Here is a 44,415-nt window from a genome sequence, read left to right on the forward strand (position 1 = left end):
TCCTCCACACCTACAACCACCACCGATGCCACACCGCACTCGCAGGCAAGCCCCCCATCAGCCGCGCAAACAACGCTTCAGGGCAATACACCTAGGGCGTTCTTTAGGATCATCGAGCCGGCGCTTGGCATGGATGATGGCCAGTGCAGTGACGGCTCACGACCGCCGGTCTGGTTTCATCGCCGCCGGCCGAGCAGCCTGGGCAGGTGCCCCGCGCCGACGGTGTGGCCGAGCAGAAGCGCCTGTTCGTTCTTGAGGTGCGTGAATCCTTTGCGGGTGTATTCCCTCAACTCCCGGCCGGGGAAGGGTATGCCCGACAGGTGCTCTTCGTAGTGGCCCTGCGCCCATCGTGCGGCGGTGATTTCGTAGCCGGAGACGTGTGCGCAGAGCTGGAGGAGGGCGGGAGGCATCTCTTGCTCTATGAGGAGATCGGCCTTGGTGACCACCACGTCGCGCATCACCTGGATGTTGGGGATGAAGACGGTGGTGGCCCATGTGCGCCACTCAGCGAGCTCATGCTCCGTGGGGGGCTCGTCGTGGTCGAAGGGATCGCTGCCGTCGGCTCGGGCGTACCTCTCAGCGAAGGAGTCGTAGGTCCTGCTGTTGGCTTCCATGATCACGAACAAAGGCCCGTAGAAGTCGCTCAGCTGCAGGTTGACGCGCGCCAGACGAGCTTGTCGCTGTGCCAGTCGCACACCGTTGAGGTAAGTAGCCAAGTAGCCAACGAGCGCCAGCCCGACAGTCACGATCGCAGTGTTCATGGCAGGTGATGCTAGGCCGCGCCGATCTGATCAGCGTGCGGACCAGAGGAAGATGCCTGCGAGGTGGAGCCCGGCCAGGTCGACCGTGGCGGTCTTCTCGTAGCGGGTGGCGACGCCTTGCCATTTCTTCAGACGGTTGATGCGGCGTTCGACTGCATTGCGCTGCTTGTACGCCTCGCGGTCGAAGGCGGGCGGTCTGCCGCCTTGGCTGCCGCGCCGTTTGCGGTGGGCTCGCTGGTCGGCGGGGGATCGGGATAACTGCCTTGCTCCCTCGCCTTCGCAAGTGGGCGCGGATTACGCGGGAGGAGTACGCCTTGTCTGCGAGGACCGTCACCGGCCGGATGCGGGGACGCCCCAGTGGCCGGGGCACTCGCAGTGCTCTCATCACGGTCTCGAAGGCGGGTGCGTCCCCGGCCTGTCCCGGGTGAGGACGAAGGCCAACGACCGACACTCGCTGTCGGCAGCAAGATGGACGATCGCATCGATCACCTCGCGATGGTCTCGCCACCGACCGCCCCGCCGCGGCGTCCGGTCCGGCAGTATCGGCTCAATCCACGCCCACTGCACGTCGGTCGACGGCACACACGGACCAACGATCAAATGATCCGAAAGAACTGTCCTAGCCGAGAGTCCTCCGCTTCGCCTGGACCTTCAACCACGGGTTCTCCGCGCGTGATTGAACCCGGTCCAGGTACTCGCGCTTCACCGCCGCGGCCCCTTCCTTCCAACGGCCCTGCTTCGTCGGGTCGCCGTGTCAGTATCCGAAGTCGGCTGCACAGATGACTGGAGTCGGGTGCACTCAGCGCGGCCTCCGCTAGCGAGCCTCGCTTCACTTTGGGTCCGGCCTCGAGTGGCGCCAGGTCTCAACGACGAGAGTGAGTGAGAGCAGTCGACTGGACGTACTTCGGCGTCTGCCCGCTCCGTTCCACTCCACTGCAGGGCTCCAAGAGTCATGCAGGTACCCTGAGCTAGGATTTCGTCACCATATGGGATCTTTGTCAGGCACCTTCGAAGTAGGGGCCCGGAGCGTGCTGCTCGTTATAGATCAGCATCCAGTCCTGCACGCGGCCCGTACGGTGCGCTTGGACTTCTCAGCGTGGGCGTTCATGCCCCAGCACTGCCCGGTACGGCCGACGGACGGACTCCGAACTTCGGTGCCAGGGAGGCGAATTGCACACTCGTGCACCCGGCGGATTCAATCGGCCGTCGCAACACCTCCTTGATGGAACAGGATGTTGTGGCCCAAGGAAGACCACGTGCGGCGGCCTCGACGCCGTCGACGGATTCGCCAAGGGTGACTGCCGCTGCTTCGATCGCGCCGATGATCCAGGTCGGCACACCGGTGCTCGGCCATCGGGCGGCCGACCACCGATCCGTCCACAAGCAAGAAGGGCAGGCGCCGCTTCAGCGCTGCTCAGCCACACCGACGATGCGTAGCGCGATGTCGCCGTACTGGTAGGCGAGTTGGTCGACGGTGAACTCGCCCACCTCGTGGAACCAGCTGGACACACCGATACCCATGTCCAGGATCGAGTACGAGGCGATCCTCGTCGACTGAACACGGAAGACGCCCTCGGCGGCGCCCCGCTCGATGAGTTCGCGGATGCGGCGTTCGTAGGCGCTGCGGCGGCTGAGGACCCGGTCCTGGTCGGGCTGCTCCAGGCTGCCGATCTCACGGTTGCCGACGAACGCTTCCAGGCGGTGGCGCGCGTGGTAGCGGATGTGCGCCTCCACGGAGCGGCGCAACTGCTCGTGGACGTCGTCCACTCCGGCGACGGCCGCCGTGTTGTCGGCGATGAGCTGCTCCATCGTCCCGATCATGATCTCGACCAGCAGCTCGTGCTTGGACGCCACGTGTTTGTAGAGGCTCGGACCGCGGATGCCGACCGCGGCCCCGATGTCGGCCATGGTGGTGGACCGATAGCCCTGCGCGGCGAACAGCTGCAGCGCGGCCTGCCGGATCGCCGACCGGCGGTCGGCCGGGGAGGCGCCCCCGGGCTGTGCGGGTCGGTGCGGACGTTCGTAGGACCCGTCTTGGGTCGCACCTTGAGCTGCACGCATCCGAACCCCCGAAGCTATCCATCATTAGCCGCGTCTCCGGCCTCAAGCACCACACTATAGCCGTCGCTTTCGCCCGTGGCCTTGACATGAGGCTCGCTTCAGTCCTCTCATGGCTAATGGTCAGTAGCCAAGATCAGAGGTGAAGCATGACCATCGGGTTCGAGATCGACGACAGGGTCGCCGACATCGCGCGGCGCACCACCGACTTCGTTCGAGATGTGGTGATACCTGAGGAACAGGCCTGCGACGGGAACATCCATACGGGCCGGAACCACTGCGCCGCCGATTGCAGGAGGCCGCCCGGACGGCCGGGGTGTTCGCCCCGCACGTGGGCACCGACTGGGGCGGGCTCGGGCTCGACCTGTGCGGGCAGGCGGTGGTGTTCGAGGCGGCCGGGCACTCTCTGCTGGGACCGCTCGCACTCAACTGCGCGGCGCCCGACGAGGGCAATATGCATCTGCTCGAAGTCGTCGCCACAGCGGAGCAGAAGGAGCGGTATCTGCGGCGTTTGGCCGCCGGTGAGGTGCGGTCCTGCTTCGCGATGACCGAACCGGCACCGGGCGCGGGTTCCGACCCGCGCGCGCTCGCCACGACCGCGACGAGGATCGACGGCGGCTGGCGGATCGACGGCCGCAAGTGGTTCATCAGCGGTGCGGACGGCGCAGGCTTCGCCATCTGTATGGCCCGCACCAGCGGCGGCCCCGGCGACGCCGGCGGCGCGACGATGTTCCTCGTCGACGCCGACAACCCCGGCATGAAGATCGTCCGGAACATCGACACCCTCGACCAGGGCCTGTTCGGCGGACACAGCGAGGTCGTGTTCGAGAACTGCGAAGTGGGCGACGACGCCGTACTGGGCGAGGTGGACCAGGGATTCAAGTACGCGCAGGTACGCCTGGGCCCCGCCCGGATGACACACTGCATGCGCTGGCTCGGAGTGGCGCGCCGGGCACAGGACATCGCCCTGGAGCGCGCCGCCGAGCGCTCGGCCTTCGGTAAGCCGCTGGCCGAACTGGGCATGGTGCAACAGCTGTTGGCCGACTCCGAGATCGACATCGAGACCAGCCGTGCGGTCCTGTGGCGGGCCTGCTGGGAGCTGGACCAGGGCCGCTCGGCCGCACAGCACACCTCCATCGCGAAGACGTACGTCTCCGAGGCCGTGAACCGGGTCGTCGACCGTGCGGTGCAGGTGTGCGGCGCACTCGGTATCTCGGGGGACGCCCCGCTGTCGCGGCTGTACCGCGAGGTGCGTCCGTTCCGGATCTACGACGGCCCGTCCGAGACCCACCGCTGGGCGATCGCCAAGCGCGCGGTGCGGACGGCACGGGAGCGGAGGGCTGCGCGGTGACCACCTCCGAGGAGGCCGTGGTCGGCGTCGACGTGCCCGCCCTGCGGCGCTACTTCGAGCGCCATGTACCGGATTTCACGGGTGAGTTGCGGATCGCGCTGTTGCAGGGCGGGCGCTCCAATCTCACGTACGACGTCACCGATGGGACGCACCGGTGGGTGCTGCGCAGGCCGCCGCTGGGCGTGCTGACGCCGACCGCGCACGACATGGACCGCGAGTACCGCGTCGTCGCCGCGCTCGGCGGCACCGGGGTGCCGGTCGCCAGGGCCGTGCTGTCGTGCACGGACTCGGACGTGATCGGGGCGCCGTTCTGCGTAGTCGACTTCGTGGAGGGTCCGGTGCTGCGCGACGGCGACCGGGCCGCCGATCTGCCGCCCGCCGACGCGCGAAGCGCCGCCGAGGCGCTTGTGGACGCGCTGGCGGCGCTGCACTCAGTCGATGCCGCCGCTGTCGGGCTCGGCGACTTCGGCCGCCCCGACGGCTATCTGGAGCGTCAGGTGCGCCGGTGGAGGGGCCAATGGGACAAGGTCGCCACCCGGACGCTGCCCGAGGTCGACGAACTGCACGGCAGGCTCGCCCGCGCCCTGCCCGCGAGCGGCGCGCCGACGATCGTGCACGGCGACTACCGCCTCGACAACACCATCCTGGCCCCGGGCGACTTCGGCCGGATCGCCGCGATCGTCGACTGGGAGATGGCCACACTCGGCGATCCGCTCGCCGACCTCGGAATGCTCCTCATGTACTGGGACGCGACCTGCGAACCGGTCCTCGGGGCACGCCACGTCCCGACGGCCAACCCCGGTTTCCCCTCCGGGCAGGACCTGGCCGAGCGCTACGCCGCCAAGTCCGGCAGGGATGTCCGATCCCTGCACTACTACCAGGCGTTGGCCTGCTTCAAGCTCGCCGTCATCGCGGAGGGCATCCATGCCCGCTACGCGGCGGGACAGACCGTCGGCACCGGTTTCGAGCGGGTCGGCTCCGCGGTGCCCGCGCTGCTGAACTCAGGGCTGGAGCTGCTGTCGTGACCGCGACCACACCGCCTTACGAAGGAGACACCGTGCGAGACCGCCTGTCCGGACAGATCGCCCTCGTCACCGGAGCCACCGGCGGCATAGGGGACGCCGTGTCACGGCGCCTGGCGGCGGAGGGCGCCACCGTCGTGGTCACCGACGTCGACGCCGGCCGCTGCGAAGAGCTGGCGAAGGAGCTGACGGCCGGCGGGGCGCGGGCGCTCGGCCTCGCCCTGGACGTCAGCGACGAGGACGCGTGGCGCGACGCGGTCGAACGGGTGGTCGCCGAACTCGGCGGCCTGACGGTGCTCGTCAACAACGCGGGCATCGCCGAGATGCGGACCGTGGAGACGGAGACCCAGGAGTCCTGGGACAAGGTCATCGCGGTGACGCAGGGCGGTGTCTGGCTCGGCATGAAGCACGGCGGGCCCGCGATCGAGCGCTCCGGTGGCGGCTCGATCGTCAACATCGCCTCGATCTTCGGTACGGTCGGCGGCTTCGGCAGCCAGTTCTCGTACCACGCGGCCAAGGGCGCGGTCCGGCTGATGACCAAGAACGCGGCCCTGCACTGGGCCACCCGCGGAGTCCGTGTCAACTCCCTCCACCCCGGCTTCATCGAGACGCCCCTGTCCCGCGAACTGTGGCGGGGCACACCCCGGCACACCGCGATGGTCGAGGGCACTCCGATGGCGCGGCTCGGCAGGCCCGACGAGGTCGCGGGGGCGGTCGCGTTCCTGGCCTCCGCGGACGCGAGCTTCGTCACCGGCTCCGAGCTGTACGTGGACGGCGGCTGGACGGCGCGCTGACGGAGAACGCGGAAGGGGGCGCGGCGGTTGCCGCGCCCCCTTCCGCCCGTACGTGCACTGTCAACGCACCCGCGTGTACTGGTTCACCCCGTCCCGGAACGCCACCGTGGCCCGGCCCCGCAGCACGAGCACGTCCAGGTGCGCCGCCGTCTCGTTGACCGCGAGCATCTGGTTGAACTCGCTGAGCTCGCCGAAGGGCACCTCGCGGCGCGTCCAGCCCAGTTCGCGCGCCACCGCGTGGGCATCGAGCGTGCCATCACCCAGTGCCACCAGGCTCTTGGCCAGCCGGTCGTCGTGGTGCGTGAGCAGCTCGGCGACGCGGGTGTGGGCGCTGTCGGCGACCGGTCCGTGCGCAGGCAGCAGGCGCGTGTCCGCGTACTGGGTCATCAGACGCAGGGAGTCCAGATAGTCGGCGAGCGGCTTGCCTCCGGGCTCGGCCAGTTCGAAGCCGATGGACGGTGTGATGTGCGGCAGGACGTGGTCCCCGGAGAACAGGAGCCCGCGCTGTTCGTCCAGGTAGACCACATGTCCCTTGGTGTGTCCGGGGGTTGGCACGACCCGCAGTGCGTGGTCGCCGAAGCTCAGGGTCTCCGCGCCGAGCCAGCGGTCGGGGGCCTCCCACACGCTCGGGTCGTAGCCGCCGTGGTCCATCGCCTGCACGCGGTCGGCCAGGTCGCCGGCGCCCGCCCTGCGCAACGTCTCCAGCGAGCCCGCGGGTTCGTCACTGCGCAGCCGGTCGAGCATCTCCAGGCCCGGACGCTCGCCCGCGCCCAGGTACACGCGCGAGCCGAGCAGCCGGCGCAGCTCTACGGCGTTCGTGTAGTGGTCGCGATGGATGTGCGTGACCAGGATGTGGCTGATGTCGCCGAGGTCGCGGCCTATGGCGGCCAGGGCCTCCTCGAGTGCCTTGCGCGCCTCGGGGATCGCCCAGCCGCCGTCGATCATGACGATGCCGTCATCGTCCGCCAGGTTCTCCAGCAGATAGACGTTGACGGCGTGCAGCCCGTCGTTCGGCAGCGGCAGGGGAACGCGGTGCACCCCGGGCTGCACGGTCTGGATTCCGGCTGCGGCCCATGGGCCCTGGTCGAACCGCGTGGTCATGATGCTCCCTTGCTGGCTGGTGCTGGTGTGTCTGTGTGGATCGGCCCGGCCTCGTGGATCAGGCCGGGCCGGGAGTGTCCGTGCGCAGCCGGTGGGCCAGTTCGCGGGCCCCGGACCGGTCGAGCTTGCCGACCTTGGTCTGCGGCAGCTCCTCGATCCCGTAGACGAACTCGGGCCACTTGGTCCTGGACAGGCCGACGCTATCGAGGTGGCCGGTCACCTCCGCCAGGTCGATGCCGCCGCCGTCCTCGGTGACGACGAGCAGCGCGATGCGTTCGCCGAGCACCTCGTCCGGGACGGCCGCGACGCAGGCCCGCGCGACCCGCGGATAGCTGGCGACGGCACGCTCGATCTCGGTGATGTCGATGTTCCGGCCACCGCGGATGATGATGTCCTTCTCGCGGCCCATGATGCTGATGGTGCCGTCGTCATGGGTCATCAGCAGGTCGCCGGTGGGGAAGTAGCCGTCCTCGGTCAGCGTCGGCGCCTCGACCTTGCCGTCGCGTGCGTAGCCGAGGAAGAGGGAGGGGCCGCGCACCTGCGCGCGGCCCGACACCCCGGGCCCCGCCGTGTCGCCTTCGGGGGTGAGTGCGCGCAGGTCCGTGCCAGGAAAGGGACGGCCGTCCCTGCCGAGCCGGATCTCCTCGGGTTCGTCGGGGCGCGGCGAGGTGTGGCCGAGACACTCGGACATGCCGAAGACGCGCAGGATCCGCGTACCCAGGGACTGTTCGGCGCGCGCGAGGGCGCCGCGGTCCATCGGACCGCCTCCCACGGTGATCGCGCGGACTCCCCCGAGGATGCCGGAGCCGGCAGCCTCGGCCCCCATTTGCAGGGCCATCGTCGGCACGCACATGGTCCAGCGCACCTGCGCCTCGGCCATCCGCTGCAGAGCGACGGCCCGGTCCCACTTCGTCATCAGGACGAGCGGGCCGCCGAGGAGCAGTGCGAGGTAGACGCCGAAGCAGTACGCGGCCGTCGACGACAGCGGGACGATCGCGGCCACTGCGTCTCCGCGCGTCAGGCCGTTGATCTCGATGGTGCTCGTGCCCGCGTAGCGCAGGGCCTCCTCGGACTGGACGACGCCTTTGGGCCGCCCGGTCGAGCCGGAGGTCAGACCGATGAGGGCGCCGCCCGACCAGCGGCTCACCTCCCGCTGCCCGGGCGCGGCGTGACAGGTCCAGCCGTCGAGCACCGGGTCCGAGGTGAAGGCGGCTCCGGCCCCGCCCTTCAGCAGGTCGGACACCCCCCATTCGTCCATCGCCGAGGGCTCGGCGACCACGGCGTCGGGGCGGATGTCCTCGAAGGCGGCCGCGAACTCGGCACGTGTGGTGTGCCGGTTGACCACCGCCAGGACCCCGTCGCCGAGGCCCACGGCCAGCGTGCCCGCGACGGTCCGCCATGAGTTGTCGGCCTGGAGCATGACGGCCCCGACGGACCCGTCTCCTGCGCCGGCGGACATCGCCGAGGCGAGCCGGCCCGCCTCGGCGAGCAGCTCACGCGCCGTGTGGCTGCCCGAGTCGTCGATGACGGCGACGAAGTCCGCCTGCTCGGCCCGTCGTTGGAACTCCTGCACTACCTGTCGCATCCTGCTTCCTCGCTACGCTGTGCCGAACTCCGTAATGAAATCTGCTCTGTGCATGCCGTGCTGGATGTTGTGGATGTGGTCATGCCGGGTCTGTGGTGGCCTCAGCCGGTGAACATCTCCGCCTCGCGGCCCATCACCGCGATCCGGCGGCCCTTCATGTCGCCCACCTGGGCCACCGCGTCCGCCCATTCCGGGCTCGCGAGGGCCTTTTTCAGAGCTTCTGGGGAATCGAAGCTGAGCACGGAGATGCCGTCCCAGCCCTCGGAGCGCGGCTCCAGAGCCTGGTCGATCTCGGTGTGCCGCCAGGCGCGCAGCCCGGGCAACCGGTAGGTCAGCTCCGCGTGGTCGCCGCGCCACCAGTCGATGAACCGCTCGTGGGTCCACTCCGGCGGACGGGCGGCCAACAGGACGAGGTTGTACATGAGTTGCCTCCGAATCTGTTCCTTGTGTGGTCACGTACGTAGTCCTGTGCACGTCAGCCGAAGCGGATCTCGGACGACCGCCCGATCAGCAGCCGCTGCAGCCGGCCACCATCGTCCACCCGCCCGGCCGCGACGAAGGTCGCCTCTGGAACGCCCGCGCGCCGCACCTCGCCGAGGAACAGCTCGTCCTGGCCCAGGGTGGTCGCGGACAGCCGGTGGTGGGTGCGGGTGCCGCGCTCGCGCTGTTCGAGATAGCCGACCAGAGCGGCCCGGTCACCTGCGAAGTCGGTCGCGTTCCCGTCACCGGTGGAGAACAGGATGGAGAGCGTGAAGTCGTCGCTGATCAGGTCGAGGATCCGGTTCGGCTCATCGGTGTCGAGGATCTCGAACCAGGCGGTGAGGAAAGGCGCGGAGGCCGTGTCGGTGGACGTGGTGGTGTCGCTCATGACTGCTCCGGAAACTCGATGAGGTCGTAGGTCGTGGTGAAGTACGACTGGTAGCGCGCCATCTGTCCGCCCTGCGTGATCACGGCGGCGGAGAGGAAGGATCCGACGGCCTTGCCGGACTCGGTGACCACTCCGTACACGGTCTCCAGGTCGCCGTCGGAGCTGTGCCGGAGGATCTCGTGCGTCCGCTCGACGGGGTTGCGGCCGGAGATGTACGCCGCGAAGTCCTCCTTGGACCAGCCGGTCTCCTCACGGCCAGGGAGGGCGATGCGAAAACGGAAGTCCGGTGCGAGGAGTTCGAGAGCCGTCTCGGGACGGTCGCTGTCCATCCGTGCCATATAGGCGCGCAACACACTGGCCATGGGGTGGTCCTCTCACTGTTGGTCACTATGGGTCACTGCCGGGGCGGGTGCCGGCCGCGGACGGATGTCAGTCGCGGGTCGGCGGGGTGAAGAAGTCGCCCTGCGACTCCCAGCGTCCGTTCCTGACGACGACCTTCTGTACATCGCGGGTGCCGAGGTGGTTGTCCGGGGAGAAGTTCAGGACCGGTCCGACCCCGGTGTCGACCGCTTTGGCTTTCTCGTACGCGGCGGTCAGGGCCTCGGAAGTGACCGGACCGTCGATGGTCTTGGCGACCTCCACGAAGGCCTTGGCAGCTTCCCAGCCCCACAAGGTGATGAAGTCGGCCGGCTGCCCCTTCTCGTACTTCGCCATCGCCGTACGGAACTCCTCGACCGCGGGGTCGTCGTCGTTCGGCGACTTGACCAGCTGCACCGCCCTGACCCCTTCGGCCGCCTTGCCCGCCAGCGTGAGCGTGGACTGGGCGGCCACCGGCGCGTATCCGTACACGGGCGTGGACAGGCCCTGCAGCTTCGCCTCCTTGAGGTACGAGGCGGCCTCGGCGGACGCGAGGATCAGCACGACCGCGTCGGGCTTCTCGGCCTTCACCTTGCTGATGACCGGGCTGTAGTCGGAGGTCTGGAACTTGACCTTGAGCCGTTTCACACGGACCGACGGGTCGGCCTTGCCGGCGGCGGGGCCGATCTCCTTCGCGACGTTCACAAAGGCGGCCGGGTCGCTGTGCACGACCAGCACCTTCTTCGCTCCGTCACGCGCCACCCAGCCCCCGAGCGCGGCTGCCTGATCCTCGTAGAGGGTCTGCAGGCCGAACAGTCCGTCCCTGGCCGGCCGGTACCACGTCGCGTCCCCGCCCAGCGGGTTCAGGACCGGCACCTTCTTCTGGTCCAGGACGAAGGGGAACGTGGCCTGAGACTGGGCCGTGCCGTTGGCCGCGACGATCGCCACGACTCCGTCCTGGTCCACGAGCCGGCGGGCCACCTGCACGGTCTGCTGCGGATCGAAGGCACTGTCCTTGACAACCCAGTCGATCTTGCGGCCGTTGATCCCGCCGCGGGCGTTGACGGACTTGAAGTACGCGTCGGCACCCGCCCGTTCAGGGATGCCGAAGGATGCGACGGCACCGGTGAGCGGGTACCAGGCACCGATCTTGATGACCTTGTCGTCCCCTGCCGCCGAGGGGTTCTTGGTGCCGCAGGCGCTGGCCACCACGGCGAGCATGGCGGCGAGTGCGGCGATGAGCGCGCGTGTCGTGCGGCGTCGCATGACCCCTCCAGGAATCAACCTGAGTTCAGTTCAATTCACACGTCGGATCTTAATCCTGAGGAAACACGCCTGGCAATGGCTGGTTACGTACGCGATCACCGCGTATGCGCGGCGGGGCACCGTCCGGACAGCACTGCGGCCCCCGGACGGGCATCCGTCAGGGGGCCGCACGATCGCGGGAGCGCCCAGTGCGTCAGGCGGCGACCATCCGCACGCAGGCGCCCTCGATCAGCTCGCTGATCTCAGAAAGCGGCGTGGCTCCGGACGGCCGGTACCAGCGCCACACGCTGACGATCAGACCGAGCACGCCCGCGCCCAGCAACTGCGCGTCCCGCAGCGGGAACGCGCCCTGGGACATGCCCTTCACCAGCAGGTTCGTCCAGTCCCGCTCGACGACCTGGACGAGCTGGCGCGCCGCGACGCGCTCGGCCTCCTCACGCTTGGACCTGCGCGAACCCGAGAGCAGATCCATGTGGTTCTGCAGGATGCGCATCTGCAGGACCTCGTGCGGGGAGACGTCGTACGCCGCCCGGACCGCGGCGCGCAGCGCCTCGACGGGGTCCTCGGCGTCCTTGGTGGCCGCCACGAACCGGTCGTGGGAGCGCTCCAGTTCGAGCCGCATGATGGTGAGCAGGCAGTGCGTCTTCGACTCGAAGTAGTGGTAGAGGGCGGTCTGTCCGATACCGACCCGCTCCGCCACGGTGGACCACTTGGTGGCCTCGAAGCCGGCTTCGCCGAAGCAGTCCACCGCGGCCGTGAGAATGGCCGCGCGCTTGGACCTCGGTCCGGCCTCCGGTTCAACGATCCTTGTCATGCTCCCTCTCCTGGCCGTCACCCACCGTGTCCGTACCCGAGAGTAAACCCAAGTTGAACTCAGTTGCCAACCGGATCCGGTCAGAGACGTTCGAGCACGGTGGCGTTCGCCATGCCGCCGCCCTCGCACATCGTCTGCAGCCCGTAGCGTCCGCCGGTCCTGCGCAGCTGGTGGACGAGTGTGGTCATGAGCCGGGCGCCCGTGGCGCCTAGCGGATGACCGAGCGCTATCGCCCCGCCGAAGGCGTTGACCTGCTCGTGAGCGGCGCCGATCTCCTTCTGCCAGGCGAGGACGACGGAGGCGAACGCCTCATTGATCTCGACCAGGTCGATGTCGTCGATCGCCAGCCCCGCCCTGTCGAGGACCTTTTCCGTGGCGGGGATCGGGCCGGTCAGCATATGGATCGGGTCGGAGCCGACCACCGCCGTGGCGTGCACGCGGGCCAGCGGAGTCAGGCCGTGGCGGCGTACCGCCTCCTCAGAGGCGATCAGCAGGGCGGCGGCGCCGTCGGAGATCTGGCTGGAGACGGCGGCGGTCAGCCGGCCGTCCTCCGTCAGGGTCTTCAGACCTGCCATCTTCTCCAGGGTGGTGTCGACGCGTGGGCCCTCGTCGGCACTCAGCCCGAATGCCGGCGTGATCTCGTCGTCGAAGTCACCGGCCGCCTGGGAGGCGAGGGCCCGCTGGTGGCTGGCGAGCGCGAACCGCTCCATGTCCTCGCGGGTGACGCCCCACTTCTCGGCGATCAGCTCGGCGCCGCGGAACTGCGAGACCTCCTGGTCCCCGAAGTGCTCGCGCCAGCCCTCGCCCGCGAACGGGCTGCCCATACCGGCCTGTCCGCCGACGACCATCGGGCTGGCGATGGGCACCAGACTCATCACCTCCACGCCCCCGGCGACCACCAGGTCGGCGGCACCGGATCCGACCGCCTGGGCGGCGAAGTGCACGGCCTGCTGGGAGGAGCCGCACTGCCGGTCGATGGTGGTCCCGGGCACATGCTGGGGCAGGCCCGCCGACAGCCATGCGGTGCGGGCGATGTTCCCGGTCTGGGCGCCGATCTGGCTGACGCACCCGAAGTACACGTCGTCGACCGCGCCCGGGTCGACGCCTGCGCGCTCGAGGAGCGCACGCAGCACATGCGCGCCGAGATCCGCGGGGTGCACGCCGCTGAGCGTGCCCTTGCGGCGGCCGACCGGGGTGCGGACGGCTCCGACGATGAATGCTTCCGACACTGTGGGCTCCCTCTGATACGGGTACGGGTACGGGTTCAGCGGTTAGGGGTGACGCCGGTGAAGTCCGGCGCCCGCTTGCCGAGGAACGCGGCGACGCCTTCGCGGCCCGCGTCGGACGTGGCCGCGGCGGCGAGCGCGCGGGACTCGCGGTCGAGGTGTGGGCCGAGGTCCGAGGTCAGACCGGCGGCGACGAGCCGCCGGGTGACGCCGAAGGCTGCGGTGGGGCCGTCGCGCAGGGCCTCGGCAGTCCGCACGGCCTCGGCTGCCAGCTGGTCCGCAGCCACGACCCGGCTCACGAGTCCGAGCGAGGCGGCTTCCGCCGCCGGGAGTCGCCGGTTCGTCAGCAGCAGGTCCAGGGCGCGCTTGGGCCCGATGAGGCGGGGCAGCGTCCAGCTCACTCCGGCGTCCGGTGCGTAGCCGATACCGGTGTAGGCAGCGGTGAACGTGGCGTTGTCAGCGGCGAGGGTCACGTCGGCGCCCGCGGCCAGGCCGATGCCCGCGCCCGCGACGGCTCCCTGGACAGCGGCCACCATGGGCGCGTCGAGCGAGGCGAACACACGCAGCGCGTCGTGCAGCGCGCCGGTGACCGCGCCGAGGTGCTCCTCCAGCACCTCGCCGGAGAGCGAGGCGAATTCCCTGAGGTCGCCGCCGACGCAGAAGGACTTTCCCTCGCCGGTGAGCAATACGACCCGGACGGCGGCGCGTTCGCAGGCGTGAGCCGCGTCGAGCAGGCCGCGGGCCGTGTCCAGGTCGATGGCGTTGCCGGCCTGGGGGCGGCGCAGGGTGACGCGGGCGAGCCCGTCGTCCTGTATCTCTACGCCGACGCTCATCGCGCGGTCCATCCGCCGTCGATGGTGAGGACTTGCCCGGTGCAGTACGAGGAGGCGTCCGAGGCCAGGAACAGCAGGGCGCCGTCGAGTTCGTGGCCGTCGCCGCCGCGCCGCAGCAGGGTGTTGCGATCGACCCAGCGGCTGGAGCGCTCGTCCCCGAAGAGGTCCTCGGTCATCTCCGTACGGAACCAGCCGGGGGCGAGGGCGTTGACCCGTGTTCCGTCATGACCCCACTGGCCGGCCAACTCCCGCGTCAGACCGATGAGTCCGGCCTTGGACGCCGAGTAGCTCGCGCCGCCGAGGGGCGCGGCGGAGACCAGGCCGAGGATGGAGGAGACGTTGATGATGCTCCTGCCGCCCGTGCCTTCTCCGGCCTGCGCCTCGGCGGTGAGCCGGGCGAGGTGGAAGGGTGCGGTGAGGTTGACGCCGAGGACGTCGGCGAAGGCGTCCGGGGTCTCGTCCTGTGCGCGCGTCTCGCCGGAGGTGGCCGCATTGTTGACCAGGACGTCGATGCGGCCGGTGGTGGTCAGCACCGTGTCCACCAGCCTCGCACGGTCCGCCTCGACGGAGACGTCGCAGGCCACGGGGTGGATGCGCGCGTCGGAGTCGGCGAGTTCCTTCAGCCGGTCGATGCGGCGGGCGGCGGCGAAGACGGTGGCGCCGGCCTGTGCGAGGACGGTCGCGAACCGGGCGCCGAGTCCCGCGGAAGCTCCGGTGACGACGGCCGTCTTGCCCTCCAGGGAGAACAGTTCGGCTGCGGTCGGTGGCGCGTTCACTCGTCCACCCCGATGGGCAGCGCGGTCGCGCCGCCGTCGAGGACCAGTGTCTGGCCGGTCATCCAGGAGGAGGCGTCGGACGCGAGGAAGAGGGCCGCGTTCGCCACGTCCTCCACCGTGCCCAGGCGTCGCATTGGCAGCTTGGCGGTCAGGATGGGTTCGCGAACTTCCCATACGGCACGGGCCAGTTCGGTCTTGATGAGGCCGGGGGCGATGGCGTTGACCCGGGCCCGCGGGCCGAGTTCGTAGGCCAGCTGCCGGGTCATGTGGAGCATGGCGGCCTTGGTGGCGTTGTAGTAGCCGATGTGCGGGTCGACGATCAGGCCGCCCACGGAGGCGATGTTGACGACCGCTCCCCCGTGCTCGGCCATCCAGGCGCGCCAGGCGCAGCGGGTCCAGGCGATCATCCCGTACTGGTTGACCCGGACGGTCTTCTCCGCGCGCGGCAGGTCCAGGTCGAGCAGGTCGCCGTGGTACGGGTTGGTCGCCGCGTTGTTGACGAGGATGTCGAGCCGGCCGAAACGGGCCATGGCCTCCTCGACGCAGGCCTCGGCCTGGTCGGGTTCGCCCGCGTTGGCGACCACCGTGTGCAGGTCGCCGTCGCCCTTGACACGCAGCAACTGCTCGCGCGCCTCGGCGAGTCCGGCGGCCTTGCGGGCGGCGATCACCACGTGGGCGCCGGCCGCCCGGTAAGCGGTGGCGATGCCGAGGCCGATGCCACGGGATCCGCCGGTGATGACGGCCACCTTGCCGTCGAGGGTGTTGGCGCTCACGCTGCCCCTGCCTTTGTATCGGTCTTCGTGTCGGTCTTCTCGTTCTTGGCCCGGTACTTGGCCAGCTCCTGGCGGGCGACGGTCCGCAAGTGCACCTCGTCGGGGCCGTCGGCGATCTTCAGCGCGCGGGTGATGGAGAACAGCCGGGCCAGTACGGTGTCGTCGCTGACCCCTGCCGCGCCGTGTGTCTGGACCGCCCGGTCCACGACCTTGTGGGCGACCTCCAGGGCGGCCACCTTGATCGCGGCGACCTCCATCCGCGCGGCGGCGTTGCCGACGGTGTCCATCAGCCAGGCCGACTTGAGGACGAGAAGCCGCAGTTGTTCGATCTCGATGCGGCTGCGGGCGATCCACTCGCGCACCACGCCCCGCTCGGCCAGGGGTCCGCCGAAGGCGACCCGTTCGGTGGCGCGTTCGCACATCAACTGCAGTGCACGCTCGGCGAATCCGACGGCGCGCATCGCGTAGTGCATGCGCCCCGGGCCGAGCCGCCCCTGGGCGAGCGCGAAGCCCTCCCCCTCGCCACCGAGGATGTTCCCGACGGGTACACGCACGTCTTCGAAGAGCACCTCGCCGTGCCCGCACCGGTCGGTGTAGCCGAACATCGGCAGGTCGCGCACGACCGTGACGCCGGGGGTGTCACGCGGGATGAGCAGCATGCTCTGCTGCCGGTACGTGGGCGCTTCCGGGTCGGTCTTGCCCATCAGGATGATGAGCTTGCAGTCGGGGTCGAGGATCCCGGAGGTGTACCACTTGCGGCCGTTGACGACGTAGCTGTCGCCGTCGCGGGTGATGCGGGTACGGATGTTGCGCGCGTCGGAACTCGCGACCTCGGGCTCGGTCATGGCGAAGCAGGATCGGATCTCTGCCTCCAACAGGGGCCGCAGCCAGCGCTGTTGCTGCTCGGGCGTGCCGTACAGCGCGAGGAGTTCCATGTTGCCGGTGTCGGGCGCCGAGCAGTTGAACACCTCGGGGCCGATGATGGAGCGGCCCGCAAGGCCCATGAGCGGCGCGTATTCGAGGTTGGTGAGGCCCGCGCCCCAGTCGCCGTGCGCCATGAAGAGGTTCCACAGGCCTTCGGCCCGCGCCTTCTCCTTGAGCTCGGTCATGACCGGCGGCAGCGCGTGCGGGTCGTCCGCCTCGGCCAGCTGTCGGTCGTAGACGGGCTCCGCGGGAAAGACGTGCTGCTCCATGAATGACCGCATGCGGTCCTGGAGTTCACTCGCGCGGGGCGAGAATCCGAAATCCACGATTGCTCCTGTACGGGGGTGGGGCGGCCGGTCCGGGTCAGCCGAGGATGTCGAGCGCGGTGCGGATCATCGCGGCGATGGTGGGCGGCAGCCGTTCCTGGTCCGGGTCGTGGTGCTTGCCCTCGCGGTGCCGGCGCAGGTTGTGGCCCATGATCGCGGCCATCTTCATGCGGCCCAGGGCCCGGAACCAGTCCATGTCGGGAAGCCCGGGGCCCCCGTCGCCGTACGCGTCGAGGAGTTCGGCCTCGGCGGGCAGGCCGGGCACGGCGCGCCCCAGCTGCGGGAAGTTGTGGTGATCGGCGAAGAGCAGGAACCAGCCGAGGTCGATGCGCGGGTCGCCGACGCTCCAGATCTCCCAGTCGACGACCGCCACCGCCCGCTCGCCGACACACAGCACGTTGCCGAGCCGGAAGTCGCCGTGCAGGAGGACCGGCGGGAGGCCGTCGGGCACGTCGTCGGCGAGGCGCTTCAACAACTCCTCTCCACCTGGGCGCAGTTCTGCCGGTACGGCGTGCAGGGTGCGGCTCCAGCGCTCCAGCTCACCGGCTGCGTCAAGTGGTTCGGGCGCGTCGAGACCGGGCGTGCGGATGTCGGTGGCATGCAGCCGCCGCAGCACGGAGGCGATCTCCAGCATCCGCGCCCGCGCAAGTTCGGCGGACAGCTCCGGCTCGTCGAGTACGGGCTCGACGGCCTCGCCGGCGGCGAAGTCCATGGCGAACCAGGCGGGTCGGCTCTCGTCGACGGCGGCGACACCCGGTACTGGCACGCCAGATCCGGCGAGTGCACCCAACACCCGTGCCTGGCGCAGGACATCGTTGCGCCCGACGGGCCGCTGTCCGGGTGGCACCGCCTTGACGACGTACTTCGTGTCACCCACGGCGACGGAGTACGTCAGCCCGGAGTGGCCGCCCGGCAGCGTCCTCAACTCGCCGATGGACGCCCCCGGATGCCTGCGCGCCAGCTGGTCCCCGACCCGTACGGCCAGCTCCGCCACCTGCGTCGCCGTGCTCATCGGACCGGCTCCTTGGGCAGGCCGAGCACGCGCTCGGCGAGGATGTTGTGCTGGATCTCGTCGGTGCCGCCCGCGATGCTGTAGCCGGGCGCGCCCAGCAGGTGCTCCGTCCAGGCGTACGTGCCCCACTCCCCCGTGTCCGCCACGAGGCTCGGCCCGAGCAGCTCCGCCACGAGATCGCTGGTGCGTCGCATCGTCTCGGTCGCGTACAGCTTGCCGACCGAGGCTTCCGCGCCGGGCTCGCGGCCTGCGACGAGGGCGCCGGTGATGCGCAGGCCGATGAGGCGTTGCACGAGGGCGCGGACGTAGAGGTCGGTGGCCTGCTGCTGTTCGGCGCCGGTGAGCGGTCGGGGAAGATTCCGGGCCAGGTCAAGGGCGCGGTCGGCGTTGTCCAGGCCGAGGTTGCCGGAGTCGAGGCGCTCGGCGGCCAGCACGCTGAGCGTGACCCGCCAGCCCTCGCCGACCGGTCCGAGCCGGTCGGTGTCGGGCACGACGACGCCGTCGAGATAGACCTCGTTGAAGCTGGCTCCGCCGGTCATCTGCTGGATGGGGCGGACCGTCACGCCGGGCGCATCCATGCGGACCAGGAAGACGGTGATGCCCGCGTGTTTGCGGACGTCCGGGTCGGTGCGGCAGACCGCGACGCCCCAGGTCGCCACTCGGGCCCCGGAGGTCCACACCTTGTGGCCGTCGAGGACCCAGTGGTCGCCGTCACGCACCGCCTTCGTGCGCACCGCGGCGAGGTCGGAGCCCGCCTCGGTCTCCGAGAAGAGCTGGCAGGCGAGTTCGTCGGTACGCAGCATGGGCCGCAGCCAGCGCGCCTTCTGCTCCTCGGTGCCCCAGATGCCGATCGCGGAGGCGACGAGCTGCTGGGTCACCGGGAAGATCTCGGTGCGGTGCGGCACGTCGAATGCCGCTTCTTCGGAACGGTAGAGCTGCTCGTAGTACGCCGGCAGGTCGCGTCCCCCGTACGCCGCCTGCCAGTTGAGCGCGCCCCACCCCAGGTCGTAGCGGGTGCGTTCCCATTTCTGGGTGCGGGCGGTGTGCTCGCGCTCCTGCTCCTCGGTCCAGTTCTCGAACACGGCGACCGAGTCGGAGCCGCTGCCCCACGCGCCGTCGGCGGCGCGCGGCCTGGCGACCGTGGCAAGCCACTGCCGGGCCTCGGCGCGGAACTCCTCGGGTTCCGGGATGCCGCTCATCTCTTCCTCCACGTCGAATGTCAGCGGGGCACTCACCGGGCCAGCACCGTGCATGCGCTCACGCCCGGGGCGCCGTACACATGGGTGAAACCGACCCTGGGTGTGCCGGGGACCTGGCGTTCGCCGGCCCGGCCGCGCAGTTGCTGGACGACCTCGTAGACCTGGCGCAGTCCGGAGGCGCCGATGGGTTCGCCGTTGGCGATGCAGCCGCCGTCGGTGTTGACCGGCAGCGAGCCGCCGATCTCCGTTGCGCCGGAGGCGACCAGCCGCTCCTGCTCGCCGTCCTTGCAGAACCCGCACTCGGCCATGTGCATGACCTCGGCGCCGCTCTCCGTGTCCTGGAGCTGGCAGACGTCGACCTCGCCGGGTCCGATGCCCGCCTCCTCGAAGGCGGCGGCCGCGGCATCGCGGCTGACGCTGGTCAGTTCGCCCCCGGGGATCGACGGGCTGAACACCTCGAACGAGCCGAAGCGCCGGGTCCGCAAGGCCGCCGAGCGCAGGGTGACCGAGGGGCCGTCAAGGGTGCGGGCGACCTCGGGCGAGCAGAGCACCAGCGCGGCGGCGCCCGCTCCCGGGGAGCAGAACATGAAGCGGGTGAGTGGATCGCTGACCATGCCGGAGTCCAGGATCTCGGCGGCGGACACCGGCTTGCGGCGCCAGGCCTCGGGGGTGCGGACTCCGTTGCGGTACGCCTTCTCGGCGACCAGCGCGAGGGTCTGCGGCGTGATGCCGTGCTCGTACATGTAGCGCTGGATCTTCATGCCGAAGAACTGCGTGGTGACCATCAGCCCGTCGCTGCCGTACTCCGCGCCCAGGCCCCAGTCCTCGGGGCGCGGGTCGAAGGCGCCGCGCGGGTGCTTGTCGAAGCCGACGGCGAGGACGACGTCCGCCATGCCCGAGCGGATCGCGTTGACGGCGGAGATCAGCGCGCTGCCGCCGGTCGCGCAGCCGTTCTTGACATTCACGAACGGCAGCCCGGTCAGCCCGAGTTGGGCCACCAGGGTGTCGGCGAGGCCGGCGCTGTCACTGCCGCCGAACGCGGCCCGCACCCGGGACCACTCGATCCCGGCGTCCGCCAGCGCGGCGCCCACCGCGCTGACGGCCAGTTGCCGGCCACTCGCCTCGGACCTGCCGAACGGGGTGCGCCCGGCTCCGCAGATCAGGACGTCGGTGCTCATGCTGCCTCCTGTGCGAGCCTGGCCCGGGGGACGCCGCTGCCCGCGGTCACGGTGAGCGGCATCCCGATCCGGACGGTGTCGAGGTCGTCGACGTCGAGCACGGTGGCCACCCGGACGCCTTCGGCCAGCTCCACGTAGCCGACCGCGAACGGCGCGAACCCGCCGGGCGGCTCCTGGTACGGGGGCGACTTGGGGGCGTAGCGCTGCACCGTCCACGTCCACAGGGTGCCCGCGCCGGACAGGGCCGCCGACTCGGCCGGCCCCCCGCAGCGCGGGCACGTGTCGTCCGCGGGGTAGATCGCCACCGCGCAGCCGGAGCAACGTGCGCCCTGGAGCCCGGTGGCCGGACTCCGCGGATCCGTGGTCATGGGATCAGCGCCCCTGCCACTTCGGCTCGCGCTTCTCCAGGAACGCCGAGACACCCTCGGCGGCGTCCTCGGAGTTGAGCGCCACGCCCACGGCGAGGTGCTCCATGACCATCAGCGACTGTGTGTCGGCGTCCAGGCTGCGGTCGATGGTCATCTTGGTGAGCCACATGGTGAAGGGGCTCTTGTCGGTGAGGTTGCCGATGAAGTCCTCGACCGTCGCGTCCAGTTCGTCCGCCGGTGCCGACTTGTTGATCAGGCCGAACTCTGCGGCCTCCGTGCCCGACAGGAGCTTGCCGGTGAGCATCAGCTCCTTGGTCTTGCGGATGCCGATCATGCGGGGCACCCGGTAGATCGGGCCTGCGCCGCCGAACAGCGAACGGCGGATGTGGAAATCGCCGATCTTGGCGTCGTCCGCGGCGATCGCGAAGTCGCACGAGATCATGATCTCGAAGCCGCCGGCGGTGACGTAGCCCTCCAGGACCGCGACCGAGGGGGTCTTCATCGAGTAGAGCCGGTCGCACACCTTCGCCGACTTGACCGCGACGTCGATCGCGTTCGACTTGCCGACGAAGTCCGCCTTCAGGCTGTCCAGGTCGAACCCGGAGCAGAAAGTGCCGCCGCGGCCGCGGAACACCAGGACGCGCAGCTCGGGGTCCTCGTCGACCTCGGTGATGATCTCGTCGAGCCGGTCCAGGATCGGCACGGTCACGCAGTTCTTCTTCCAGGGGCGGTTGAGCCAGACGCGGGCGACGTGGCCGTCACGCTCGAACTGGATCTCGTCTTCCACTGCCATCTCTGATCCCTCCAAGTCCAAACTGAACTGAATTCATTCCGAGTTTGCGGAGCCGGTGATCCACTGTCAACCCCCGGATCGAAATTGGTTCAGGAGCTGGTTGACGGGATGTCGACGAGGACCTTGACGCACCGCCCGTCCCGGACGTCATGCAGCCCCGCGACGGCGTCGGCGAGCGGGATGTGGTCGAGCCAGCCGCCCGTCGGGTAGCGCCCGGCGGCCATGTGCTCGATGACTCGCTCGAAGACGCCGTCGGGATAGGCCTCGGCACCGAGCAGGGCCAGTTCGGCCAGGCGCACGACGGAGGCGTCGACGGCGACCGGGCCCGAGTACAGGGCCACCATCACGACAGGCGCCTGGGCGGCCACCGACCGGATCGCGCCATCCAGCGCCTCCGGCCGCCCCGAGCACTCGACGGCCGCGTCCACGCCGCGGCCCCGGGTGTGCCGCATCACCTCCTCGACCACATCGACCGCGGCGGGATCGAGCACGCGGGCGCCGTGCCGTTCGGCCGCGGCGCGCCGGGCCGGCGAGGGCTCCACCACGGTCACGTCGTGGACGCCGTGCGCCTTCAGCGCGAACAGCACCCCCATGCCGACCGCACCCGCACCGGCCACCAACGCGCTGCCGCCCCAAGGCACATGGGCCCGCTCGACCGCGTTCAGGCCTACCGCCATGGGCTCCACCAGAGCGCCCTGCTCCAGCGACAGGCCGTCGGGCAGCGGGACCGCCGCGTCGGCCGGCACGACCACGTACTGAGCGAGTCCGCCGCCGGGAGCGGTCACCCCGATCGCCGCCAGCGCCGTGCACAGGTGGGACAGGCCCGCCGTGCAGCGCGGGCAGACACCGCAAGTGCGGATCGGTCGGACGCAGACGCGGTCGCCGGGCGCGACCCGGTCGACCCCCGCACCGCGCTCCACGACCGTCCCGGCGAATTCGTGCCCCAAGGTCTGCGGCAGGGTGGCCCCGGTCAGCGGGTTGGGCTCGTGTGTGGCCCGCGGTGTCTCGAAGTACTCGTGCAGATCCGTGCCGCAGATCCCCGCGTGAGCCACGCGGATCTTCACCTCGCCGGGTCCCGGCTCGGGCTCGGGCATCTCCTCGATCCGCAGATCCTTGGTTCCGTACAGCCTGGCGGCCAGCATCGTTCCTCCTGGGAATCGCTCCGGTGCGACGCACTCGAGACTGTCACTGAACTGAATTGACTTCAACGGCTATACTTGACTCCTGCACCTACTTTGATTCAGGTCCAGGAGGGGCTCAGGGAGCTCCATGCAGCGGCCCTCCGCCCCGACGGGCCCCACCCGTATCCGCCCCCTGTCGACGCGGGCAGAGGGCAGTCAGGAGTGCATATGTCCGCCGGTGACGCGGCGGCGCGGTCGTACCGCGCTCAGCATCCCGTCCGCTTCGTGACCGCTTCGAGCCTCTTCGACGGCCATGACGCGTCGATCAACATCATGCGGCGCATCCTGCAGGCCCAGGGCGCGGAGGTGATCCACCTCGGGCACAACCGCTCGGTGAGCGAGGTCGTGGACGCCGCCCTGGAGGAGGACGTCCAGGGGGTGGCCGTCAGCTCCTATCAGGGCGGCCACATCGAGTATTTCGAGTACCTCGTCGAGTCGTTGCGGAAGCGCGGCGCCGGGCAGGTGCGCGTGTTCGGCGGGGGCGGTGGCGTGATCGTGCCGCAGGAGATCGAGCGTCTGTCGCGGGCGGGCGTACGGATCTTCTCGCCCGAGGACGGGCAGCGGCTCGGCCTCGTCGGCATGATCCAGGCGATGATCGAGGAGTGCGACACCGCACCTTGGGAGGAGGCGCCTGCCGAGATCAGCCGGGTGCTGGCCGGTGAGCGCCCGGCGCTCGCCCGGCTGCTGTCCGGGGCCGCGGCCGGGACGGTGCCCGCCGCGGATCTGCGGGCACTGGAGAAGGCGGCCGGGGCGCGGCCGGTGCCGGTGCTCGGCATCACCGGCACCGGCGGATCCGGCAAGTCCTCACTCACCGACGAGCTCGTCCGCAGGCTCCGCACCGACCAGGGTGACGCGCTGCGGGTGGCGGTCCTCGCCGTGGATCCCACCCGGCGCCGGGGTGGCGGCGCCCTGCTGGGCGACCGCATCCGTATGAACTCCCTCGACGGCGACCGGGTCTTCTTCCGCTCGCTGGCAACCCGGGGCAGCGGCGAACTCCCCGAAGGTCTGGGCGAGTCGATCACCGCCTGCAAGGCGGCCGGCTACGACCTGGTCGTCGTCGAGACGCCCGGCATCGGTCAGGGTGACGCGGCGATCGTTCCCTACGCGGATGTGTCGCTGTACGTCATGACGCCCGAGTTCGGCGCGGCCTCGCAGCTCGAGAAGATCGACATGCTCGACTTCGCGGACGTCGTCGCCATCAACAAGTTCGAGCGCCGGGGCGCGGCGGACGCGATGCGTGACGTCGGGCGTCAGCTCGTCCGCAACCGCGAGGCGTTCGGCTCCCGCCCCGACGAGATGCCGGTCTTCGGCACCAGTGCCGCGACCTTCAACGACGACGGCGTCACCGCGCTCTACCAGCACCTGCGCACCCTGCTCGGCGAGCGAGGCATGCCGGCCCGTCCCGGCGCGCCCGCGGTGTCGGTCCGACATTCCAGTGGCGCGGCGCAGATTGTGCCCCCGTCGCGGGCACGCTATCTGGCCGACATCGCCGAGACGGTGCGTACATACCATGCGCGCACCGGCGACCAGGCCGATGCGGTCCGCAGGGTGCAGCAACTGATGTCGGTTCGTGCCGAGTTGATCGTGGCGCAGGCGTCGTCCTCCGACGTCGACCGGTTGCTGGGCGAGGCGCGGGAGCGACTGGACAAGGACGCCCTGGGCGCGCTGGATCGGTGGCCGGAAACCGTACAGGCCTACAGCGGGGACGAGTTGGTGGTCACCGTGCGCGGCCGGGAGCTGCGCACCGGCCTGCTGCGCGAGTCGCTGTCGGGCAGCCGGATACCCCGGGTGGCGCTGCCGCGGTACACCGACCACGGGGAGCTGCTGCGGTTTCTGCGGGAGGAGAACCTGCCGGGCTCGTTCCCGTTCACGGCCGGGGTGTTCCCCTTCAAGCGGGAGGGCGAGGACCCGGCACGGATGTTCGCCGGCGAGGGCGATCCGTTCCGCACCAACCGCCGCTTCAAGCTGCTCTCCGAGGGCGGCGAGGCGACCCGCCTGTCCACGGCCTTCGACTCCGTCACGCTGTACGGCCGCGACCCCGATCCGCGCCCCGACGTCTACGGCAAGGTGGGCACCTCGGGCGTCTCGGTGGCGACGCTGGACGACATGAAGGCGCTGTACGACGGGTTCGACCTGGTCGCGCCGACCACCTCCGTCTCGATGACGATCAACGGCCCGGCGCCGACGATCCTCGCGTTCTTCCTCAACACCGCCATCGACCAGCGGCTCGACGCGTACGCCGCAGAACATGGCCACGCACCCACTCCGGAACGGGCGCTGGAGATCCGGGCCGAGGTCCTGCGCAGTGTCCGCGGCACCGTACAGGCCGACATCCTCAAGGAGGACCAGGGCCAGAACACCTGCCTGTTCTCAACGGAGTTCAGCCTGCGCATGATGGGCGACATCCAGGAGTGGTTCATCGCTCAGGACGTGCGCAACTTCTACTCGGTCTCCATCTCCGGCTACCACATCGCCGAGGCCGGGGCGAACCCGATCAGCCAGCTCGCCTTCACGCTCGCCAACGGGTTCACGTACGTCGAGTCGTACCTGGCCCGCGGCATGGACATCGACGACTTCGCGCCGAACCTGTCGTTCTTCTTTTCCAACGGCATGGACCCGGAGTACTCGGTGCTCGGCCGGGTGGCCCGCCGCATCTGGGCCGTGGCGATGCGCGACCGGTACGGGGCGAACGAGCGCAGCCAGAAGCTCAAGTACCACGTGCAGACCTCCGGCCGCTCCCTGCACGCCCAGGAGATGGACTTCAACGACATCCGCACCACGTTGCAGGCGCTCACCGCGATCTACGACAACTGCAACAGCCTGCACACCAACGCCTTCGACGAGGCCGTCACCACCCCCACCGAGGACTCGGTGCGCCGGGCACTCGCCATCCAGCTGGTCATCAACCGTGAGTGGGGCCTTGCGATAAACGAGAACCCGCTGCAGGGCTCGTACATCATCAACGAGCTCACCGACCTCCTGGAGGAGGCGGTGCTCACGGAGTTCGAGCGGATCAGCGAGCGGGGCGGGGTGCTCGGCGCGATGGAGACGGGCTACCAACGAGGCCGGATCCAGGACGAGTCGCTGCTCTACGAGGAGCGCAAGCACGACGGGACCCTGCCGATCATCGGCGTCAACACCTTTCGCAACCCCCGGGCCGAGGACGGACAGGGCGCGCCCGTCGTCGAACTGGCCCGCGCCACCGAGCAGGAGAAGCAGTCCCAGCTCGACCGCGTCCATGACTTCCAGGCCCGCCACGAGGACGCCGCCCGGAACGCGCTGGCCGGCCTCAAGCGGGCCGCGGCCGGCGGGGAGAACGTCTTCGCCGTGCTGATGGACGCCGCGCGGGTCTGCTCACTCCAGCAGATCACCGAGGCGTTCTTCGAGGTGGGCGGGGCGTACCGGCGCAACGTCTGACGCCCTTCCACATCACCGACCCTCTTCAACTCCCCCTTCAGGAAAGGACTTTCATGACTGCGATCTCCCGCCTCGGCGTCGTCGGCTGCGGCCTTATGGGCTCCGGTATCGCCGAGGTCGCCGCGCTGCGCGGCCTCGACGTGACCGTCGCCGAATCAACCCCCGAACTGGCCGCCGCCGGCCGCGCCCGCGTCACCGCGTCCCTCGACCGCGGGCTGCGACGCGGCAAGCTCACCGAGGCCGATCGCGACCAGGCGCTCGCCCGGCTCTCCTTCACGCACGACCTGGGGGACCTGTCCGACCGGCAGTTCGTGGTCGAAGCCGTCGCCGAGAACCGGGAGGTGAAACTCGAGGTCTTCCGTCAGCTGGACAAGGTGGTGGCCGACCCGCAGGCCGTGCTCGCCACGAACACCTCGTCGATCCCCGTCGTCGACCTCGCCGTCGCCACCGGCCGCGCCTCCCAGGTGGTGGGGCTGCACTTCTTCAACCCCGTGCCGGTACAGAAGCTCGTCGAGGTGATCCCCGCCCTCACCACCGGCGCCGACACCCTGGCCCGTGCCCGTGACTTCGCCGCCGAAGGGCTTGGCAAGGAGGTCGTGCAGGCGCCCGACCGGTCGGGCTTCGTGGTCAACGCCCTACTGGTGCCGTATCTGCTCGCCGCCGTCCGCATGGTCGAGTCCGGCGCGGCCCGTCCCGAGGACATCGACCGCGGGATGGAGCTGGGCTGCGCCCACCCGATGGGTCCGCTGCGACTGCTCGACCTGATCGGCCTGGACACCGCACAGGCCGTGGCCGAGTCGTTGTACGAGGAGTTCAAGGAGCCCCTGTACGCCGCTCCCCCGCTGCTGCAGCGGATGGTGGTCGCGGGGCATCTGGGCCGCAAGAGCGGCCGCGGATTCTACGCGTACGACGCCTGACGACAACACATCACCACGTGTGCACGAGCCGGCCGCTGGACAGCGGCCGGCTCGTGCACAGCGGTACCAGGTCGTCCGGCGGTCAGCCGCCCACGCGCAGGTCGTCGGCGATGCGCTCGGCCAGCATCATGGTCGTCGTGTTGGTCGGCAGCGCCGGGATGTCCGGCATGATCGAGGCGTCCACGACGTACAGGCCGTCCGTGCCGTGCACCTTGCCGTACTGGTCCACGACCGCGGTGGACGTCCCCGCGCCGCCCATCGCACACGTACCGACGGCGTGGCAGCAGGTGTTCTTGCCCTGCAGGACGGTGCGGACCAGATCGGCGTCGGTGGACACCGCGGGGCCCGGCCAGGTCTCGGCCTTGATGTATTTCCGCAGCGGGGACGACTCCATGATCTGCCGCATGTGGCGGATGCCGGACACCATGCGCCGCAGGTCGTCGGGGTGCTCGAACAGGCCGAGGCCGATCCGCGGTGCGGCGTCCGGATCGCGGGAGACGATCTCCATGCTGCCCAGGGAGTAGGGGCGGTACAGGACGAGCGGCACCAGGAGTTCCCCAGGCTCCATCGTCAGCAGGACGGCGTGCAGGTCGACGGCGCCGCCGCTGTCGGCGCCGCCCGCGGCGAAGGTGAGCACGCTCTGCAGGGGCGGGGTGAGTTCACCGACGGCCTCCTCGTCCACCTGGTAGGTGAGGTAGACCATCGGGTGGTCGCGCAGGTTACGGCCGACGCCTTCGAGGGCGCGGACCACCGGTATGGACAGCTCGTCGAGGATCCGCTGCGGGCCTACACCGGAGCGCATCAGGATCGACGGGCTGCCGATCGAGCCCGCGGCGAGCACGACCAGGTCGGCCTCCAGCCGGGTTCCGTCGGTGAGGAGCACGGCACGGGCCGTGGCGCCCTCGGTGAACTCCACGCGGTCGACGGTCCGTTCGCCGAGGACGGTGAGGTTCGCGCGGCCCCGGGCCGGGCCGAGGTAGGCGACGGCCGAGCTCTGGCGGATGCCGTTCGCGCGGTTGAGGGGAAGCGGGCCCGCGCCGAGCTGGTCGGCGCCGTTCATGTCCTGGTGCACCGGGTGGCCGGCCTGGGCGCAGGCGTCCAGGAACGCGGCCTGGACCGGGCGCAGCCCGCTGCTTTCGGTGAAGCGCTCGATGTGCACGGGGCCGCCGGTGCCGTGCAGTTCACCGCCGACCGGGTCGTCCTCCAGCTTCTTCAGGTACGGCAGGACCTGGTCCCAGGACCAGCGGTCGTTGCCGAGGCCGGTCCAGCGAGCGAGGTCGTCGGGCGTGGGGCGCAGGGCGTTGGCGCCGTTGACGGACGAGGAGCCGCCGATGACCTTGCCCCGCAGGACGGGGACGGACTCCTTGTCCACCTTGCCGAACATCGGGATGCTGTCGGCCTCGGCGACCTCGTCGGTCGACGTGTAGCCCCAGTCGTGGGTCGTGAACCCGATCCTGTCGGCGTCAAGGATCTCGGGGGCGGTCTCCTCCGGCGTGCGGTAGTCGGGACCCGCCTCGATCAGCGTGACCGAGTTGCCGGGATCCTCGCTGAGCCGGGCGGCCAGGACTCCTCCTGCGGAGCCGCCTCCGCACACCACGATGCGACGTGCCATTGCTACCTCGCTCTTCTTGGGATGGTCGGGAATCAACACGCGGGCGGGCCGCCGATGAGCGGTGCCCCGCCAGGACGTTCGGCTCAGGACATGGCCGGCAGCGGTCCGGCGGCGACCGCCTCCGCGGCCGCGCGCCCCTCGGCGACGGCGTGCGCGATGCGGCGCGGTACGACGCAGTCGCCGACGGCGCGGACACTCTGGCCGTCGGCCGGGGTGAGGTCCGGGCGGCGCGGACGCCGTTCGCCGACGGTCACCAGGAGGTCGGCGGCGAGGTCCGTCTCCTGGCCGTCCAGGACATGGCGCAGCCGCACACCGTCCGCGGTCGTCGACGTCACGCCGCTCATCGCGACGACACGGAGTGGCGCGCCGGTCAGGCGATTCATGAGCTGAGTGCGGTTCTCCGGCGACAGGCCCGTGGCGAATCCGTAGCCGGGCGTGATGAGCGTGACCTCGCGGGCGCCGGCTGCGAGGGCGCTCTCGACGGCGCTGACGCCCTGCCACCAGCCGAAGCCGTCGTCGAGGACGGCGATCCTGGGCGCCTGCGGCACGACGTCGGCGTACCGGCCGAGGAAGTCGGTGCTGGTGAGTGTCCGGAGCTCGCCCGGCATGGGGACCGTTGCCTCCTCGGCGCCCGTGGCGAGCACGATGTGGGCGTACTTCGCGAGTTCGCCGGCCGTCGGGGACGTACCCAGACGTACGCGCACGCCGAGGTCGGCGAGCCGGTCGCGCTGGAAGTCGACGAGCTTCTGCCACCCCGGGCGGTGTGCGGCGAGCGCGGCGAGGCGGGCCTGGCCGCCGACTTCTCGCGCGCTGTCGAAGACGACCACTGTGGCGCCGGTGCGGGCGAGCGCCATGGCGCACTCCATGCCGGCGGGCCCCGCGCCCAGGACGGCCGCGGACCCGCTCCGGTTGCCAGGACGCCGGGTCAGGAGCAGGGGGACGGCCGGGCGGGCGGCGGCTCCCGGCGGGCCGAGCTCGGGGTTCACCGAGCAGGACCCGGTGGGCTCGAAGGTGCGGCAGCCCTCGTTGCAGCCTGTGCAGGGGCGTATGGAGCGCTCGTCGCCGACCGTCATCTTGCGGGCGAAGTCGGGGTCGGCGATGAACGGCCGTGCCATGCCGACGAGATCGGCGCCCGCGTCCAGCGCCCGCTCGATGTCGTGCGCCGCCCGGAACCCCTGGCTGACCAGCAGTGGCAGGGCGACCGCGGCACGCAGACGGGCCACGGCGTCGAGGAGCGGCGGACGGGTGGTCGCCATGCCGGGGACGTAGGTGTTGCGGACGCCGGTCGTCACGTTGGCGTACGTGAAGGGCGATGCGGCGCTCAGCCGCGGGAGCAGCTCGACGAGGTCGTCAAGGCCGAGCCCGGAGTCCTTGCCGGGCTCCGCCGATACCCGTACGCCGATGGGGAGTTGACCGATCTCGGTGCGGATCGCATCGATCACCTGGGCGAGCAGGGCGATGCGGTCGCCGTAGTCGTCGTCGCGGGTGTTGTTGACGCCGGAGAGGAACTGGGCGAGCAGGTAGCCGTGCCCCGCGTGCAGCTCGACGCCGTGGAACCCGGCCTGCACGCTGTTCGCCGCCGAGATGCGGAACGCGTCGACGACGCCGCGTACTTCCTCGGCGCTCAGCGCGTGCGGCGCGGACGCCTCGCGGGGCGAGCGGACGGCGGCGGCGGAGACCGGAGCGTAGTAGGTGCCGGCGCCCAGGGTCTCCCGGCCGAGGTGGACGAGTTGTGCGATGGCCACCGCGCCGCCGTCGGTGATGGCCTCGGCCCGGCGGCGTACCGCGTCCGCGATCTCGGGGCGCCACGCCTCGGTCAGATAGCGCTGCGGCAGGGTCGACTCGGGGGCGACGGCGGTGCCGCCGGTGATCACCATGGCGGCGCCGCCTTGGGCGAGGCGTCGCCAGTAGGCCGCGTCGGCCTCGGTGGGGGCCCCGTCGGCGACCGCCGCGGTGGCATGGGCGGTGGCGACAAGGCGGTTGCGGAGGGGGACGGCGCCGAGCGTGAACGACGCGGCGAGGGCGAGATCGGTGGGGTGTGTCATGGGATGCGGCGTCTCCCTGCCCGCTCAGGCGGCGGATCGGAGGGCGAGCCCGACGAGTTCGGCGAGCCTGGCGCGGTTCTGGTCCGCCGTGCCGAACAGCGCTTCGCCGCTGCGGGCCCGGCGCACGTACAGGTGTGCCGGGTGCTCCCAGGTGAAGCCGATCCCGCCGTGCAGCTGGACGTACTCGGCCGTCGCCAGGCGGAAGGTCCCGGAGCAGACCGCGGCGGCGGCGCTCGCGGCCACCGGCAGCTGCGGCGAGGCCGTCGCCACGCAGACGGTCGCGTACGAGGATGCCGAGCGGGCCGCCTCAAGGGCGACCAGCACGTCGGCCAGCCGGTGCTTGACCGCCTGGAACGAGCCGATGGGGCGCCCGAACTGCCGGCGCTGCGCGACGAATTCGACGGTGGCGTCCAGCGCGTGGCCGCTGCCGCCGACCTGCTCGGCGGCGAGCGCGGCCCGCCCGGCGTCGAGGGTCGCCGTCACGTCGCCCGACTCGCCCAAGGGCGTGGCGGGTGCGCCGCGGAACTCCATCCGCGCCTGGCGGCGCGTCTCGTCCAGGACGCGGTGCGGTGTCCGCACGCAGGTGTCCGCGGTCGGCTCACAGGCGAACAGCCGTGCGCCGTCGAGGGTTTGGGCCCGCACCACGACGAGATCGGCACCGGCCCCGTCGAGCACGAAGTCGGCTGCACCGCGCAACACCCAGCCCGAAGCGCTGTGTTCGGCACAGATGCCGGGCTCGGTGTCGTCGAAGCCGGCCACGGTCGCGGTGAGCGTGCCGTCCGCGATCCTCGGCAGATGGCGCGCGCACGCCTGCCGGTCCCCACTGTTCAGCAGGGCGTGCGCGGCAAGGACCACCGTGGGCAGCAGCGGCGCGCAATACAGGGCGCGCCCCGACTCCTCCAGCGCCACGGCGAGTTCGGCGAAGGTGAACCCCGATCCGCCGTACTCCTCCGGGATGGCAAGGCCGTGCACGCCGATCTCGCCCGCGAGCCGCGCCCAGAGCGCCTCGTCGTGTCCGCGTGGGGTGGCCAGCTGCTTGCGGACGTCCTCGGGGCCGCTCGTCTCGGTGAAGAAGTCCCGTAGGACCGTGCGCAGTTCCCGCTGCTCGTCGGTCTCGGACAGCGACTGGGGGTCGATTTCGGGGTGACGGCTGTGCATGGGAACTCCATCGTGCTCGGGTGGCGGGGTGCAGTGGCGAGGGGGGTGAGGGAGCGGTCAGCCCGCCCCGGGGCCTGTTCCGCGTGGAACGTTCCTGGTGACCGACTCCGGAAGCTGTCGGCTCGGGTCGATCGAGATCGTCTTCATCACCAGGTACTCCTGTACGGCGTCCGGGCCGTGCTCGCGCCCCAGGCCCGACTTCTTGAACCCGCCGAACGGGGAGCCCAGATCGGCCGCGAACGTGTTGACGGAGAAGGTGCCGGTGCGCACGCGCCGGGCGACCTCGAACCCGTGCGCGGTGTCGGCGGTGAACACGGAACCTGCCAGCCCCAGTTCACTGTCGTTGGCGATACGCACGGCGTCGTCCTCGCCACGGTGCGGAATGAGCGAGGCGACGGGTCCGAAGATCTCCTCGCGCGACACCCTCATCCCGTTGTGCGCGTCGGTGACGAGCGTCGGCTCGTAGTACCACCCACGGCTCAGGTGCGCAGGCCGGCGGCCGCCATGGGCGATCGTCGCCCCCTCCTTGCGCGCCACGTCCACGTAGTGCTCGACCCGCTCACGCTGGCGTGAGGTGACCAGCGGGCCGACCGCCGTTTCGACGTCCATGGGGTCGCCGACCTCGAGCGAGGCGAATGCGTCGGCCAAGGCCTCCGCGTAGGCCTTGTACTGCGACTCGGGCACCAGGAGCCGTGTCTGGGCGACGCAGCTCTGGCCGGCGTTGGTGCCGACGCTGGCCCCCACCAGGACTGGAAGGACCTCCTCCAGCTTCGCGTCCTCCAGGACGATGGCCGCGGACTTGCCACCGAGTTCAAGGACGCACGGCCGGATGAGTTCTCCGCAGGCCGCCGCGATCCTGGCGCCGACCTCGACCGAGCCGGTGAAGCTGACCATGTCCACGCCGGGGTGGCGCACCAGGTACTCCGACTCCGGTGCCCGCGCGGCGACGATGTTGAGGACGCCGGGCGGCAGACCGATCTCCTCGCAGATCTCGCCGACGACGAAGAGCGCCAGGGGGTTGGGTTCGGTGACCTTGACGACGACGGTGCAGCCCGCGATCAGCGCCGGTCCGGCCTTCTGCCCGATCGCCGGAAGCGCGAAGTTGTAGGCCGGGAAGCTGGCCACCACTCCGACGGGTTCCTTGACCACGAGGCTGGACCCGGCCATGGGGATGATGCCGCCGCCCGCCGACTCGCCCCCGAGCCGCGACAGATCGCTGACGCGTACCTCGGCCGTCTGCAGGCTCCGGCCGATCTCGGCGGAGTAGTTGAGGCTCATGACGGGCGACACCGTCTGGTAGATCTGCGAGAGGAACAGCGTGCAGCCGAGCTCCTCGGTGATCAGCTCGGCGAGTTCGGTCCGTCGCCGCTCGATCCCGTCCGCGAGGCGGGAAAGATAGCGGGCTCGCTCCGCCGGGGTGAGCCGGGGCCACTCCCCTTCGTCGAACGCGTGCCGGGCCGCGGCCACTGCGGCGTCGATGTCCGCCTTCGAGGCGGCCGGGACGCTGCCGATGCGCTGCTCCGACCTCGGGGAGATCACGTCGAAGCGGTCCGTGCCGTCGGCCGCTCTCCACGACCCGTTGATGAAGAAAGCCTTGTGGTCGATGGCTGTCATGCTGCCTCCTGCGCATACACGTCTGTGTCTGGTCACGAGTGGTGGGTCGTCCCGCGGGCGGTGTCCGCGGCTGTCAGTCCGAAGACGAGGGCTGAGGCGATGCCGCCCGCGTAGGCGCGGTGCCAGAGACCTCCGGTGTCCGATCCGGCTGCCAGCAGCCCGCCGATGGGACGGCCGTCCTCGCCCAGGACGCGGGCCCGGTCGTCGATGCGCACTCCGTGGAACGGGAAAGTGATGGCCGGGACCGTCTCGATGACGTAGTACGGCGGTTCGTCCAGCGGCAGGTGGTCCAGCTCGCGGCCGGGGGCCGGGGCCTTGCCCGCCACGGCGTGCTCGTTGAACTGCCGGACGGCGGTGCGGACGGTCTCGGCGTCGTAGCCCCATTCCTCGGGCAGGAAGGCCAGTTCGTCGAGGTCCTCGGCGAGTCCGACGCGACCGCCCCGCTTGCCGGCCAGGGCGAACTTGTCGACAGCCACGGCGCCCTCGACGTAGGAGCCGACGATCCAGTCGCGGAACACCCGGGCGTCGGCGATGAGCAGGCCGCGGCCTTCGGGCTGCTCAAGGAGCGCCATCGCGGTGAGGTGATCGCCCAGCGTCTCGTCGACGAACCGTTCGCCCCGCAGATTGAGGAGCAACGCGTGCTCGCTGTAGTAGAGCGACATGTCGACGAAGTCGGCCGGGTCGGCGAAGGGGATGCCGCTGGGGATGAGGTGCCCGTAGAAGCCGGCGTCGTCGTGGCCGGTGGAGGCTCCGGCGTGCGTGGCGAGGCGGTAACCGGCACCGCGGCTATGGGGGTTGGAGCGCAGCTGCATGCGGTCGGCTGCGGGGTGCACGTGGGCGGTGCGCAGGGCGAGGTCGCCCTGGAAGCCACCGGTCGCGAGGAGGGTGTTACGGGCCCGTACCCGCCTGCGCGTGCCGTCCGCCGTCCGCAGATCAGCTCCGGTCACGACGCCGTCCTCGACCACCAGCCGTTCGGTGTCGGTCCCGAGCAGGAGTTCGCCACCGCCTTCGACGACCAGGCGCCGGCAGGTGTCGACGTAGTGGTTGGTGTCGAACTGGTGCCCGCGGCCGAAGCTGAGGATGGGCTGGGCGTCCTTCGCCTCCACGCCGAGGGTGCGGATCCATGAGATGCCGTCGTCGAAGCGGTCCACCAGGGCGCGCTTGAGCGCGCTGTCCCCGTGCGGATTGTGCTGCTCCATGACGTCGTGGCTCGGTGCGGTCCACGCGTAGCCCGCGAAGCGTGCGGACCCGCCGACATCCGCGCCGATCTCCACGAGCGCGACGGTCAGGCCGTCACGCACGGCGCGGGCACCGGCGGTCAGGCCGGCCATCCCCGCCCCGATGATCAGCAGGTCGACGCATTCTGTCTGCACGTGGCTCTCCTCCGGCCGAGGGGTGGGCTGTTGGGCAAGGTGAGGTGACGCGGTCCCTCAGGTACGGCCCGTGGCAGGCACGACGGCGTCGTCCGGCCCGTCGAAGTAGGCCCGTTCGGCGCGGGTGAGGAACACCGGGTCGCCGGGTTCGCCGCAGACGGCGATGGCGCCCTCGTGGAGCACGACCACCTCGTGGCAGGCGGACGCGGCGCGGCCGAGCGACTGCTCGAGGAGGACGACCGTCATGCCCTCGTGGGCGAGGCGGCCGATGCGGGCGTACACCTCGTCGACCATGGCCGGGGACAGGCCGAGCGCCGGTTCGTCGACGATCAGCAGGTCGGGGCGCGCCATCAGGGCTCGCGCGATGGCCAGGACCTGCTGTTCGCCGCCGGACAGTCCCCCGGCGGGTACGCCCATCCGCTCGCGCAGCCGCGGCGGCAGCCACTCGGCGGTCTCTGCGAGCCGGGCCCGCAGGTCGGCTCCCTTGATGCCCGCGGCGTACGCGGCGACCTCCAGGTTCTCGCGCAGGGAGAGCGTCTTGAACAGGGCGCGGCCCTCGGGCACCAGCGCGGTCCGCAGGCCCTCTTCGGCGGTGCGCCGGCCGCGGGTGGGCGGAAGCGAGCCGTGCAGAATCCGGCCCAGTGTGCTCTTGCCCGCGCCGTTTGCACCGACGACGCCGACCACGCTGCCCCGGCCGATGGTGAGGTCGACTCCGTGCAGGGCGGTCACGCCGCTGTAGGCGTGGTCCACCGCGTCGAGCCGCACAGCGGCGCGCTCGGTGCCGTCCCTGGGCGGCAGTTCGTCGTGGGCGCCGCCCTCGCCCAAGTAGGAGGAGCGCACCCGGGGATCGTCGAGGATCTTGCCGGGCTCACCCTCGCCGATCGGCCGGCCGAAGTCGAAGGCGACCACCCGGTGGGCGACGGCGAACAGGTCGTCGAGGACATGGTCGATGATCACGACGGCGGTGCCGCGTTCCTGCTGCCGCACGATCTGCCGGGCCAGCACGGTGCGTTCGGTGGCGTCGAGGCCGCCGAACGGCTCGTCCAGGATGAGCAGTTCGGGATCCTCGGCCAGCGCCCTGGCAAGGTCGAGGCGCTTGTGCAGACCGAACGGCAGCTCGGCCGGGTAGCGGTCGGCGACATGGGCGAGGCCGACGCGGGCCAGCAGCTCGGCGGCTCTGGCCCGGTGCCGGGCGGTGACCCGGCGATGTGTGCAGAGCACGTTCTCCAGGACCGTGAGTTCGGGGAACGTCTCGGCGTGCTGGAAGGTGCGCCCGATGCCGAACCGACGGCGGGCGGTGGCACGGGACTTGAGCAGGGGCTTGCCGCCGTACCGCGCGCTGCCCGCCACCCGCCCGCCGCCGACGAGCCCCGACAGGACGTTCAGGAGTGTCGTCTTGCCCGCGCCGTTGGGGCCGATGATCGCGAGCGTCTCGCCCGCCCGTACCGACATCGAGGCCCCTTCGAGTGCCTTGAGCCCGCCGAAGGAGACGGCCACCTCGTCCAGGCGCAGCAGTTCGGGAGCGGTGGCCGCGGGGGCGGGCACCGGCTGCGGAGGCTCTTCCGGCAGCTCTACGGTGGTCGGGCCGTGCGGGTCCGACTTGCGTACGAGGCGGCGTGCCGTCCGCCCGAGGAAGAGCACCACGCCGCCCGGCAGGAACAGCAGTGCGGCGATGAGCACGACCCCCTGAAGGATCGGCTGCGGTACCCCGGTGCTCTCCGCGGCCGTCGGAGCCCAGGTCAGGTAGGCGCCGCCGACGACCGCCCCCAGCAGGGTGCCCGGGCCGCCCAGCACACACGCGGCGATCAGCGAGATCGCCAGGGCCAGCGAGAAGGGGTCCGGGCTGACGAATCCGACGACCAGGGCCAGCAGGACGCCCGCCACCGCGGCGAACACGGCGCTGACGGCGAAGGCCAGCGCCGACTGGGCCTCCGGCGCGATGCCGATCGACCGGGCCGCCATCGGGTGGGACTTGGCGGCTACGAGCCGCATCCGCAGGGCGCTGGGCCGGGCCAGCGCGGCCACGGCGAGCGCGATCCCGGCCACTCCCACGGCGATGTACTGCGCCTGCGAACCCGCGCTGGATACCGTGCCGAGACCCAGGGCGCTGTCCAGCTTCTCCATCGGGATGCCCTGGTCACCGCCCGTCACACTGGCCCACTGTCCCATCACCTCCAGCGACACCATGGTGAACGCGAGCGTGAGCAGGGCCACGTACAGCATCGAGAACCGCGCGCCCGCGCCGCCCAGGAACGCCCCGAACACCGCGGCGCATCCGGCGGCCCCGAGAACCACGGCCTCCAGCGACCAGCCGTGCGTGCTGCCGTACGCGGCGAAGTAGGCGCCCAGGGCGAAGAACGCGGGATGGGCGATCGACCAGATGCCGGCCCACCCCGCCAGCAGGCCGACCGAGAGGACGAGGACCGTGTACACGGCGGCGAGTCCGACGGAGTACGCCTGGTAGGGCGGGATGAGCCCGGCGTTCAGTACGAGGATGAGTACGGCCGCGGCGAGCGGCCCGAGCGCCGCCTTGGCGAGGTTGGTGCGACTGAAGACAGACATGGACCGCTCCCTCAGACCCGCTGGAACGTGCGTACGCCGAACAGCCCCTGAGGGCGGATCAGCAGCACGAGGATGGTGAACGAGAACACGAACGTGTCGCGGTAGCCGGCCGAGACATAGGCCGCGGCGAGGTTGTCGAGCACGCCGACCGTCAGCCCGCCGATCACGGCCCCGTACATGCTGGTCAGCCCGCCGAGGAAGATCCCGGCGAAGGCGCGGAAGAGCGGCGCGCTGAGCACCGTCGGCACCAGTCCCGCCCGGGGCGCGTAGAGGAACGCGGCGAGCGCGCCGAGGCCGAGCCCGAGCGCCCAGGCGATCCGCGCGATGCGCTGCGAGCCGAGGCCGAGGATCTGCGCGGTGTCGGCGGACTCGGCGACGGCCCGCATGGCGGAGCCGATGGTCGTCCGCCCGAAGAGATACGCCACCAGCGCCATCGCCACGGCCGCCACGCCGATGGTCAGCAGGCTCTGCCTCGGAATCGCCGAGCCGCCGATCGAGACGGACCCCTCCACCAGGCTCGGGAAGAGCCGTGGCTGGTCGTCCCAGATGGTGCTGATGACGCTCTCCGCGATGAGCGAGACGCCCATGGTCATGACCAGGGCCGAGAGTAGCTCCCCCTGCGCCAGCGGCCGGATCACCGTCTCCCGGGCGACCAGGCCGACCCCGGCGGTGACGACGATCGCGACCACGGCGGTCACGAGAAGTGGCAGACCCTTCTCGTACAGCGTCAGTGCCGCGTAGAGACCGACGGTCGCGAGGCTGGCGAGCGCGAAGTTCACCACGTCCGTCGCCCGATAGATGATCACCAGCCCGAGGCCCATCAGGCCGTACACCGCACCGCTGGCGAGACCGCTCACCAGGATGAGCAGGAACTGATCCACGTCGACTGTCTCCTCGTGCCCGAGCACCCGTGCTCCGGGATCTTCAGCGTCGCCCGGGTGATTGACAAACTGAACTCAATTCATGAACTTGCCTCCTGAACGGTAAGCATCGAGTCCCGGGCGGGCAAGACCTGTGCGGGGATGGATTCGACTCAGACCGTGAAACGGCCGCCGTTGGCCAGCAGCACCGCTCCGACCAGATTCGCCGCCGCGTCCCCCGCGAGGAACAGGACGATGTCGGCGATCTCCTCGGGGGTCGCGTACGGGCGCACCCGCGGATCGGCGAAACCACTGCGCAGCGCCGCCGGAGTGCGCGCCGCCATGCCGGTCTCCGTCGGGCCGGGCGCGACCACGTTCACCCTGATCCCGGACGCGACGACCTCCTTGGCCACGGCCTGCGTCAGCGCGTGGACCCCCGCCTTGGAGGCCGCGTAGTGGGGGTAGCCGACGGGGGTGTCGAAGGCCGACGAGGAGCCTATGACGACGATCGCGCCCGCCTTCCGCGGCCGCATGACACGCACCGCGGCACGAAGCACATGGAAGGTTCCGTCCAGGTTGATCCGCATGACGCGCCCCCAGGCCTCGTCGGTGAGGCGGTCGGTCACCTCGGCCGGGCGCCCGTCCCCCAGCGCGTCCGCGATCAGCTGCTTGGCCTCGGGGTCATCGACGCCCGCCGCGTGCACCACGACGTCGAGACGCCCGTGTTCCCGCACGATGTCCGCGACGGCCGCGTCGACCGCCGGAGCGTCCGCCACATCGAGGGCTACCGCCCGGCCGACGGACAGCCCCTTGGCGACGGTGCCGGCGTTCTCGCTGTTCACGTCGGCGAGGACCACGGCCCGGGCCCCCTCGGCGGCGAGCTGCCGGGCGACGGCCGCACCCATACCGGAGCCGGCCCCCGTCACCATCGCGACCCTGCCCGCAAACCGGCCCTGTTGCGCGTCGGGGCCCTGCCGCGGGTCCCGGCCCTGCCGTGTGTCCCGGCCCTGCTGTGTGTCGCTGCTCATCCTGATGCTCCCTCTGCCCCTGCGGGCATCCCGATACTGAACTGACTTCGTCTCTGTTACCGTCACCGCTGTCGATCTGACAAGAGCCGGGACGGTGACCATGAAGGCAGTACGGCTGACGGGTTGGGGACGGGGACCGGCGTTCGTGGACGTCGAGCGCCCGGTCCCCCGCGCCACCGAGGTGCTGGTGCGGGTGGAGGCCGCGGGGCTCTGCCAGTCCGATGTGCACGTCGTCGACGCGGCGGCAGGCGCGCTTCCCTACAAGCCACCGTTCACCCTCGGCCACGAGGTCGCCGGACACGTCGAGGCCCTCGGCCCCGACACCGACGGCCCGACGCCGGGCGAACGCGTCGTGGTCTACGGCCCGTGGGGCTGCGGTCGATGTGCCCGCTGCGCCGCGGGCCGGGACAACTACTGCGACCGGCGCGGCGACCTCGACTGGCACGGGGTCGGGCTCGGCCGGAACGGCGGCATGGCCGAGTACGTACTCGTCCCATCCGCCCACCACTTGGTGCCGATCGGCGACCTGGCCGCCGACCAGGCGGCGCCGCTCTCCGACGCAGGTCTGACCTCGTACCACGCCATCGCCGGAGTGCGGCACTCGCTCGGCGAGGGCTCGACCGCCGTGGTCATCGGCGTCGGCGGACTCGGCCACCTGGCCATCCAGATCCTGCGCGCCACCACGCCGAGTCGTGTTCTCGCGGTCGACATCCGCGAGGCGGCGCTCGCGCTCGCCCACCGGTCCGGTGCGCATGCCTCGACGCTGATGCGGGCGGACATCAGTCGAGCACTTCGGACCGGCACCGGCGGCGTGGGAGCGGACGCCGTGCTCGATTTCGTCGGCAACAAGGCGACTCTTGCCCTCGCCACCGAGATCTTGCGCCCGGGCGGAGAGCTCGTGGTCGTTGGCAGCGGCGGCGGTCAACTGACCGTACGCAAGCCCGGATTCCTCCCCCCTGGCTTCCGACTCTCCCTACCGTTCTGGGGCACTCGGCCCGAACTCGCCGAGGTGGTCACACTGGCACGCGCCGGGACGCTCCACGTCGAGACGGAGCAGTTCCCGTTGTCCGCCGCACAGACGGCCTTCCATCGGCTGAGGCAAGGCGCGATGCGGGGACGAGCCGTGTTGGTGCCCGAGCCCTAGCGGACCACGGAGCCATTCGCACGATGGTGGAGTCCTGTGGCGCTCGTAAAGTCATCGCTGCAGGCAGGAACTTCACCCTCAGCCACTGGCCGCGGGCTTCCATCCCCACAGCACCTACACGGTCACGGAGGCGCCCGCGGCCCTCGCCCTGATTGCCACCGGCCTCGGCAAGGCCGCCCCCTCCCGGACTCCATCCGCTCCGTGCCACACACAAGAAGCTGGACATCCCTGACGTCCGCCGAGCGGAAAAGCAATGAGTGCACAGGAGGAGCGCAACCCCTCGGTCGCCACCGTCTGCCGCCTCCTCGCCGAAGCCGACGGCAACGCCGACGAGTGAGTTGGTGTGCCACTCAAGGCTTCAAGATCATCTCACTGCCCCTTTGACGCGGCGGGCGGCGTATCTCGGTCACACCCCTACCTGGGCGCCCCCAGCGGGGCAGAAAACAGTGCTAGAAAGTGAATATGAAGGGATTTTCCAGCCCAAAACGGCATGAGTCACACCGTCTCTTCGCCGGCCGCGCGTCTGGTCAAGGTGAGTCCGCGGGCTCGGGGCTGCGCTCCCTGCTGAATCTGCACAGCGCCGCCGGGCAGGTGTTCGTCATGCAGGTCGCGATCGTGGTCCTGCTGGTTGCGGCCGCGGTGACAGCCCTGGTGCTCCAGGCGGGGCGTGACAGCACGCGGGAGGCCGCGCGCCAGTCGCTGACCGCAGCAGAGGCGTTCGCGAATGCCCCGGGCACGGTCCAGGCCTTGAACAGCAAGGATCCGACGGCCGTGCTGCAGCCGCGTGCCGAAGCGGCCCGGAAGCGGGCTGACGTGACCTTCATTGTTGTCATGGACACCAACGGAATTCGCTATACGCACCCCGACCCGCGACAGATCGGGAAGAAGTTCATCGGAACCATCAAACCGCCCCTGGAAGGCCACACCATCATTGAGCGCGCCCGCGGGCTCCCCCTGCGCGAGGGCAGCGGGCCGGTCATCCAGGCGGTGGTGCCGGTGACCGATGACCGCGGCTCGGTCGTCGGCCTGGTTTCCGCCGGGATCAAGGTCCGCAAGGTCACCACCCTGTCGGCACGGCAAATGCCGATCATTTTCGGTGCCGGGGCGGCCGCGCTCGCCTTGTCCACCCTCGGGACGGCATTGGTGGCCAGGAGGTTGCGTGGGCAGACGCACGGTCTGGGCCCGGCGGAGATGACGCGGATGTACGAGCACCATGACGCGGTGCTGCACGCGGTCCGGGAAGGGGTACTGATCATCGGTGCCGACGGGCGACTGATGCTGGCCAACGACGAGGCGCGGCGGCTGCTGGAGCTACCTGCGGATGCGGAACAGCGGCAGGTGGCAGAGCTGAAGTTGGATGCGGATACGGCGCGGCTGCTGGCGTCGGGTGAGCCGGCCACAGATGAGGTGCATCTCGCAGGGGACCGAATGCTGGCGGTCAACGTGCGGCCCACTGCCCCGTACGGGGGGCAAGCGGGCTGGGTCGTGACGTTGCGGGACACCACAGAGCTGGCAAGGGTCACCGGACGGGCGGAGGTGGCGCGGGAGCGGCTGAGGCTCCTGTACGACGCGGGCGTGCGGATCGGCACCACGCTGGACGTGGTGCGCACCGCACAGGAACTGGCGGATGTGGCGACCCCGCGGTTTGCCGACATCGTCACCGTCGATCTGCTGGAGCCGGTGACGCGGGGTGAGGAGCCGACCGGGACGGCGGGCATGCGCCGTACGGTAATCAGCGGGGGGTACCAGGAACGGGAAGGGCTCTACCCGATCGGAGAGCTGATCACCTACTCGCCGACGGCTCCACAGGCGCGGGCCCTGGAGACCGGGCGGGCGGTGCTGGAGGACGACCTGCGACAGGCCTGGGGATGGCGGGAACAGGACCCTGACAGGGCCAGTAGGGCCCTGGAGCGCGGGGTGCATTCGCTGGTGACGGTGCCGCTCCAGGCGCGTGGTGTGGTGCTGGGGACGACGAACTTCTGGCGCACGGGGGATTCGCCCCCGTTCAAGGAAGAAGACCTCTCCTTCGCAGAGGAGCTGGCGGCGAGGGCGGCGGTGGCCATCGACAACGCCCGCCGCTTCACCCGGGAGCACACGATGGCAGTGACACTGCAACGGAGTCTGCTGCCGCAGGGGGTACCGGAACAGGACGCGCTGGAGGTGGCCTGGCGGTATCTGCCGGCCGAAGCCGGGGTGGGCGGGGACTGGTTCGACGTCATCCCGCTGCCGGGCGCCCGGGTGGCACTGGTGGTCGGTGACGTGGTCGGCCACGGACTGCACGCGGCCGCGACGATGGGGCGGCTGCGCACTGCGGTACAGAACTTCTCCGCCCTGGACCTACCACCGGACGAACTGCTCGGGCACCTGGACGAACTGGTCACCCGCATCGACAGTGACGAGAACACCGGCGACGGCCCGCAGGGCCGACAGAGCGAAGCGGTCACCGGGGCGACCTGCCTGTACGCGATTTACGACCCGGTCACGGGAGTCTGCACGACCGCGCGAGCAGGGCACCCGGGCCCGGCGGTGGTGCATCCGGACGGGACCGTCACCTCTCCGGAGATGCCCGCTTCGCCTCCTCTCGGCCTGGGCAGCCGCCACCCCTTCGAAACCACCGAGCTACGCCTGCCCGAGGGCTCACGACTTGTGCTGTACACCGACGGACTGATCGTGAACCGCGACCGGGACATCGACACCGGACTGGTCCTGCTGCACCAGGCGCTGGAGGGGGCGGGGCGGACTCCGGAGGAGACGTGTCAGGCGGCGATCGACGCGATGCTGCCGGCGCACCCGTCCGACGACATCGCGCTGCTGGTGGCGCGCACCCGGCTGCTCGAGCCGTCGAGGGTGGCGTACTGGGAGGTGCCGCCTGATCCGGCGGCGGTGGCCCCGGTCCGTACGGAGTGCGGGGCGCAACTGCAGGCGTGGGGGCTGAATGACATCGGGTTCACCACGGAACTCATCCTCAGCGAGCTGATTACCAACGCCATCCGGTACGGCTCGCCGCCCATCAGAGTGCGGCTGCTGCACTACCGCAGCCTGATCTGCGAGGTGTCGGACGGGTCCAGCACGTCGCCACATGTGCGGAGGGCAGCGACCACGGATGAGGGCGGCCGTGGGCTGTTCTTGGTGGCACAGTTCGCCCAGCGGTGGGGCACGCGGTACACACCGGGCGGCAAGGTCATCTGGGCCGAACAATCGCTGCACGACAGCGCCGCTGCCCCAATGAGCGACACACTCACCGAAGCACTCCTCGACCAATTCGACGATCCCACCCTTTGAACGCACGGGAACGTAGCGACAGTTGAGCGGGGCCCGGTGCCGGCGCAGAAGCTCCGGCGACGTGCAGCAGGCTCGGCCGCCCACCGCCCGCTCCATCCGCCGGCATCGACGAGATCCTCGCCGATGCCGGCATCCGAACCGTTCTCACGGGCATCCGGATGCCCCGTATGAACTCGGTCATGGAACGCTGTGTACGGTCCTGCCGCCACGAACTCCTTGACCGCACCCTCGCCTTGAACGAAGCCCACCTGCGCCACGTCTTGCACGAATACGAGCAGTACTACAACTCGCACCGCGCTCGCCAGGCCATGAAACAGGCAGCGCCCCTACGCGCCCTCCCCGAACGGATTGCCGATCCAGGCCGGATCGCCCACCTCGACATACGTCGCCACGACCGCCTCGGTGGAGTGATCCACGAGTACCGACATACCGCCTGAGATACACGGATGAGGTTTCCGGCAGGCGCAAGCCTGACTGGACGAGCTCAGCCACCGCCGCATCGCCGCGTTCGTCGAGGTAGCGCCAGGGGATCCCACGTCCTCTCACGGGGAACGGGGGTGCTGTCTTCGAGTAGCCATCTCCGCGTCACCGGGTCCTCTGCCTTCCCCGCTCTCGGGACCCGGCGCAGCGCAGCGTTCAGTACTGCTCGGTCTCCACGAAACCCGCGTCCGCGTCGTTGTCCGCGCCAAAGGCGTCGGCCGCGGCGGTCGGGTCGAAGCCGGGAGGCGAGTCCTTGAGTCCGAGGCCCATGCCGGCGAGCTTGGCCTTGACCTCGTCGATCGACTTCGCACCGAAGTTGCGGATGTCGAGCAGGTCCGCCTCGGAGCGTGCGACGAG

At 70.5% G+C, this 44,415-nt stretch carries 36 protein-coding genes and 2 pseudogenes; 8 read left to right on the forward strand and 30 right to left on the reverse strand.

Going from position 1 to position 44,415, the window contains the following annotated elements; translation table 11 throughout:
* Window positions 1-176 precede the first annotated feature (176 nt).
* The 3 genes from AC07EJ_RS43955 to AC07EJ_RS43965 all read right to left on the reverse strand — a co-directional run bounded on the left by AC07EJ_RS43955 (window position 177) and on the right by AC07EJ_RS43965 (window position 2,822).
* Window positions 177-695, reverse strand: coding sequence for a hypothetical protein (locus AC07EJ_RS43955; protein WP_389487399.1), 519 nt, complete (start codon window positions 693-695; stop codon window positions 177-179).
* Window positions 577-1,146, reverse strand: coding sequence for a hypothetical protein (locus tag AC07EJ_RS43960; RefSeq protein WP_478886346.1), 570 nt, complete (start codon window positions 1,144-1,146; stop codon window positions 577-579). The genes AC07EJ_RS43955 and AC07EJ_RS43960 overlap by 119 nt, the downstream gene beginning before the upstream one ends.
* A 1,019-nt stretch (window positions 1,147-2,165) precedes the next feature.
* Window positions 2,166-2,822 (reverse strand): TetR/AcrR family transcriptional regulator, encoded by a 657-nt coding sequence (locus AC07EJ_RS43965; protein WP_389487333.1) that lies wholly within the window; start codon window positions 2,820-2,822, stop codon window positions 2,166-2,168.
* A 146-nt stretch (window positions 2,823-2,968) separates the two neighbouring features.
* Here AC07EJ_RS43965 and AC07EJ_RS43970 point away from each other — a divergent pair.
* From AC07EJ_RS43970 to AC07EJ_RS43980, 3 genes and pseudogenes are all read left to right on the forward strand, one after another.
* Window positions 2,969-4,170: pseudogene (locus tag AC07EJ_RS43970) on the forward strand (acyl-CoA dehydrogenase family protein).
* The gene (locus AC07EJ_RS43975; protein ID WP_389487329.1) at window positions 4,167-5,195 is read left to right on the forward strand and encodes a phosphotransferase family protein; all 1,029 of its coding nucleotides are present in this window, start codon (window positions 4,167-4,169) and stop codon (window positions 5,193-5,195) included. Before AC07EJ_RS43970 ends, AC07EJ_RS43975 begins: the two are co-directional and overlap by 4 nt.
* Window positions 5,196-5,227: 32 nt before the next feature.
* Window positions 5,228-5,986: an SDR family NAD(P)-dependent oxidoreductase gene (locus AC07EJ_RS43980; protein WP_389487327.1), complete on the forward strand. Its 759-nt coding sequence runs from the start codon at window positions 5,228-5,230 to the stop codon at window positions 5,984-5,986.
* A gap of 60 nt (window positions 5,987-6,046) precedes the next feature.
* Here AC07EJ_RS43980 and AC07EJ_RS43985 read toward each other — a convergent pair whose 3' ends face one another.
* From AC07EJ_RS43985 to AC07EJ_RS44070, 18 genes are all read right to left on the reverse strand, one after another.
* On the reverse strand, window positions 6,047-7,087 hold the full coding sequence (locus tag AC07EJ_RS43985) for an MBL fold metallo-hydrolase (protein ID WP_389487325.1): 1,041 nt from the start codon (window positions 7,085-7,087) through the stop codon (window positions 6,047-6,049).
* 58 nt (window positions 7,088-7,145) lie between these two features.
* On the reverse strand, window positions 7,146-8,672 hold the full coding sequence (locus tag AC07EJ_RS43990) for a class I adenylate-forming enzyme family protein (protein WP_389487323.1): 1,527 nt from the start codon (window positions 8,670-8,672) through the stop codon (window positions 7,146-7,148).
* A gap of 101 nt (window positions 8,673-8,773) precedes the next feature.
* The gene (locus AC07EJ_RS43995) at window positions 8,774-9,094 is read right to left on the reverse strand and encodes an EthD domain-containing protein (protein WP_100595421.1); all 321 of its coding nucleotides are present in this window, start codon (window positions 9,092-9,094) and stop codon (window positions 8,774-8,776) included.
* A gap of 53 nt (window positions 9,095-9,147) precedes the next feature.
* Window positions 9,148-9,540, reverse strand: a complete 393-nt coding sequence (locus tag AC07EJ_RS44000) for a hypothetical protein (RefSeq protein ID WP_389487321.1) — start codon at window positions 9,538-9,540, stop codon at window positions 9,148-9,150.
* Entirely contained in the window at window positions 9,537-9,902 is a 366-nt protein-coding gene (locus AC07EJ_RS44005; RefSeq protein WP_389487319.1) for a nuclear transport factor 2 family protein, read from the reverse strand. The genes AC07EJ_RS44000 and AC07EJ_RS44005 overlap by 4 nt, the downstream gene beginning before the upstream one ends.
* 67 nt (window positions 9,903-9,969) lie before the next feature.
* The gene (locus tag AC07EJ_RS44010; protein WP_389487317.1) at window positions 9,970-11,163 is read right to left on the reverse strand and encodes an ABC transporter substrate-binding protein; all 1,194 of its coding nucleotides are present in this window, start codon (window positions 11,161-11,163) and stop codon (window positions 9,970-9,972) included.
* 193 nt (window positions 11,164-11,356) lie between these two features.
* Window positions 11,357-11,977 carry a TetR/AcrR family transcriptional regulator gene (locus tag AC07EJ_RS44015; protein WP_389487315.1) on the reverse strand — a complete coding sequence of 207 codons (621 nt, stop codon included), beginning with the start codon at window positions 11,975-11,977 and terminating at the stop codon, window positions 11,357-11,359.
* 80 nt (window positions 11,978-12,057) lie between these two features.
* Window positions 12,058-13,206, reverse strand: a complete 1,149-nt coding sequence (locus AC07EJ_RS44020) for an acetyl-CoA C-acetyltransferase (RefSeq protein ID WP_478886347.1) — start codon at window positions 13,204-13,206, stop codon at window positions 12,058-12,060.
* A 35-nt stretch (window positions 13,207-13,241) separates the two neighbouring features.
* On the reverse strand, window positions 13,242-14,036 hold the full coding sequence (locus AC07EJ_RS44025) for an enoyl-CoA hydratase-related protein (protein WP_389487311.1): 795 nt from the start codon (window positions 14,034-14,036) through the stop codon (window positions 13,242-13,244).
* The gene (locus AC07EJ_RS44030) at window positions 14,033-14,812 is read right to left on the reverse strand and encodes an SDR family NAD(P)-dependent oxidoreductase (protein ID WP_478886348.1); all 780 of its coding nucleotides are present in this window, start codon (window positions 14,810-14,812) and stop codon (window positions 14,033-14,035) included. The genes AC07EJ_RS44025 and AC07EJ_RS44030 overlap by 4 nt, the downstream gene beginning before the upstream one ends.
* Entirely contained in the window at window positions 14,809-15,585 is a 777-nt protein-coding gene (locus tag AC07EJ_RS44035) for an SDR family oxidoreductase (RefSeq protein WP_389487307.1), read from the reverse strand. Before AC07EJ_RS44035 ends, AC07EJ_RS44030 begins: the two co-directional genes overlap by 4 nt.
* Entirely contained in the window at window positions 15,582-16,835 is a 1,254-nt protein-coding gene (locus tag AC07EJ_RS44040) for an acyl-CoA dehydrogenase family protein (protein ID WP_389487305.1), read from the reverse strand. Before AC07EJ_RS44040 ends, AC07EJ_RS44035 begins: the two co-directional genes overlap by 4 nt.
* A 37-nt stretch (window positions 16,836-16,872) precedes the next feature.
* Window positions 16,873-17,847 (reverse strand): phosphotransferase family protein, encoded by a 975-nt coding sequence (locus AC07EJ_RS44045; RefSeq protein WP_389487303.1) that lies wholly within the window; start codon window positions 17,845-17,847, stop codon window positions 16,873-16,875.
* Window positions 17,844-19,046 (reverse strand): acyl-CoA dehydrogenase family protein, encoded by a 1,203-nt coding sequence (locus AC07EJ_RS44050; protein WP_389487397.1) that lies wholly within the window; start codon window positions 19,044-19,046, stop codon window positions 17,844-17,846. Before AC07EJ_RS44050 ends, AC07EJ_RS44045 begins: the two co-directional genes overlap by 4 nt.
* Before the next feature lie 32 nt (window positions 19,047-19,078).
* On the reverse strand, window positions 19,079-20,224 hold the full coding sequence (locus AC07EJ_RS44055) for a thiolase family protein (protein ID WP_389487301.1): 1,146 nt from the start codon (window positions 20,222-20,224) through the stop codon (window positions 19,079-19,081).
* Window positions 20,221-20,592, reverse strand: a complete 372-nt coding sequence (locus AC07EJ_RS44060) for a Zn-ribbon domain-containing OB-fold protein (protein WP_389487299.1) — start codon at window positions 20,590-20,592, stop codon at window positions 20,221-20,223. Before AC07EJ_RS44060 ends, AC07EJ_RS44055 begins: the two co-directional genes overlap by 4 nt.
* Before the next feature lie 4 nt (window positions 20,593-20,596).
* Complete coding sequence (locus tag AC07EJ_RS44065) at window positions 20,597-21,385, reverse strand: enoyl-CoA hydratase/isomerase family protein (protein ID WP_389487297.1); 789 nt, start codon at window positions 21,383-21,385, stop codon at window positions 20,597-20,599.
* 89 nt (window positions 21,386-21,474) lie between these two features.
* Window positions 21,475-22,527, reverse strand: a complete 1,053-nt coding sequence (locus tag AC07EJ_RS44070) for an alcohol dehydrogenase catalytic domain-containing protein (protein WP_389487295.1) — start codon at window positions 22,525-22,527, stop codon at window positions 21,475-21,477.
* Between the two features lie 207 nt (window positions 22,528-22,734).
* On the opposite strand from AC07EJ_RS44070, the gene icmF reads away from it, so the two are divergent.
* Together icmF and AC07EJ_RS44080 are read left to right on the forward strand one after the other, a co-directional pair.
* Window positions 22,735-25,983, forward strand: a complete 3,249-nt coding sequence (icmF, locus tag AC07EJ_RS44075; protein ID WP_478886349.1) for a fused isobutyryl-CoA mutase/GTPase IcmF — start codon at window positions 22,735-22,737, stop codon at window positions 25,981-25,983.
* Window positions 25,984-26,036: 53 nt separating this feature from the next.
* Window positions 26,037-26,900: a 3-hydroxybutyryl-CoA dehydrogenase gene (locus AC07EJ_RS44080; protein ID WP_389487291.1), complete on the forward strand. Its 864-nt coding sequence runs from the start codon at window positions 26,037-26,039 to the stop codon at window positions 26,898-26,900.
* Window positions 26,901-26,982: 82 nt separating this feature from the next.
* Here the strand turns inward: AC07EJ_RS44080 and AC07EJ_RS44085 are convergent, their stop codons facing one another.
* The 8 genes from AC07EJ_RS44085 to AC07EJ_RS44120 form a co-directional block, all read right to left on the reverse strand.
* Window positions 26,983-28,512, reverse strand: a complete 1,530-nt coding sequence (locus AC07EJ_RS44085) for a GMC family oxidoreductase (RefSeq protein ID WP_389487289.1) — start codon at window positions 28,510-28,512, stop codon at window positions 26,983-26,985.
* Window positions 28,513-28,595: 83 nt separating this feature from the next.
* On the reverse strand, window positions 28,596-30,557 hold the full coding sequence (locus tag AC07EJ_RS44090) for an oxidoreductase (protein WP_389487287.1): 1,962 nt from the start codon (window positions 30,555-30,557) through the stop codon (window positions 28,596-28,598).
* A gap of 24 nt (window positions 30,558-30,581) precedes the next feature.
* Entirely contained in the window at window positions 30,582-31,715 is a 1,134-nt protein-coding gene (locus AC07EJ_RS44095) for an acyl-CoA dehydrogenase family protein (RefSeq protein ID WP_393588499.1), read from the reverse strand.
* Window positions 31,716-31,772: 57 nt separating this feature from the next.
* Complete coding sequence (locus AC07EJ_RS44100; RefSeq protein WP_389487283.1) at window positions 31,773-33,329, reverse strand: aldehyde dehydrogenase; 1,557 nt, start codon at window positions 33,327-33,329, stop codon at window positions 31,773-31,775.
* A 32-nt stretch (window positions 33,330-33,361) separates the two neighbouring features.
* A complete protein-coding gene (locus tag AC07EJ_RS44105; RefSeq protein WP_389487281.1) occupies window positions 33,362-34,702 on the reverse strand; it encodes an FAD-dependent oxidoreductase in 1,341 nt (446 codons plus the stop codon).
* Between the two features lie 57 nt (window positions 34,703-34,759).
* Window positions 34,760-37,264, reverse strand: a complete 2,505-nt coding sequence (locus AC07EJ_RS44110) for an ATP-binding cassette domain-containing protein (RefSeq protein WP_389487279.1) — start codon at window positions 37,262-37,264, stop codon at window positions 34,760-34,762.
* An 11-nt stretch (window positions 37,265-37,275) separates the two neighbouring features.
* Window positions 37,276-38,145: a branched-chain amino acid ABC transporter permease gene (locus tag AC07EJ_RS44115; protein WP_389487277.1), complete on the reverse strand. Its 870-nt coding sequence runs from the start codon at window positions 38,143-38,145 to the stop codon at window positions 37,276-37,278.
* 152 nt (window positions 38,146-38,297) lie between these two features.
* A complete protein-coding gene (locus AC07EJ_RS44120; RefSeq protein WP_478886350.1) occupies window positions 38,298-39,152 on the reverse strand; it encodes an SDR family NAD(P)-dependent oxidoreductase in 855 nt (284 codons plus the stop codon).
* 100 nt (window positions 39,153-39,252) lie between these two features.
* On the opposite strand from AC07EJ_RS44120, the gene AC07EJ_RS44125 reads away from it, so the two are divergent.
* The 3 genes and pseudogenes from AC07EJ_RS44125 to AC07EJ_RS44135 all read left to right on the forward strand — a co-directional run.
* Window positions 39,253-40,296 (forward strand): NAD(P)-dependent alcohol dehydrogenase, encoded by a 1,044-nt coding sequence (locus tag AC07EJ_RS44125; RefSeq protein WP_389487395.1) that lies wholly within the window; start codon window positions 39,253-39,255, stop codon window positions 40,294-40,296.
* A 600-nt stretch (window positions 40,297-40,896) separates the two neighbouring features.
* Window positions 40,897-43,578, forward strand: coding sequence for a SpoIIE family protein phosphatase (locus tag AC07EJ_RS44130; protein ID WP_478886351.1), 2,682 nt, complete (start codon window positions 40,897-40,899; stop codon window positions 43,576-43,578).
* A gap of 131 nt (window positions 43,579-43,709) precedes the next feature.
* Window positions 43,710-43,892, forward strand: a pseudogene (locus AC07EJ_RS44135) (integrase core domain-containing protein); the annotation flags it as partial.
* A gap of 322 nt (window positions 43,893-44,214) precedes the next feature.
* On the opposite strand, the gene AC07EJ_RS44140 reads toward AC07EJ_RS44135, so the two are convergent.
* Window positions 44,215-44,415: DNA-directed RNA polymerase subunit alpha C-terminal domain-containing protein (locus AC07EJ_RS44140; protein ID WP_478886352.1), on the reverse strand; the 201-nt coding region annotated here is incomplete at its 5' end.

The sequence above is a fragment of the Streptomyces sp. NPDC045026 genome (assembly GCF_056432625.1).

Coding starts and splice junctions, on each gene's coding strand:
- AC07EJ_RS43960 (WP_478886346.1), bottom strand. CDS start 1,146: ATGAGAGCACTGCGAGTGCCCCGGCCACTGGGGCGTCCCCGCATCCGG.
- AC07EJ_RS43965 (WP_389487333.1), bottom strand. CDS start 2,822: ATGCGTGCAGCTCAAGGTGCGACCCAAGACGGGTCCTACGAACGTCCG.
- AC07EJ_RS43985 (WP_389487325.1), bottom strand. CDS start 7,087: ATGACCACGCGGTTCGACCAGGGCCCATGGGCCGCAGCCGGAATCCAG.
- AC07EJ_RS43990 (WP_389487323.1), bottom strand. CDS start 8,672: ATGCGACAGGTAGTGCAGGAGTTCCAACGACGGGCCGAGCAGGCGGAC.
- AC07EJ_RS43995 (WP_100595421.1), bottom strand. CDS start 9,094: ATGTACAACCTCGTCCTGTTGGCCGCCCGTCCGCCGGAGTGGACCCAC.
- AC07EJ_RS44000 (WP_389487321.1), bottom strand. CDS start 9,540: ATGAGCGACACCACCACGTCCACCGACACGGCCTCCGCGCCTTTCCTC.
- AC07EJ_RS44005 (WP_389487319.1), bottom strand. CDS start 9,902: ATGGCCAGTGTGTTGCGCGCCTATATGGCACGGATGGACAGCGACCGT.
- AC07EJ_RS44010 (WP_389487317.1), bottom strand. CDS start 11,163: ATGCGACGCCGCACGACACGCGCGCTCATCGCCGCACTCGCCGCCATG.
- AC07EJ_RS44015 (WP_389487315.1), bottom strand. CDS start 11,977: ATGACAAGGATCGTTGAACCGGAGGCCGGACCGAGGTCCAAGCGCGCG.
- AC07EJ_RS44025 (WP_389487311.1), bottom strand. CDS start 14,036: ATGAGCGTCGGCGTAGAGATACAGGACGACGGGCTCGCCCGCGTCACC.
- AC07EJ_RS44045 (WP_389487303.1), bottom strand. CDS start 17,847: ATGAGCACGGCGACGCAGGTGGCGGAGCTGGCCGTACGGGTCGGGGAC.
- AC07EJ_RS44050 (WP_389487397.1), bottom strand. CDS start 19,046: ATGAGCGGCATCCCGGAACCCGAGGAGTTCCGCGCCGAGGCCCGGCAG.
- AC07EJ_RS44055 (WP_389487301.1), bottom strand. CDS start 20,224: ATGAGCACCGACGTCCTGATCTGCGGAGCCGGGCGCACCCCGTTCGGC.
- AC07EJ_RS44060 (WP_389487299.1), bottom strand. CDS start 20,592: ATGACCACGGATCCGCGGAGTCCGGCCACCGGGCTCCAGGGCGCACGT.
- AC07EJ_RS44065 (WP_389487297.1), bottom strand. CDS start 21,385: ATGGCAGTGGAAGACGAGATCCAGTTCGAGCGTGACGGCCACGTCGCC.
- AC07EJ_RS44070 (WP_389487295.1), bottom strand. CDS start 22,527: ATGCTGGCCGCCAGGCTGTACGGAACCAAGGATCTGCGGATCGAGGAG.
- icmF (WP_478886349.1), top strand. CDS start 22,735: ATGTCCGCCGGTGACGCGGCGGCGCGGTCGTACCGCGCTCAGCATCCC.
- AC07EJ_RS44080 (WP_389487291.1), top strand. CDS start 26,037: ATGACTGCGATCTCCCGCCTCGGCGTCGTCGGCTGCGGCCTTATGGGC.
- AC07EJ_RS44085 (WP_389487289.1), bottom strand. CDS start 28,512: ATGGCACGTCGCATCGTGGTGTGCGGAGGCGGCTCCGCAGGAGGAGTC.
- AC07EJ_RS44090 (WP_389487287.1), bottom strand. CDS start 30,557: ATGACACACCCCACCGATCTCGCCCTCGCCGCGTCGTTCACGCTCGGC.
- AC07EJ_RS44095 (WP_393588499.1), bottom strand. CDS start 31,715: ATGCACAGCCGTCACCCCGAAATCGACCCCCAGTCGCTGTCCGAGACC.
- AC07EJ_RS44100 (WP_389487283.1), bottom strand. CDS start 33,329: ATGACAGCCATCGACCACAAGGCTTTCTTCATCAACGGGTCGTGGAGA.
- AC07EJ_RS44110 (WP_389487279.1), bottom strand. CDS start 37,264: ATGTCTGTCTTCAGTCGCACCAACCTCGCCAAGGCGGCGCTCGGGCCG.
- AC07EJ_RS44120 (WP_478886350.1), bottom strand. CDS start 39,152: ATGAGCAGCGACACACAGCAGGGCCGGGACACACGGCAGGGCCGGGAC.
- AC07EJ_RS44125 (WP_389487395.1), top strand. CDS start 39,253: ATGAAGGCAGTACGGCTGACGGGTTGGGGACGGGGACCGGCGTTCGTG.
- AC07EJ_RS44130 (WP_478886351.1), top strand. CDS start 40,897: ATGCAGGTCGCGATCGTGGTCCTGCTGGTTGCGGCCGCGGTGACAGCC.